This is a genomic window from Zavarzinia marina (genome assembly GCF_021568905.1).
Taxonomy (GTDB): Bacteria; Pseudomonadota; Alphaproteobacteria; order Zavarziniales; family Zavarziniaceae; genus Zavarzinia; species Zavarzinia marina.
In genome coordinates, this window is the sequence record NZ_JAKGSB010000008.1 from 1 (window position 1) to 55133 (window position 55133).

The window sequence follows — 55133 nt, forward strand, 5'->3', positions numbered from 1 at the left end:
GTCAAGACGTTTTTTCCAGAAATCTTCCAGAACCAACACCCGGACTGTGACCCAGGACGTTACCGCCCCAAACCACAGGGCCGCAGCTTCTACAAGCCACAAACCCTACCGTCAACCCCAGCCCCTCTTCGCGCCTCAACAGCGGATCAAAACCAGGACCAACAGCCCGCCAGACAAATCCAACTCAAGGGCACCGCCCGGCGAGGCGCGGTTTGTAGGCCCGTCCCGCGCGGCTGGCAAGCCCCTAAATGAAGATTTTTTTGCGGTGCGACCGGAGACCGCGGATTCCCTCGGCTTTCGCCGTCAGGTCCCCAGATGGGGCAGGAGGGCCGCCCGCACCCGATGCCACAGGGACTCGTCGAGGGCCGAGAGAATGCCGCGACTCGCCCGATCGCAGACGAAGGGACGCCCGTCCGGCCGCGCCACATGACCGCCCGCCTCGGCGACGATGAGAGCGCCCGGCGCGTGATCCCAGGGCAGGGTCCGCCAATAGAGGAGGAAATCCATCCGCCCCTGGATCAGGCGCAGATAGTCGTGGCCGGCGCAAAGGGTGGAGCCGAGATCGCGGAAGCGGTGGCGTGCCGCGTCCAGCCGGCCGCGCCAGGGTTCCTCCAGGAACCGGGTCTGCGCCGAGCCGCGCGCTTCGGCCAGGGCGGGACTTTCGGGCAGGCGGCGGATTTCGCCGTTCAGGGTGGTGCCGCCGCCTTCCTCCGCCATCAGGACATTGCGGCCCAGAGGATCATAGATCCAGGCCGCGACGGGGCGGCCCTTCCTCAGCAGGGCGATCATCACCGCGAATTCCGGGCGGCCGGCGGCGAAATTGGCGGTGCCGTCCAGGGGATCGACGACGAAGACCGGCCCGTCCTCCCCCAGACGGTCGAGGAGGCCGGGATCGCCATGGGCCGCTTCCTCCCCGATCACGGTGCAGCCGGGAACGATGTCCCGGAGCCCCCGGGTCAGACGGTCTTCCGCCGCGCGGTCGGCCACGGTGACCACGTCGCCGGGACTCTTCTCCTCGATTTCATGGGCGGCGAGGGCGCGGAAGCGCGGCAGAAGCTCGCCGGCGGCGGTCTCGCGCATGAGATCGGCGATGGAGTGGAGCATCTTGCACACGACCTTGGAACGGGACGAGATTAGCGCTTTCGGCAGCAAGCCTAGTGGTGAGTGGAATGGCACGCAATCTTCCCCGGATCGGTCTGGCGCTGGGCAGCGGGGTGGCGCGGGGCTTCGCCCATATCGGCGTTCTGCGCGCATTGTCGGCCCGCGGCGTCGAGGCCGACGTGGTCGCCGGCACCTCGATCGGCGCGCTGGTCGGCGCCGCCCATGCCGCCGGCAAGCTGGACGCACTGGAGGAATGGGCGCTCAGCCTCGCCAGGCGCAAATTCTGGCGCTATCTCGATCCGCGCGTCGCCGGCGGCAGTCTGTTCAGCGGCCAGCGCCTGGCGGCGCAACTGGTCCAGCATCTGGGCGATCTCGACATGGCGGATCTGTCCGCGCCCTTCTTCGCCGTCGCCACCGACCTCGCCTCGGGCCACGAGGTCTGGCTGCGCGACGGCCCGGTGGTGGATGCGGTCCGCGCGTCCTATGCCCTGCCCGGGATCTTCCCGCCGGTGGAACGCCAGGGCCGATGGCTGGTCGACGGCGCCCTGGTCAATCCGGTGCCGATCTCGGTCTGCCGGGCGATGGAGGCGCGCATCGTCGTCGCGGTCAATCTGAACGCCGACAGTTTCGGCCGCGCCCGTGTGCCGCCGCCCGCCCCCGACACGGAATCCGTGATCGCCGACATCGAGGAGGCGGACGACGAGGAACGGGGCGACGAGGAACGGGACAGGGAAGGCGACGAGCCGGCGGACGAGAAATCGCGCCGGCGCTGGCTAGGCCTGCGGGCGCTGGGCCGGACCAAGGGCAAGCAGGTCGTGGTGCCCGCGCCGCCGAAGCGCGAGACCCCGGGCATGCTGGCGGTCGTCGCCTCGGCCTTCGACATCGTGCAGGACCGCCTGACCCGCAGCCGCCTGGCGGGCGAACCCGCCGACGTGATGATCGCGCCGCGCCTCAATGCCTTCGGCTTCATGGATTTCGACCGGGCGGCCGAGATGATCGAGTTGGGCGCCCAGGCCGTGGACCGGGCCTGGCCCGATCTCCAGGAAGCCCTGGACAGTCTCCTGTAGCTATCCCGGCAGGCGCCGGTTGACGAAGGCGAGGCCGAGCGCGAGGCAGAGCGCGACGATGCCGGCCGCCAGCACCGATTCGGGCGAGGCTTCCAGCCGGTCGAACCATTGCGAGAACAGATGCACGGCGCCGAAGACGGCGGCGCAGTTCAGGGTCCAGCGCGCGCCCATGCGGGCCGCCTGCACCCCGGTCGCGATCAGCAGCACGGCCCAGGCCAGGGCGAAGATTTCCGCCGGTAGGTCGAGGATCAAGTCGCCGCCGATCCAGAGTTGATCGCCCCAGAGCGAGCCGACCCAGAAGCCGAAATTGGCCACCACAAGCGCCGTCGCCGCGCCGATGCCGAGAAGGCGCGCCGCCTCGTCCCGGAACGCCCGGCCGAGCAGGGCGAGTACGCCCGCCAGCAGCACCATGACCACGATGGCGACGGAGGATTCCGGCAGGGCCGCGGCATAGCCGTCGCTGGCCATATAGCCGGTCTCGGCCCCGACCGCGCCCGAGACGCCGAGCACGGCAAGGCCGGCGAGCAGGGCATTGCGCACCACCCCGGCGCCCACGGCATAGAACAGGGCGACGGTCAGGAAGGCGCCGGACGCGAAATCCCCCGCCGTCAGCACGCCGCCGCCGCCGATCAGGGCGCCGACGACGATGCAGATCTGGGCCAGCACGTTCCAGTCTTCGCCCGCCGCGCGATCGATGCCGGCGCCGACGAGCGCCAGCAGGAAACCGATGGCGATAGCGGAGGACGGCGCCGGCACCAGGGCCAAAGCGCCGGCCGCGACCGCCATGACGCCGAAACCGACCAGCAGGTTGAAGGCGAGCGTCCCCGTGGCGCGCTTGCCGAGGCCGGCCAGGCGTTCCGCCTCGTCAGGGCTCAGGCTGCCGGCGGCGACCAGGGCATCGAGATCGAGCACCACCTTCACGAAGAGATCCAGTCGGCGAGACGCGCCGCCACCGGGCGCGACGACAGGAGATCGAGATGGCCCGTGCGGCGGACCAGCAGCCGGTCCTCGGGCGCCAGGCCGAAATCATAGGCGCGGTCGGGATGGCTGCCGAAGGCGCTGTCCACCGGCACCAGGCCGTCGCCCATCATGCGGTCGGTGGCATCGCCGCGCTGGCGCCCCAGGGTGCCGGCCACCACGTGGTGGCGAAAGGCGGGATCGAGCGGGCGGGGCTTGCGGGCAATGCCGGCCTTGCGGTGGAAGCGGTCGGGGATCGCCTCGCGGTCCTCGGCCACGATGCTGCCGTGACGCAGATCGGTGATGCCCGCCGAGCGCAGCCGCGCCAGCCGCCCGAGCGGGGCGAGGAAGGGATTGAGTTCCGCCATGGTCTGCAGGGCGTGGCCGCCCCGCTCCAGCGGCGCGCCGTGATGGGGGGCGCCCAGATAGACCGCATGGCCGCCGAGTTTCAGCCAGTCCATGTCCGCCGCCCTCGCGGCGGCGAGACAGGCGCGGGTGACGAGGCCGCCCATGGAATAGCCGAGGAAGGAGATCCGGCGCAGCGGCACCGGCCATGTCGCCGCGAGGCGCTGGATGAGATGCGCGAGATCACGGCCGTTGGCCGAAATGTGCCGCCCCGTGTTATAGGCGACGCCGATCGGCGTGACGCCGACGGCATCGCGCAGATGGCGGCCGTGATGGTGACCGTAGCGGTGCCAGAAGACATCGGCCATGCACAGCCCGTGAACCATGATCAGGATGTGGTCGCCCGCCCCCTCGATCGGGCCGGCGGTGCCCGAATGGCTTGTCGAAGGATCGCCCGGCACCAGCATGCGCCCGCGATGGCGCAACGCCATGGAGACGGCGAGCGGATTGCCGCTGGCTTCGAGATGGTCGCCGATCACGCCGTTGAGGGCGGCGACGGCGATGTCGCGCCAGGGATCGACCATGGTCCCCGCGCCCGCCGCCGGCAGCGCCGGCGTCAGCGCGAAGCCCGCCCCGACACCCCGCGCGACGAGGCCGTTGGTGGCGCGCATGGCGCGGTAGAACAGGCGCACGAAGGGCGCGACCGGAGAGGTGCCGCCCGTGCCGAACGGCTGCATGGCGGAAAGAATGCCCAGATGGCTTTCCTCGGCCAGGGCCAGCGCCCCGTCGATACCGTCGGAGCCGAGACGGAACAGCCCCTCCGCGTCGTCGCGGAGGGAGCGAAGGGCGGACAGGCCGAAATCGAACGACGTCATGGCCACGCTGGAGCGAAACCCCGTTGCCCGATCAACTTGCGGCCCCGATCGACACGCACCTCATGACGCCGTCACGATCCCTTCATCCGGCCCGGAATCAGCCCGTGGCGATGTAGCGGCGCAATTCGTCCGCCTCGAGCAGGGCTTCGTCGATGCGCCGTTTCACCACGTCGCCGATGGAGATCATGCCGACGAGCTTGCCGCCCTCGATCACCGGCAGGTGGCGGATGCGCCGATCCGACATGCGGCCCATGACCTCGATCACCGTATCGTGCAGGCGGCACGAGACGACATTGCCCGACATGAAATCCTTCACGGGCCGCGCGAGGACGGCCGCGCCGCCCTGGGCGACGCCACGCACGATGTCGCGTTCCGACAGCACGCCGATGACGCTGCCGGCGGCGTCCTGCACGATGACGGCGCCGATCTTGCGGGCGAAGAGCACCGCGGCGGTCGCTTCGAGCGTATCGCCGGGGCCGACGGTGATCACCTCACCGCCCTTGCGCTTCAGAATCGATTCAACGGTCATGTCACCTCCCTGGTCTGCTGGCGACGATGTTTTTCTTTTCATGATGGGGGGTGGACGAGTTTTCGCGCAAGTGTCCGCTGATCCCCCTTCGCGTTTTTTGCGATGAATCGCCGGCGGTTCCAGGTTTCGTCGGTACCGGCGTCGGAATATCCCCTCAATGCCGGCCGCTGGCGAGCAGACGGCCCGTCAGCCTGCGGGTGAAGGAACGGGGCGCGAGGCGCGGGGTGAAGGCGCCGATCTGGTTGAGCAGGCCGGCGACCACGATCACCTGGCCGCGCTTGGCGGCGCGAAAGCCGATGCGCGCCACTTCCGCCGCCGTCATCACCGGCACCAGGCCCTTGGAGAACAGGGCATTGTCGGCGACGTCGGCGACATCCATGAAATTGGTCCGGGTCGGGCCGGGACAGAGCGTCGTCACGGTGACGCCCGTGCCCTTCAGTTCCTCCGCCACCGCTTCGGACAGGGAGAGGACATAGGCCTTGGTGGCGCAATAGACCGCCATGCCCGGTCCCGGCTGGAAGGCGGCGGTGGAGGCGACGTTGAGCACCCGGCCCCGGCCCCGCGCCACCATGCCCGGCAGGAAGGCGTGCATCAGGTCGGTGAGTGCGGCGATGTTCACCTGGATCATGCCCATGGTCTTTTCCCGCGTCGCCCCGGCGAAGTGGCTGCCGTCGCCGAAGCCGGCATTGTTGACGAGAACGTCGACCGAGAGGCCGCGCGCCGTCACGTCGTCGAACAGGCGGCGCGGGGCGGCGGGGTCCGAGAGGTCGGCGGCGATCACGGTCGCGGTGACGCCGTGTTCGGCCGCGACTTCGGTAGCGAGCGCGGTCAGGGCCGCCTCGTTCCGTGCGACCAGGATCAGGTCGTGACCGTCGCGGGCGAATTCCCGGGCGAGATCGGTACCGATGCCGCTGGAGGCACCGGTGACGAGGGCGATGGGACGGGGAGCATGGGCGCTCATGGCAGGTTTCCTTTGGCTGGCGCGGGGTTCGCGAAGGCGGGGGCCGCCACCGCCCGCCAGATCGTGGCACCGCTGTCCCGCACCAGATCGGGATCGAGCGGCCGGTTCATCAGGGCGGCATGACGCACGAGACCGGTAAGCGCGCCCCAGACGAGGGCGGACATCACTTCGGGCGAGAGCGGCGCGAGCACGCCCAGCGCCTGGCCCTCGGCGATGAAGCCGTGGATCGGCGCCACCGACTGTTCCGACAGGCGAAGACTCTGCCGGTCGAGGAAGCGCGGTTCATGATGGAATTCGAGAAAATGGAAAGCCGCGGGCGAGGTGGTCGCGAAGGCGCAGCCCGCAGCCCAGACCGCCATGAAGCAGGCGCGATGGGCCGCCGCGACATCCGAGGGCGAGGGCGAGGGCGACGCCGGCGGCGGCATCGCCGGCCTGTCGAAGGCCGGCGCCAGCGCCCCCATCAGGTCCCGCTTGGCGCGCTGCCAGACGGCGTTGCCCAGCGCCTCCTTGGTCTCGAAATGGCGATAGATGGTGCCGGTACCGACCCCCGCCGCCGCCGCGATCTCGGGCACGGCCGTCGCATCGAACCCCTTGTCGGCGAAGAGCGCCAGGGCGGCATCGAGGATCCGCAGCGCGCGGGGCGGCAGATCCGGCCCGGCCGCCGCGCGTGCCACCAGGGCAGCCCCGCCACCGCCGACGGCATCGCCGGCCGGCGCACCGGCGGGAAAACGATCGTCCCGTCCCGACGTCACTCGCGCCCCCTCTCCCCGCTTTCTCGATCACCGTTCCGGCTTGCGCCACGGGCATTCGGAATGAACGTTCATTCCGATACGATAGCACGGCTTCAACCGTTAGCAAGATGTCTTGGTCATATGTTTCTTACGGATTTTTGACAGGAATTTGGGCGCATTCATCGGGGTTTTCGCTGGCGAACCTGTCTGGCCAGCCGCCGATTGCTCGGGATATGAATGATTGTTCCGCATGAAACGGAAGCTGGCGCGGCCGGCGCGCCGGCACTAGGATGAGGGCGCCGGCACCGTTTCCGCGTCGCCGGACACGGATCGGGCGGAATGCAAGACGATCATTTTCTGAACATCGGGGGCCGCGCGGTGCCGCTGGAGTTGCGCAAGTCGGCGCGGGCGCGGCGCCTGCTGCTGCGTGTCGACCAGCGCCGCGAGGTCGTGGTGCTGACCCTGCCGGAGCGGGTCTCGCGGCGCGAGGGCCTGCGCTTCGCCGAGGGCAATGCCCGCTGGGTCGCCGACCGGCTGGCCAGCCTGCCGCCACGCATTCCCTTTACCGCCGATGCCGTGGTCCCGCTTCTGGGCCGGCCCCACCGCCTGCACCACATACCGCCGGGGACCACGCGGCGCCGGGGGGCGGCCTGGGTCGAGGGTGAAACCATCAACATCACCGGCGATCCCGCCCATTTCCCGCGCCGGACCCTGGATTTCCTGCGCGGCCGGGCGCGGGCCGAGATCGGCCAGCGCGCCGAACGCTTCGCCGGCCAGACCGAGAAGGAGATCCGGGGTCTGGTGCTGCGCGATCCGACCAGCCGCTGGGGCAGTTGTTCGCCCCGGGGGGAATTGTCCTTCTCGTGGCGCCTGATCATGGCGCCGGCTTTCGTGCTCGACTATGTCGTCGCCCACGAGGTCGCGCATCTTTCGGTGTTCAGCCACGCGCCGCGCTTCTGGACCCTGGTCGGGCAATTGGTGCCGCGCGTCGACGAGGCGCGGCAATGGCTGCGGCGCGAGGGCGCCGGCCTGCATCGCTACGGCCCCAAGCCCTGAGGGACGGAATCAGAATTCCCGGCCCGTCGGATATTCGTATTCGATGACCGGGCGGCGCCTGGCCGGCGCCGGATCCGCGCCGCCGCCGCCGCCGTCGGCCGCCACCGTCGCGCCGCCGCCCGAATCCCCGCCCAGGAAATCGACCAGCCGGTCGAGGAGGTCGCGATCCTCGGTGGTCGGCGCCATCGGCAGGGGCGCCACCGCCTTGCCGTCGAAGGCCGCGGCCATGAAATTCTTCCACACCCGGGCCGGCAGGCCGCCGCCGGTGACCTTGACCATCGGCGAATTGTCGTCGTTGCCGACCCAGACCCCGGCGACCAGATCACCGGTCAGGCCGACGAACCAGGCATTGCGATAGTCCTGGCTGGTGCCGGTCTTGCCGCCGGCGGGTCGCCCGAAGGCGGCTTCGTGGCCGGTGCCGCCGTCGATCACCGCCGCCAGCATCCGGTTCATCCGACCGACCACGGTCGCGTTCAGGGCCGGTTTCGCCCCCGCCCCCTCGCGCGCGAAGATGACGTCGCCGTCGGCCGCCAGCACCCGGCGGATGCCGAAGGCCTCGACCGCGCGGCCGCCGTTGGCGAGCGCGGCATAGGCCGCCGTCAGCTCGAGGGGCGTGACCTCGGCGCTGCCCAGCGCGATGGAGGCATTGGCGGGGATCGGCGTGGTGATGCCGAGCCGGCGCGCCATGGCCACGACCCTGCGCGCCCCGACCTGGGCCAGCAGCTTCACCGCGACCGTGTTGACCGAGCGCGCGAAGGCGGTGCCGAGGCTCATCTCGCCCGCGTGGCGCCCGCCGAAATTGGACGGCCTGTAGCCGGCGATGTCCACCGGGCCGTCGAACACACGGCTGTCCGGGGTCAGCCCGGCTTCGAGGGCGGCCAGATAGACGAAGAGCTTGAAGGCGGAGCCGGGCTGGCGCAGCGCCCTGACCGCCCGGTTGAAGGGGGAGCGGTTGTAGTCCCGCCCGCCGACCATAGCCTTGACCGCGCCGTCGGGCGCGAGCGCGACCAGGGCGCCCTGGCCGGCGTCGAGGCGCGCCCCTTCGCCCGCGAGACCGGCATCGAGCGCGGCCTCGGCGACCCGCTGCAGGCCGAGGTCGAGGGTCGTCTCCACCGTGATGTCGCCGACTTCGGGACCGGCGAAATTGGCCACCTGCTCGACCACCCAGTCGACGAAATAGCGCGCGTCGTCGGAAACCGGCCGGGCCGCCAGCCGGGCCGGCCGGGCCTTGGCCGCCGCCGCCTGTTCGCCCGAAACGAAGCCGGCATCGACCATGGCGTCGAGCACGACGGCGGCCCGCGCCGTGGCCGCGTCATAGTCGGCGATCGGCGAATAGCGCGACGGCGCCTTCATCAGGCCCGCCAGCATGGCGGCTTCGGCGAGGCCGAGCTGCCGCGCCGAATGGCCGAAATAGCGCCGCGCCGCGCCGTCCATGCCATAGGCGCCGGAGCCGAGATAGACCCGGTTCAGATAGAGCGCGAGGATCTGGTCCTTGCTCAGCCGGCCTTCGAGCTGGACCGTCAGGATCGCCTCCTGGACCTTGCGCCGGACCGTGCGTTCCGGGGTCAGGAACACGGTCTTCACGGTCTGCTGGCTGATGGTCGAGCCACCCTGGCTGATGCTGCCGGTCGCGAGATTGTGATAGATGGCGCGCAGGATGCCGATGGGATCGAAGCCGCCGTGCTCGAAGAAGCGCCGGTCCTCGATCGCCAGCACGGCATCGACCAGCACCTTCGGGTACTGCTGCAGGCTGAGGGTATCGCCATAGAGGTCGCCGACGGTGGCGAAGGTGGTGCCGTCGGCGGAGACGAGCTTCACCGCCGGCCGGCGGTCGATCTCGTTCAGGCGCGCGATCGAGGGCATGTCCCAGGCGAAGAAGGCGACGATGGCCGCGACCGCGAGGCCGCCCCAGATGCCGCCGACCATCAGCCAGTAGAGAATGCCCCGGCGTTTCGCCGCGCCCGAACCGCCAGATGCCTTGGGCTTGCCGCCCCGCTTCAGTCGCTGCGGCGGCGTCGCCCGGCGGTCCAGCCGGTCGATGCGCGCGGGCCCGCCCCCGCGCCCGCCGGATCCCCCGGGCGCGTGTCCGGACGCGCTCGTCCGCTTCGCGCGCGGGCGCCGTGTTCCTTTTTGGTTCTCACCTGCCATGGCGCCACCATAGAGCCGAAAAGCCGACGCGTGAATCCGCTTTCGGCGGGATTGGTAAGGCAATCGTTAATCAATGCCCCGCAAAATGGGGAGAAATGAGGGCATGGGACCGAACGATGCCTTGGACGCAGACACCGAACTGGATGAGGGCCGTAAAGACACCGCTGTTGCTGATCGACGGCGCCGAGGATGATTCCGTTCTCGCCAACGCCCATGCCTGCCGTCTGTTCGGCCTGCACGCGGTTTCCGACGAGCCCCTGTCACTCGAATCCCTGATCGGACCCGAGGCGGCGTCGCGCCTGATCGCCTGGGGCCGGGGCCTGAACCGCGACGGCAGCGCGACCATCCCCTGCCGCAAGCCGGGCTTCGACCGGGCCCTGACCTTCGATGCGGCGCGCTGCGACGACGGCCTGGTGATCACGATCAGCCAGACCAGCCAATCCGATCCGACCTGGATGCAGACGCTGGAACAAGTGATGTCGGGCCTGCCCATCGGGCTCGAGATCTACGACAGCGATTTCCGTCCCCTGCTCTGCAACGCGGTCTCGGATTTCTATTTCGAATATCCCGACGTGGTCATGGCCCATCATGACGACTGGTGGCAGCACGGCTTTCCGGATGCCGAGACGCGGGAGGAAGCCCAGGCGGAATGGCACGGCCTGATCGCCAGGGCCCGCCACGACCGTGGCAAGACCTATGAGACGGAATGGACCGTGCGCTGCGCCGACGGCCGCGACCGCCACATGGAATTCCGCTTCCGCTTCATCGGCGATACCTATGTCGTCGTCTTCTGGGACGTGACCGAGCGCCGCCGGCTGGAAGAGGAATGGCGCGAGCACGCCTCGACCGATGCGCTGACCGGTCTCGGCAACCGGCGTCTCTTCTTCGAGGAAGGCGAGCAGGTCCACCAGCGCGCCGCCCTGTCCCACGAGACCATGTCGGTGCTGATGATCGACATCGATCATTTCAAGGCGGTCAACGACCGCTATGGCCATGCGGTCGGCGATCATGTGCTGCGCACCGTCGCCGAGCGCTGCCGGGTGACGATCCGCATCGGCGACCTGATCGCCCGCATGGGGGGCGAGGAATTCGCCGTGCTGCTGCCGTCGACCAGCCGGCGCGAAGCCCAGATCATCGCCGACCGCCTGCGCCGCATCGTCGCCGCGACTCCCGTCGAGGTCGGCCCCCTCTCCCTGTCGATCTGGGTCAGCATCGGCGGCGCGACCGCCGACAAGCCCAGCGAGACGGTCGACGATCTGCTGCAGCGCGCCGACGAGGCGCTCTACCGCGCCAAGGCCAGCGGCCGCAATCAGGTCCGCTTCGCCGACTGAGCGTCAGAGATTCCACATGATGCCAAAGGGAAAGGGGCTCCAGACGCCGACGGCGACACCCGCCTCGCGCAGGCGCGCCGCGGCCCATTCGTTGCAGGTCAGAAAGGCCGAATAGGTGCCCACCCCCTCGTAGAAGGCGTCGACGGTACTGTAGCGATAGCCCTCGATCGGTCGTGGCCGGCCGGCCGCATCGCGCGCGAAGCCGGCCCTCAGCGCCGTCACCAGGCGCTCATATTGCGCCTGCCCCAGAACCACCGGCCGGGTGTAGGCGCCGATGCCGGGCGTGCCGCGCCAGAGCGTGACATGGACCAGGGATCCGCGCGACGCGAAGAGCGCGCCGAGGGCCCGGCCCACCGTCATCTCAGCCCAGGTCGGTGTGTTCAGATAGAAATCCCGGTCGCCCCAGCCGATGCCGACATAATGCGCCGCCGCCGGATCCGCGAAGGGAAAGGCCTCGGGCCCGAGGTCCCGGCGCCAGTCGACGCCGAGCGCCTGCATAGGGACGACGATGTCGACATGGACGCCGTTGGAATGGACATAGACCGTCACCGTCTGGCCATCCGGGGGCTCGGGCACCGTGAAGGCCATGGCCCCGACGAGGGCCGCGACGGCATAGTGCAGTGCCGCCGCGACCGGCAGACCGAGCGCCAGCGCCAGAAGGCGAAGGACCCGGCGCACGGCCGCGGATCCCTCGGCGTCAGACGTCGAGATTGGCGACGGCCAGCGCGTTTTCCTGAATGAAGTCGCGACGCGGCTCCACCACGTCGCCCATCAGCTTGGCGAAGATCTCGTCCGCCGTATCGCCGTGGTTGACCTTCACCTGAAGAAGGGTACGCGCCTCCGGGTCCAGGGTGGTTTCCCAGAGCTGGTCGGGGTTCATCTCGCCGAGGCCCTTGTAGCGCTGGATCGAGAGGCCGCGCCGGCCGATGCCCAGCACGTTCTCCAGCATTTCGCTGGGCCCGCGGATCGGCGTCTCGACGTCCTTCCGCACCAGGACCGCGCCGGCCCCGTAGATCGCCTTCATCTCGCCCGACAATTCGTCGAGGCGCATCGCCTCGGCCGAGCGCATCAGGCCGCCGTCGAGGACATGGGCCTCGCGCACGCCGCGCACCTCGCGCCAGACCACCAGGGTGCCGTCGCTGCCCGCCTCGCCGTGCCAGCCGCTCTCGCCCTCGGCCGCCAGAAGGTCGAGGCGGGCGGCGATGCCGGCGGCGGCCCGCGCGGTCGCGGCCGGATCGGCCAGCACCATCGGATTCAGGGCGCCGGTGATCGCCGCCTGCTCGACCACCGGCAGGGCATAGCGCCGCGCCGGCACGATCAGGAGGTTCCGCGCCAGGCGCGCCCGGTCGACGATGGCGCGCAGGTCGTTGCCGGCGAGCTGGGTGCCGTCGCCGAGGCGCAGCACCGATCCGTCCAGGCCGACGTCGATCAGATTGTCCTCGAGCGCGCGCTCGTCCTTCAGATAGACCTCGGACGAGCCGCGTTTGATCTTGTAGAGCGGCGGCTGGGCGATATAGAGGTAGCCGCGCTCGATCAGTTCCGGCATCTGCCGATAGAAGAAGGTCAGCAGCAGGGTGCGGATATGGGCGCCGTCCACATCCGCGTCGGTCATGATGATGATGCGGTGGTAGCGCGTCTTCTCGATGTTGAAATCGTCGCGGATGCCGGCGCCGAGCGCGGTGATCAGGGTCCCGATCTCCTGGCTGGACAGCATCTTGTCGACCCGCGCGCGCTCGACGTTCAGGATCTTGCCGCGCAGCGGCAGCACCGCCTGATTGGCCCGGTTGCGGCCCTGCTTGGCGGAACCGCCCGCCGAGTCACCCTCGACGATGAAGAGCTCGGCCTTCGAGGCATCGCGCTCCTGGCAGTCCGCCAGCTTGCCCGGCAGGTTGGAAATGTCGAACTTGCCGCTCTTGGTCACCAGCTCGCGGGCCTTGCGCGCCGCCTCGCGGGCGGCGGCGGCCATGGCGACCTTGGTCATCAGGTCCTTGGCCGGGCCCGGGTGTTCCTCCAGCCATTGCTGGAGCTTCTCGCCCATCACGCTCTCGACCACGGGCCGCACTTCGGACGAGACCAGCTTGTCCTTGGTCTGGCTGGAGAACTTGGGATCCGGCACCTTGACCGAGAGGACGCAGGTCAGGCCCTCGCGCGCGTCGTCGCCGGTCAGCGCCACCTTTTCCTTCTTGGCGGCGCCGCTTTCGCGGAAATAGGTGTTCACGGTCCGGGTCAGAGCGCCGCGGAAACCCGCCAGATGGGTGCCGCCGTCGCGCTGCGGGATGTTGTTGGTGAAGCAGAGCACATTCTCGTGGAAGGTATCGTTCCACTGCAGGGCGACGTCGACGACGATGCCGTCCTTCTCGCCCCGGATCACGATCGGCGGGTCGATCAGCGCCTTCTTGGCGCGGTCGAGATAGCGGACGAAAGCCTCCACCCCGCCCTCGTAATAGAGGTCGGCGCTCTTGGTTTCGGCGCTGCGCCTGTCTTCCAGCACCACGCGCACGCCCGAATTCAGGAACGCCAGTTCGCGCAGGCGATGCTCCAGGGTGGCGTAATCGAATTCGATCATGGAGAAGGTTTCGGACGACGGCATGAAGGTCACCTGGGTACCCGACTTGCCGCCCGCGTCGCCGACCACGGCGAGCGGCGCTTCCGCCACGCCATGGCGAAAGCGCATGTAGTGTTCCTTGCCGTCACGCCAGACGCGGAGGTCCAGCCAGGTCGAGAGCGCATTGACCACCGACACGCCGACGCCGTGAAGACCGCCGGAAACCTTATAGGTATCCTGATTGAACTTACCCCCGGCGTGGAGCTGGGTCATGATCACTTCGGCCGCCGAGACGCCTTCGCCCTCGTGGATCTGGGTCGGGATGCCGCGGCCATTGTCCTCGACCGTGCAGGAACCGTCGGGGTTGAGCACCACCAGCACCCGGTCGCAATAGCCGGCCAGCGCCTCGTCGATGGCGTTGTCCACCACCTCGTAGACCATGTGATGCAGGCCCGAACCGTCGTCGGTGTCGCCGATATACATGCCCGGGCGCTTGCGCACCGCATCCAGCCCCTTCAGCACCTGGATCGATTCGGCGCCATACTTCGCGGCGCCTTCCGCCGTGTCGCGGCGATGGCTCTCGGTGCCGTTCGGGGTTTCGGCCTCGTCCTTTTCGGGACGGGGGGACTCGCTGCTGCTCATGTCATGATCCTCGGGTTCACGACGCGGGCGCGACGTCGCCATCGCGCACCTCGAAGAATTGGGCCCGGCCGTCGAGGCCGGTGAAGAGGGACCGTTCGGTCCCGGTCAGGAAGGCCTGTCCGCCCGCCGCGACGACGAGGTCGTAGAGCGCGGCGCGCCGGGCGGGATCGAGATGGGCCGCGACCTCGTCGAGGAGGAGGAGCGGCGCCCGCCCCTCTTCCCCGGCGACGAGGGCGGCCTGCGCCAGCACGATCGCGATCAGCAGGGCCTTCTGTTCGCCGGTCGAGCATTGGCCCGCCGGCATCGCCTTGGCGGCATGGTCCGCCGTCATGTCGCCCCGATGGGGGCCGATGGTCTGGGCCCCGGCCTCGGCGTCTCGGCCGCGGGCCTGGCGCAGCGCCTCGCCGAGGCGGGCGGCGATCGCCGCCTCGTCCTCCTCCGGATAGCCCTCGACCTCGCCGGACAGCGCCAGGCGGGCGCGCGGAAACGGCCCTTCGCCCGCCGCCATGGCGGCGTTCAGGTCGGCGACGGCGGCCCGCCTCGCCAGTGCGATGGCGGCACCGGCGCGGGCGAGGCGGGTTTCCAGCACGCCCAGCCACTGCGGATCGCGCACGCCCTGGGTCAGCAGGCGGACCCGTTCCTCCCGCGCCTTGTCGTAGCCGATATGGGCATCGGCATGGGCGGGCCGGCGCGCCATCACCAGCCGGTCGAGAAAACGCCGGCGCCCGGACGCCCCCTCGGTCCAGATGCGGTCCATGACCGGCGTCAGCCACATGAGGGAGAGATCCCGCGCCAGGCTGGCCTGGGTCGCCTGGGCGCCCGCGCGCCTGACCATGCGCCGGTCACCGCCCGGCGCCACCGCCGTGCCGATGTCGAGCGGTGCCGGCAGGCCGTCGCCGTCGACCGTGGCCGCGACGGCGAAGCCGCCGGCCCCGCCGAGGCGGGCCATCTGCCCGGCCCGGGCGTGGCGCAGCCCCCGGCCCGGCGACAGCAGGGAGACCGCCTCGAGAATATTGGTCTTGCCGGCGCCATTGGCCCCCGACAGCACCACGGGCCGGCCGTCCAGATGCAGTTCGGCCCGGGCGTAATTGCGGAAATCGGTCAGGACGAGGCGGCGGATGCGGCGACGGCCCGGCGCGGACGCGAAGGCATGGGCACCGCCGTCGCCGGCTGCTCCCCCCTCATCCTGCGCCATGGCCATCGAGCCGACCGCGAGCATCCGGCCGGCCTCAGACGCGCATCGGCATCAGGACGTAGAGCGTGGCCTCGTCGCCCTCGTCGCGCACGAGGGTCGGCGCCAGCGAATCCGCCAGCACGAAGCGCGCCACGTCCGAGTCGATCTGCTGGGTGATGTCGAGGAGATATTTGGCGTTGAAGCCGATCTCCATGGGACTGGCACGATAGGACGCCGCCACTTCCTCGACCGCGCTGCCGTTGTCCGGGCTGGTCACGGAAAGGGTGATGCGGTCCTGGTCGATGGTCAGCTTCACCGCGCGGGTCTTGTCGGTCGAAATGGTCGAGACGCGGTCGACGGCGGCGGCGAACAGCCGGGGATCGACTTCCAGCACCTTGTCGTTGGCGACCGGGATCACCCGGGAATAATCCGGGAAGGAGCCGTCGATCAGCTTCGAGGTCAGGACGACGTCGTCGAAGGCGAAGCGGATCTTGGTGTCGGACAGCGATATCTCGACCTCGCCCTCGGTCTCGTCGATCAGCTTGCGCACCTCGTTCACGGTCTTGCGCGGCACGATCGCCCCCGGCATCTCCGAGGCGCCGGCCGGCAGCGGCACCTCGAAGCGCGCCAGGCGGTGGCCGTCGGTGGCGACGCCGCGCAGCACCGGGGCGCCACCCGATTCCGTGGCATGGACATAGATGCCGTTCAGGTAGTAGCGCGTCTCTTCGGTCGAGATGGCGAAGCGGGTCTTGTCCACGAGCTTGCGCAGCTTGTCCGCCGCCAGGGTGAAGCGATGCGGCAGGCCGGCGTCGGCGATGACCGGAAAATCCTCGCGCGGGAGGCACTGGAGCTGGAAGCGCGAACGCCCGGCCGCCAGCGTCATGCGCCCGCCCTCGTCCGACTTGTAGGTCAGCTCGACGTCGGTGCCGTCGGCCAGCTTGCGCACGATGTCGAACAGCGTATGGGCCGAGGCGGTTGTGGAGCCGGCCTGCATGACGTTGCACGGCACGCTCTCCACGATGGCGAGGTCGAGATCGGTCGCCGTCAGGTGCAGCTGGCCGTCGCGCGCCTCGATCAGCACGTTGGAGAGGATGGGAATGGTGTTCCGACGCTCGACGACGCTGTGGATATGGCCGAGGGTGCGCAGAAGGGCGCCGCGTTCGATGATCAGTTGCATGCGTCGGTCTCGGTGCGTCGTCGTGGGGCCAGGGTCGCGAAGCCCCCGGTGTCGGGGGCCTGGGTCAGGGATGCCGGCGGTCGATCCGGCTTCGGGATCGTCCTGGCGTCGGCATCGTCGGGGCCCGGCGGGCCACCGCGAAACGGCGGAAGCCGGGAGACGGAACCGGCGCCAGCCGGCCCCGCGGCGCCATTCGAAGGCCGGTCCGGCGGAAATGACCGAACAGCGACACGGGGGATGAGAGTAGCAAATGGGCCGGCGCTCGCCAGCCTTAATTTGCCGCCCTCAAACCCTTGATACGAAAGGGAAAATCGGGGCGTCAGCAATGCCTTTCGGCATCATGCGCATTTTGCCGGCTTGACAGGGCCGGACGTTGATTCGCCGCCCCGAATTCGCCCGGGGACCGGATCAGCCTTCGAGCATGCGGCGCAGGCTCTCGATATCCTCGAAGAAGGTGGTGTCGCCGGCGCACAGCTCCTCGATCTTGCGCACGGCATGGATGACCGTCGTGTGATCGCGGCCGCCGAACTTGCGTCCGATCTCGGGCAGGGAGCGCGAGGTGAGCTGCTTCGCCAGATACATCGCCACCTGGCGCGGCCGGGCGACGACGCGGGCCCGGCGCGACGACAGCAGGTCGTTCAGGCGCACACCATAGAATTCGGCCACCTTGCGCTGGATCTCCTCGATCGTGACGCGACGGTCGTTGGCGCGCAGCAGGTCCTGCAGCACTTCCTGGGCCATCTCGATGGTGACCGGGCGGCCCACCAGCTCGGCATAGGCGACGACGCGGTTCAGGGCGCCTTCGAGCTCGCGCACGTTCGAGGTGATGCGCGCCGCCAGGAATTCGAGCACCCGGCGCGGCACGTCGACGGCGCCGAAGCCTTCGACCTTCTGTTCGAGAATGCCGAGGCGCAGCTCGTAGTCGGTCGGATGGATGTCGGCGACGAGGCCCCAGCCGAGGCGGGAGCGGATCCGCTCCTCGATCCCTTCGAGGTCGGTCGGGCTGCGGTCGGCGGAGATGATGACCTGACGGTTGTGATCCACCAGCGCGTTGAAGGTGTGGAAGAACTCTTCCTGGGTGCTGTCCTTGCCCGAGATGAACTGGACGTCGTCGATCATGAGGACGTCGACCGAGCGGAACTGCTCCTTGAACGCCATGGTGTCCTTGAAGCGCAGCGCCCGGATGAACTGATACATGAACTTCTCGGCCGAGAGATAGATCACCTTCTTGTGCGGCGCGTGTTCGCGCAGCGCCCAGGCGATCGCATGCATCAGATGGGTCTTGCCGAGGCCGACGCCGCCATAGAGGAACAGCGGGTTGAACTTCACCGCCTCGCCCTCGGCCACCCGGCGGGCGGCGGCATGGGCGAGCTCGTTGGATTTGCCGACGACGAAATTGTCGAAGGTGAAACGCGTGTCGAGCGGGGCGCCGACGCCGACGTCCTGGACATGGGTCGTGCCCGGCGTCGCCGGAACGCGGTCCGCGAGCGGCGCGGGGGCGGCAATCGCGGCGGCGGCGGCCTGGGGCTGCGCCATGGCGCCATAGGCCGGATAGGCCTGCAGCGCCGGCGACGCGGCGTTCTGCACGACCACGCCATTCTGCGACACGGCGTGGGCGGCGAGCGGCGGGGCGACGATGGCCGGGGCGCCGACGGCCGCCGCACCGGCCGATTGAACGGCGCGCGGCGCCACCAGCAGGTCGACGGCGGCGATCGCCGGCGCCTCGGTGCGCCACAGCGCGGTCAGGCGATCGGCGAAATGGCTGCGCACGTAGTCCCGCATGAAGGTGGTGGGCACCGCCAGCACCACCGTGTCCGGATCCCGCAATTCGACCAGATTGAGCGGACGGATCCAGCTCTGAAAGGTGTTGTCGCCGAGTTCGAGCCGCAGACGCTTCTTCACCGCTGTCCAGGCCGTCTCGTACATATCGTTATTGGTCATGCCCGCTGAACCTGCCCGACACTAATCGCTGCCGCATCCGACTGTCGTTCGTCGCATCCGGAGCCGCCGACGGCACGACACCGCCAGCCCATTTCCGACAAGAGACCGCCGCCGGCCCCGTTCACCCCTGCTGCCAGGGCAGACCCTCGGCCTTCCAGCCGCCGGTCGAACCCCGATGTCGTTCAGCGTCGAGATCGCCCTCGAAGCCGCCGATGATGTTGTAGGCGGGGTCGAACCCCGCCGACGTGGCCGCGATCGCCGCCGCGCGCGAACGCGCGCCCGAGCGGCAGAGAAACAGAAGGGGCGAGCCGGACCGGAAACCGGCCTCCGGCAATGCCGCCTTCATGTCGGCCACGAAACTCTCGTTCCTAACCATGCCGGGAAAACGGGCCCATGCCACCAGTAGGGGGGTCTTGCCCATGGCGGATAGATCGGGCAGGCCGACGAAACTCCATTCCGCGTCGGAACGGACATCGATCAGCACAGCACCAGAGTCCTGGCTCAGGATACGCCACGCGTCACCAGGGGTGATATCACCCGCGTAATCAGCCACGACTCCGCTCCTCTCCATTCCACGGCGCAGTCTTCGCCACGGCAGCCGGCGCGTTTTCGCCTGCTTCACCGAACCGATGACTGGTCGAGACCCATGGCTTTCTTGGCTCTGTCGCCACGGCCTCGATCCACAACAACGGTTGCTTCGCCTTCATTACAATCGCGCAAATATTTCCCTTACCCGGATCGGATTTTTACTTCCGATATAGGTTCAATCATCTATCGCTCGACTGTAATCCTCGCCAGCCCGCGAGGAAGCACACAATATCAACCGACCAAGACCGAGGCAACGGGACCGAAGCGCGAACGGCGAAGATTCGGCCGGTATCCCGGCACGCGGCCGTCGCCGAAGGGCATATGATCGCGAAACCGGATCATTCGCCGCCCCGGCAGGAGACCACGCACGCACGCGCGCCGCCGCCGCGATGGCGCGCGCGGGCCGGAATCCCGTCGGATGAAAACGAATGCGGCCCGCCATTGGCGAGCCGCCGAAAGCCGGAGGTGTCCTCCGGCGGCGGGACGGCAAGGCCGATCCCGCGTCCAGCCGCCCCCGAGGCCGGGGGGCGGGGCCTTACTCGGCCGGAGTGCCCAGCGCCTTCACGCGCGCCGACAGGCGCGAGATCTTGCGGGACGCCGTGTTCTTCGCGAGAACGCCCTTGGAGACGCCGCGCGCGATCTCCGGCTCCGCCTGCGCGAAAGCCGCCTTGGCGGCCGTCGCGTCACCGGCCTCGAGCGCCGTCTCGACCTTCTTGATGAAGGTGCGGATGCGCGAGACCCGGTCGCGGTTGACCGCGGTGCGCCGTTCGGTAACGCGCACGCGCTTCTTTGCCGATTCCGTGTTCGCCATGTTGTTCTGACCTGCGAGTGTGGATAACCCTGAAAACGAGCGCGGACATCTATCACCGCGCCCTGTGGGAGGCAAGGCCTTTTTGGCCATGCCCCCATGCCCGCCCCACGGCGTCGCCCCGGCCAAGGCCGGAACCTTTCGACGGAAAGGCATCCTTCCCCGACGAGATCCCGGCCTGCGCCGGGATGACGCTGAATTCAAGCGTCAGCGCTGCTTGAATACCGGCTTCCGCTTCTCGACGAAGGCGGCCATGCCTTCCTTCTGGTCCTCGGTGGCGAAGGCGGAATGGAACAGGCGGCGTTCGAACAGCACGCCTTCCGCCAGCGTCGTCTCGTAGGAGCGATTGACCGCCTGCTTCGCCATGCGCGCGATCGGCTGCGACTTCTCGGCGATGGTGGCGGCGATCTTCATCACCTCGTCCATCAGTTCGGCCGCCGGAAAGACGCGGGAGACGAGGCCCGAACGCTCCGCCTCGGCGGCGTCCATCATGCGGCCGGTCAGGCACATGTCCATGGCCTTGGACTTGCCGACGAAGCGGGTCAGGCGCTGGGAGCCGCCGATGCCCGGAATGACGCCGAGATTGATCTCCGGCTGGCCGAATTTCGCATTGTCGCCGGCGATGATGAAGTCGAACAGCATGGCGAGTTCGCAGCCGCCGCCCAGGGCATAGCCCGACACCGCCGCGATGATCGGCTTGTCGATGGCGCAGATGCGATCATGGGGTTCGGCGAAGAAGTCGGCCTTGAACATGTCCATATAGGACTGGGGCGCCATCTCCTTGATGTCGGCGCCGGCGGCGAAGGCCTTGGCGCTGCCGGTGACGACGATGCAGCCCACGCCCTCGTCGGCGTCGAAGGCTTCGAGGGCGGTGCAGAGTTCACCCAGCAGTTCGGCGTTCAGCGCGTTCAGCGCCTCCGGCCGGTTCAGGGTGACGAGGCCGACGGCGCCTCGGGTTTCGGCAAGGATGGTGGCATAGGCCATGACGCACTCCGGTACGTTTCCGTTGGTGGTGGTTGATCGCGCGTCGGGCGGGCTGGCGGCGGAGCCTAGAGCGAATGCGGCCGCAGTTCGAAGCGGACGACGACCAGGCCGTCCGCCCCTTCCCCGACGGTGATTTCGAGAATCTCGGTATCCCGGCGCCAGGTCAGGGCATCGCCGCCCGATCCGTCGCGGGTCCAGCCGAGAGCCGGCAGGCTCTCGAGGTAATAGTGGCGGACGGTCTCCACGTCGACCTCGCCCCTGGTGTCGACGCCGACGATGCGCCCGCCCGGCGTGTCGAAGACGACGCGGGTGTCGGCCACTTCCGACAGGCCTTCCATCAGGGGCACGTCCTCCGATCCCGTCAGGAAGCGGGTGGGCGAAGCCGCCGCCGCGGGCGATGCGCCGCCCGGCGCCGTCGGCGCGGCCAGGGTCAGGCCGGCGACGAGCAGCAGGTGGAAGGCGGCGGGCTTCAGCATGGCGGGGATCATAGCCTCATTTCTGGCAGCGCGGACAATAATAGGTCGAACGATTGCTCTGCACGATGCGCAGGATCACACTTCGATCGCAGGCCGGACAGGGCGCCCCCTCGCGGTCGTAGACCTTGAAGCTGTGCTGGAAATAGCCGAGTTCGCCGTCGGCCCGGACATAGTCGCGAAGGGTGGAGCCGCCGGCCGCGATGGCCTCGTTCAGGACGTCGCGAATCGCCGGCACCAGGCGCGCCGCCCGCGCCCCCGCCACCGTCGCCGCCTCGCGCAGGGGCGAGATCCGGGCGCGGAACAGCGCCTCCGAGACATAGATGTTGCCGAGCCCGGCGACCACCTTCTGGTCGAGCAGCGCCGCCTTGATCGGCGTCCGCCGCCCGGCCAGGGCCCGCGACAGGGTCGGCCCGTCGAAGCGGTTGCCCAGCGGCTCGGGCCCGATGCCGGCCAGCAGGGGATGGCCGTCGAGCGTGTCGCGGTGGTCGAGCACCATCAGGCCGAAGCGGCGGTGATCGTTGAAGATCACCCAGGGCCCCTCGACCGTCTCGAAGGTGACGTGATCGTGGGGCTTCGGGTCCGGCATCGCCCCTTCGCCCACATGCATCCGCCCCGACATGCCGAGATGGCCGATCAGGACCGTGCCGTCGTCCATTTCCCACAGCATGTATTTGGCGCGGCGCCGGATGGCCGCGACGATTCGCCCTTCGAGCCGGGCCGAGAGATCGACCGGCAGGGGCAGGCGCAGGTCGGGCCGGCGCGCCACGACCCGGGAGAGACGCCGCCCCTCGAGGGCGAGGGCGAGGCCCCGGCAGACGGTTTCGACTTCAGGGAGTTCGGGCATGGCCGAAGCCTAGAGCGAATTGCCGATTCGACGAATTGGCAATTCGTCGGCGTCCGCCGCCCTGCGCCGTTTCGCGCCGGAAACCGCGCTGGCGGGCTCTCCCGCTCGGCGCTATGGTGTCGCGCCATGAACGCCGATACGCCCGCCGACGAAAAGCTCACCCATTTCGGTTTCGAGACCGTGCCCGAGGACGACAAGGCGCGCCGGGTGCGCGGCGTCTTCGATGCGGTCGCCAGCCGTTACGACGTCATGAACGACCTGATGTCGGGCGGCGTGCACCGGATCTGGAAGGCCGCCATGATCGACTGGCTGGCGCCCTCGCCCGGCAGCCGTCTGCTGGATGTCGCGGGCGGCACCGGCGACATCGCCTTCCGCTTCCTTGATCGGGCGGGGCCGGGATCCCACGTCACCGTCGCCGACATCAACGCGGAGATGATCCTGGTCGGGCGCGACCGCGCCCTCGACCAGGGCCGTCTCGATCTCGACTGGACCGTGGGCGATGCCGAGAAACTGCCGTTCAAGGAGCGCAGTTTCGACTATGTCACCATCGCCTTCGGCATCCGCAACGTCACCCGCATCAAGGCGGCGCTGGCCGACATGCGCCGGGTGCTGAAGCCGGGCGGGCGCTTCATGTGCCTCGAATTCTCCAAGGTCGTGGTGCCGGGCATGGACAAGGTCTACGACGAATATTCGTTCCGCATGATCCCCCAGATCGGCAAGCTGGTGACCGGCAATGCCGACGCCTATCGCTATCTGGTCGAGAGCATCCGCCGCTTTCCGGATCAGGAAACCTTCGCGTCCTGGCTGCGAGAAGCCGGTTTCGAGCAGGTGAAATACCGCAACCTGACCGCCGGCGTCGCCGCGATCCACACCGGCTGGCGGCTGTAGACCTTCATGCTCCGCGCTCTTCGCCATGGTTTCCGCCTGTTCCGGGTCGCCCGTCGGCTCGCCGTTCACGACGCCCTGTTCCCGAGCGAGATCGTCGCCGAGATGCCGGCCTTCGCCCGCCTGGGGCGCAAGGTCCTGTCGATCCAGCTCCGCCCCCGGCGCCGCCCAGACGTCGAGGGCAAGAGCCCGGGCGAGCGCCTGGCGCTGGCGCTCGGCAGCCTGGGCCCCACCTACATCAAGCTGGGCCAGAGCCTGGCCGCCCGCCCGGATCTGGTCGGCGAACAGGTCGCCCGCGCGCTCGCCCAGTTGCAGGACCGGGTGCCGCCGTTCCCGGCGGCGGAAGCGCGGCGCATCATCGAATACGAGCTGATGCATCCGATCGCGGAGGTGTTCCAGTCGATCGAGGACGTGCCGGTCGCCGCCGCCTCCATCGCCCAGGTTCATTTCGCCGTCACCACCGAGGGCCGGGACGTCGCCGTGAAGGTGCTGCGGCCGGGAATCGAGCCGGCCTTCCGTCGCGACCTCGACGCCCTCGCCTGGGCCGCCGCCTTCGCCGAGCGCCACATCCCGCCGCTGCGCAGGCTTCGCCCGCGCGAGACGGTGCGGACCCTGGCCGAGGTTTCCTTCCTCGAGATGGACCTCCGGCTCGAGGCGGCGGCGGCCTCGGAACTCTCCCTGTCGCTGGCGGAGGAAGGGCGCGTGCGCGCCCCCGCCGTCGACTGGTCGCGCACCGCGCGCCGGGTGCTGACGGTCGATCGGGTGAAGGGCATCCCGATCGGCGACCGCGCCGCCCTGGTCGCCGCCGGCCACGACCCCAAGGCCCTGGCCGCGACCCTGATGCAGAGTTTCCTCGACCAGGCGCTGGGCCATGGCTTCTTCCACGCCGACCTGCACCAGGGCAATCTCTTCGTCGCCGCGGACGGCGCCATCGTCGTCATCGACTTCGGCATCATGGGCCGGCTGTCGCGGCCCATGCGCCGCTTCATGGCCGAGACCCTGATCGGCTTCATCACCGCCGACTACATGCGCGTCGCCCGCGTCCATGCCGAGGCCGGCATCCTGCCGTCCCACAAGTCGGTCGAGCTGTTCGCCCAGGCGCTGCGCTCCATCGGCGAGCCGATCCTGGGCCGGCCGACGCGCGAGATTTCGATCGCCCGCCTGCTGCAGCAATTGTTCATGGTGACCGAGACCTTCGCCATGGAGACCCAGCCCGATCTCCTTCTCCTGCAGAAGACCATGGTGGTGGTCGAGGGCGTCTGCGGCGGGCTCGATCCCGACATGAACATCTGGGAGGTTTCGCGCCCGGTGGTGGAGAAATGGCTGATCGCCACCTTCTCGCCCGAGCATCGCCTGCTCGACGCCGCCGAAGGCGCCGCCGGCATCGCCCGGCGCCTGCCCGGCCTGATGGAGAAGCTCGAAAAACTGGGCGCCCAGGTCACCGAGAGCGGACTGCGCCTGCACCCCGAGACGGCGAAGGCGATCGCCGCCGGCCAGGCCGCCACCCAGCGCCGCCTGTGGTGGGCCGTGCTGGCGCTCGCCGCCGCCGTCGTGGTGCTGGCCGTGACCGACTGATCAGGACGCTTTCGCCAGTTCGGTATCCAGGCAATTGCGCCATTCGCGGCGGCCGTTGGCGCTGCCGTTCAGGCCGACCGCCATCATGAAGCCGGGCACTTCGTCGACCGTCACCGAGAGATTGCCGCCCTTGGCGAATGCGTCGAGGAAGGCGTCGCGGCCGCCGGCCGGGATCGCCATGGAGAGGTCGGTGCCGACATGCTGGGTCCGGGTGGGGCGGAATTCGCGGCCGTCGATGGCGATCAGGGCATGGCGTTCCGCCGTTCCCGCCGCCTTCGGCAGATCGGGCGCGCGAACACCGATATAGAGATCGGTCGAAACGTCGGGCCGCGTCCCCGCGATCCAGAACCGTCGGTCACCCTCGCCCGTGCGCAGCAGCGTGCAGACCGCGAAGGCCCGGCCCTTGGAATCATGCATCTCGCTGGCCCCGACCTGCCAGTTGCCGGGCAGCGAGGCCAGGCTGTGCGGTGGCGCCGCCGTCGGTTCGAGCAGCGTTTCGCAGGCACCCAGCCCGAGGCAGGCCACGCCCAGGACCAGCATCTTGACGATCGCACGCATGGTTTCTCCCCCAACCTGTCCCCACCCGGTCTTAAGAACGCGCCGGCCCAGGGTCAACGATATTTCGCGCCGCACAATACCGCATTCCGCTCGTCAATATCATTGAATTCCACCAGTTGTACGTATAAATAAGCATACCTCATCATGGCCACCGGACGCGACATGAGCGACGACGACAAACGGGCGGAAAGACGCATTCTCCTGATCGTCGGGGGCGGCATCGCCGCCTATAAGGCGCTGGAGCTGACGCGCCGCCTGCGCGAGCGGGGCATCGCCGTCCGTGCCGTGCTGACCCGCGCCGGCCAGCAGTTCATCACCCCCCTGTCGCTGTCCGCCATCACCGGGGACAAGGTCTATACCGACCTCTTCTCCCTGACGGACGAGGCGGACATGGGCCACATCCAGCTCTCGCGCGATGCCGATCTGGTCGTGGTCTGCCCGGCGACCGCCGACCTGATGGCCAAGATGGCCGCCGGCATCGCCGACGATCTGGCGACCACCGCGCTGCTCGCCACCGACAAGCCGGTGCTGATCGCGCCTGCCATGAACGTCCGCATGTGGAACCACAAGGCGACAAGGCGCAACCATGCCCGCCTGCTGGCGGACGGCATCATGGCCGTCGGCCCGGACGACGGCGACATGGCCTGCGGCGAATTCGGCCCCGGCCGCCTGGCGGAGCCGGCCGACATCCTGGAGAAGATCGAAGCCTTCTTCCGCTCGCGCGGGGAACAGCCGATGGTCGGCAAGCGCGTCGTCGTCACCTCCGGCCCGACCCACGAGCCGATCGATCCCGTGCGCTACATCGCCAACCGTTCCTCGGGTCAGCAGGGCCATGCCCTCGCGTCCGCCCTCGCCGCGCTGGGGGCTCAGGTCACCCTGGTCTCGGGCCCCGTCAGCCTGGCCGATCCCGCCGGTGTCGAGGTCCGCCACGTCGAGACCGCGCGCCAGATGGCGGCGGCGGTCGACGCCGCCCTGCCCGCCGACGTGGTCGTCTGCGCCGCCGCCGTCGCCGACTGGCGGGTCGCGGGCGAGGCGGACCAGAAGATCAAGAAGGACGGCAGCGGTCAGGCACCGGCCCTCGCCTTCGTCGAAAACCCCGACATCCTCGCCACCGTGTCGCGCGCCGGCCCCCGGCGTCCGCCCCTGGTGGTCGGCTTCGCCGCCGAGACCGAGAAGGTGGTCGAGCACGCCAAGGCCAAGCTGGCACGCAAGAACTGCGACTGGATCATCGCCAACGACGTCGGCGCCGGGCCCGAGGGCGGCGTGATGGGCGCGCCCGACAACGCCATCCACATCGTCACCGCGGACGGGGTCGAATCCTGGCCCCGCCTCGCCAAAACCGAAGTGGCGACGCGCCTCGCCGCGCGCATCGCCCAGACCGTCAAGGAACGGAACATCTGATGCTACGCCTCTCGCGCAAGATGCTCTTCGCCCTCGAGGCGGTGGTCGACATCGCCTACAACGCCCGGCCCGAGCCGGTGCAGTCGAAGGAGATCACGCGCCGCCAGGGCATTCCGCAACGTTATCTGGAACAGGTGATGCAGCAATTGGTCCATGCCGGCGTGCTGAAGGGCGTGCGCGGGCCGAAGGGCGGCTATCGTCTGGCGCGGGAACGCCGGCGCATCACCGTGGGCGAGATCATCCGCACCGTCGGCGCCTTCGAGGCCGGCGACGAGGACGACGGCGACGGCGCGCCGATGTCGTCGGAACTGGGCCGGAAGGTGGTGCAGCCGCTCTGGTCCGAACTGCACGAGACGATCATGAGCAAGCTCGATTCCATCACGGTCGAGGATCTGTGCCGCCGGGCCGAAGGCGCCGGCGTCAAGGCCGAAGGGCGCGAGCGGATGGATTTCGAGATCTGAGCCCCCCACATCTGAAGAACGGCGAACCGCATTCCAGGAGAACCAGAATGACCACGGCAACCAAGCCCGGGCGCGGCCGCGTCTACGACAGCATCACGGAAACCATCGGCTCCACCCCGCTGGTGCGCCTGCACCGGATGGCGGAACAGCACGGCGCCAAGGCCGACGTCCTCGCCAAGCTCGAATTCTTCAACCCGCTGTCCAGCGTGAAGGACCGGATCGGCGTCGCCATGATCGAGGCGCTGGAAGCGGCCGGCAAGATCAAGCCCGGCGCCACCCTGGTGGAGCCGACCTCGGGCAATACCGGCATCGCGCTCGCCTTCGTCGCGGCGGCCAAGGGCTATCGCCTGATCCTGTGCATGCCCGAATCGATGTCGATGGAACGGCGCAAGATGCTGCTGCTGCTCGGCGCCGAACTCGAACTGACGCCGCCCGAAAAGGGCATGCGCGGCGCCATCAACCGGGCGGAGGAACTGATCAAGGAAATCCCCGGCGCGGTGATCCCGCAGCAGTTCGACAATCCGGCCAACCCCGCCATCCACCGCGTCACCACGGCGGAGGAAATCTGGAACGACACCGAGGGCAAGGTGGACGTGGTCATCTCCGGCGTCGGCACCGGCGGCACCATCACCGGCATCGGCACCGTCCTGAAGAAGCTGAAGCCCACGGTGAAGATGATCGCGGTCGAGCCGGAGGACAGCCCGGTCCTGTCCGGCGGCCAGCCCGGCCCGCACAAGATCCAGGGCATCGGTGCCGGCTTCGTGCCCTCGATCCTGGACCGCTCGGTGATCGACGAGATCATCACCATCGGCAATGAGACCGCCTTCGAGACCGCGCGCCAGGCCGCCCGCCTGGAAGGCATCGCCTGCGGCATTTCCTCGGGCGCGGCGCTTTCCGCCGCCCTCGAGGTCGCGGCCCGGCCCGAGATGGCGGGCAAGACCGTGATCGCCATCATCCCGAGCTTCGCCGAGCGCTATCTCTCGACCGCCCTGTTCGACGGTCTTTGATCGAAGCCCTTCACGTCGTCCCGGCGAAGGCCGGGACCTCGTGACGAGAAGGCGCCCCTCCGGCGAAAGGCCCCGGCCTTCGCCGGGGCGACGCACTTATTGTCAGCAACGCCTTATTTATTACAGCGTCTCCTCCAGCCCGAGGATCGCGGTCACCTGGGACGACCAGTGGCCGCCGTTGCCGTGGCAGAGCGCGACCTTCGGGTCCGGCAACTGCCGGGCGCCGCATTCGCCGCGCAACTGGCGCACCGCCTCGATCAGCAGGAACAGCCCGTACATGCCGGGATGGACGCAGGACAGGCCGCCGCCGTTGGTGTTGAGCGGAAAGCCGCCGCCGTGGCGCAGCTTGCCGTCGGCGACGAAGCGCCCGCCTTCCCCCTTCGGGCAGAAGCCAAGATCTTCCAGGAACATGATCGGCGTGATGGTGAAGGCGTCGTAGAGCATGACGAGGTCGAGGTCGTCATGGCCGACCCCGGCCATCTCCATCGCCCGAGGGCCCGACCGGCTGGCGGACGACACGGTCAGATCCGGCATGCTGGAAACCCAGCGGTGCCAGTTCTCCGCCGCGACGCCGAGCATGTAGACAGGCGCCTTCGGGAAATCCTTCGCCCGGTCGGCCCGGGTCATGATCACGGCCCCCGCCCCGTCGGTGACGAGACAGCAGTCGCGCAGGGTGAGGGGGTCGGAGACCATGCGCGCCGACAGCACGTCCTCGATCGAGAGCGGGCCCCGGGCCGTCGCTTCGGGATTGAGGTTGGCCCAGGTCCGGGCCGCCACGGCGACTTCCGCCAGATGTTCGCGCGTGGTGCCGAATTCATGCATGTGGCGCGCGGCGGCCAGCGCATAGGGCGTCACCGCATAGCGCGGCTTGTAGGGCGCCTCGAACGGCACGACCTCGGAGCTGGAGACGAATTTGCCCGCCCCCGTCTTCTGGTTCGAGCCATAGGTGATCAGCGCCACCTCGCAGAGCCCGACGTCGAGCGCCAGCGCGGCCCATTGCATATGGGCGAGGAAGGAACCGCCGCCCGTGTTCGTGCCCTCGGTCACCTTGGGCCGAAGCCCCAGATATTCGGCGACGTTCACCGCCGGCATGGCGTTGACCATGGTCGCCGAGAAGACGCCGTCGATGTCCGACAGTTTCAGGCCGCAGTCGGCGAGCGCGGCATGGGTGGCGTCGCCGACGAGATCGAAGGCGCTGCGACCGGCGGCGCTGCCGATCCCGGCCTGACCGGCGCCGACGATCGCGGCCGAGCCGCGAAGGGACCTGCCCGCCATCACGCGCCCTCCACCGGCCGGAACACCACCACGGGCGCGCCCTCCTCCTCGACGATCGCGGCTTCGACCGCAAGGCCGATGGCGACCGCCTCGGGATCGATCCCGTCGATCCGCGACATCATGCGCGGGCCTTCGGCGAAATCGACCAGGGCGATGTTGAGATTGCCGCCGTCCTGCGGGCGCCGGCGCAGCACCGTCGTCGAATAGACCGTGCCCCGGCCGCTGGCCCTGCGCAGTTCGATGGCGTTCGAGCCGCAATGGGGGCACAGCACCCGGGGGTAGAAATGCGCCCGGCCGCAGTCCAGGCAGAACGGCAGCGTCAGATCGCCCGCCGCTAGGGCGTCGCGCCACAGGCGTTCGGGTCCGGGCCCCGTGGCCGTCACCCGAATCGCCGTCTCCATCGTCGTCATCCGGCTCTCCCCTCTCGGTTTTCGGCAACCTAGCCAGCCCGCGCGCCAGCGACAAGCCGGCGGATCGGCGGGAACCGGACGTGACATGGCGCATTCTTGGTGCAGGAGATTCGCCGATCCCCCGTTTCTGTGATTCGTGTCACGGAGCCGTGCTGGCGCGCGGCCGGATCACCGCCTAGACTGCATCGTCGTCGTTGCCTGTCGCGCTTGCCCGGTACAGGACAATCCCGAGGAGGGGAATACCGGGACCTCGCCATGGGCGCCGAGCATCAAGGGAGCACCCCATGTTCAAGCACATCACGATCATCGCCCTCGCCGGCGGCCTTCTCGCCGGCTGCGCCGAGGACGGTCGCATCTCCAATACCGGCGCCGGCGCCGGCATCGGCGCCCTGGTGGGCGCGGGCATCGGCGCCGCGGTCGCCGGCAACAAGGGCCAGGGGGCCCTGATCGGCGCCGGCATCGGCGCATTGGCGGGCGGATCCATCGGCTACTACATGGATCAGCAGGAGAAGCAGCTTCGCCAGAAGATGGCCGGCACCGGCGTCGAGGTGGAGCGCGTGGGCGACAACATCAAGCTGATCATGCCCGGCGGCATCACCTTCCGCACCGGCTCGTCCGACATCCAGCCGCAGTTCTACGATCCGCTGAACCAGGTCGCGGCGGTGCTGAACCAGTACCCGCAGTCGATCATCAACGTCATCGGCCACACCGACAACGTCGGTTCCGACCAGATGAACCAGCAGCTTTCGGAGCGCCGCGCCACCTCGGTCGCGAACTACCTGCTCTCGAAGGGCGTGATCCCCGAACGCCTCAACGCCTACGGCATGGGCGAGACCCAGCCCGTCGCCGACAACAACACGGACTTCGGCCGCCAGCGCAATCGCCGGGTCGAGATCCTGATCCAACCCTACACGGGTTGATCGAACCGATTTTTGATCCGGGGGGCCGGCGGACCGGCCCCCTGGGGGCATTTCAGCGAAGGTCGCATTGACAGCACGGACCCCAGGGTCCAGTGGTGAGACGGACTACCCGCTTCGCGCGATCCTCGACAAGCCCCAACGTTTCCATTCTCGCAAACAGATGCACGCCCGTTCCGACATAGCCGGCCCGGCGGCCGGTGGCTCCGCCTCCGTCCTGATTCTCGACGACGACGTCGAACTGTCGGAAGTGCTGCGCATCCGTCTGGAGCGTGACGGTTTCAACGTCGTCACCGCCCACTCCCTGGCCCGCTTCGAGGAATGCCTGGACGAGACGCCGACCTGCGCGGTGCTGGTGGATCTCAACCTCGGCAATCAGGACGGGCTTCAGGCGGCGGAACGCCTCGGGGCGCTCGGCTATGGCGGGCCGGTCTTCCTGATCAGCGGCTCCGACGACCGGGTCCTGACCGCCGCGCGGCGCCATGCCGAGGCGCTCGGTCTCGACATGCCCGCCGTGTTCCACAAGCCGTTCTCGCCCGCCGAACTGTCGTCCGCCATCCTGTCGGCGGTGGCGGCACCGCGCCGGTCCGCCGCCTCGGATCTGCTGCGGGGCCTGCAGGGCGATCAGATCCGTCCCTTCTTCCAGCCCCAGGTCGACCTTGCCACGGGGGCCCTGGTCGGCGCCGAGGCACTGGCGCGCTGGGCCCTGCCCGACGGCAGCATCGAGGCGACGGGACGGTTCCTGCCCATCGTCGAGGCGGAGGGGCTGTGGGGCGAACTGACCGGCGCCATGTTGCGCGGCGTGGCCAGGGCCGTCGCGGGCTGGCGGGATGCCGGCCTGTCGCCCTGCCGGGTCTCCATCAACCTGGAGACGAGCGTCGCCACCGATCCCGACTTCGGGCCCCGGGCGGCGGCCGCGATCGACGACTGGAACATCCCGCACGAGTTGATCGGCTTCGAGATCACCGAACAGACGGCCATGGGCGACACCGCCAAGGCACTGCGGGCGCTGACCTGGCTGCGCATCAAGGGCTTCGACCTGTCGATCGACGATTTCGGCACCGGCTTCTCCTCCCTCGCGGTGCTGCACGCCATGCCCTTCTCCGAACTGAAGATCGACAAATCCTTCGTGCGCCGCATCGCCACCGATGCCGATGCGCGCGTGATCGTGAAGGCGATCGTCGATCTGGCCCGGAATCTCGGCCTCGTCTCCGTCGCGGAGGGCATCGAGGATCAGGCGACCCTCGACCAGCTGCGCGCCATGGGCTGCGATCGCGGCCAGGGCTTCATCTTCGGCGGCGCGGTCGACGCCGCCACCTTCGCGGGGCATCTCGAGACCGGCGTCCTGGCACCGCCGGCGTCGCCCGACCTCCGCTGACCGTTCCCGCGCCATGAGCCTCAGGTCGCGGTTCGAGGGCCAGAAGCGGGGCGTGCGGGCCGTCACCCTGATCCTGGCGCTCGGCTATGGCGCCGTCGCCACCTATCTGGTCGACCGCGTTCTGGTGGCCGGGTCGCTGTTCACCACCGATCTCGATCCGGACCATGCGCAGCGCCTGCGCGAGGCGACCGATCAGATCACCGTCGCCTTCCTGGGCCTGTTCGCCCTCGGTCTCGTGCTGATCGCGATCGCGCTCGCACAGGCCCGCAGCGCCCGCAACCTGTTGGCCGAAGTGCGCCAGGCCAATCGCGAGAGCGGCCGACTCGGCCTTGCCGTCGCCGCGTCGAGCGACGGCATCGCCCTGACCGATCCGGCGGGCAACGTCCTCTCCATCAACCGCGCCTTCTGCGCGATGCTCGGCCTCTCCTATGAAGCCGCCGCCATCGGCCGGCGCTGGAGCGATCTCTATCCGCCGGCGGCGCGCGGCCCCGTGATCCAGGCGGTGGCGGCCGCCATGGCCGACGACGGACACTGGCGCGGCAACGTCACCTGTCCCCGCCGCGACGGCGAGGTCATCGAACAGGATCTGAGCGTCACCCGGCTCGAAGACGGCGGCGTCGCCCTGATCGCCCGCGACATCACGCGCCAGACCGCCGACCTGCACGCCCGCCGCCTCCTCGAACAGCAATTGCTGAACGCCCAGAAGATGGAGGCGATCGGCCGTCTGACCGGCGGTTTCGCCCATGACTTCAACAACATCCTGGCTTCGGTCCAGGGCTATGCCGAATTCCTGTCCGAGGACACGCCCAAGGACGTGCCGGCCCATCGCTTCGCCGAGCGTATCCTGACCGCGACGCGGCGGGGCCGCGTCCTGGTCGACCGTATCCTCAGCTTCGGCCGGCCCGCCGCCGGCGGAACACAGGCCTGCGACGTGAACGCGGCCGTCGAGGAAACGGCGGGCCTGCTGGCGGGGGTGATGCCCTCGAACGTCCGGATCGAGACCCGTCTCGGCCCGTCCGGCCTTTTCGCCGGGGTCTCGGTCGATCAATTGGTGCAGGCCCTCATGAACCTCGGCGTCAACGGCCGCGACGCCATGGCCGAGAGCGGCGGTACCCTGACCTTCGCGGTGGCGCCTGAGGAGGGCGAGGCGCGCCCGGCCGATGCCTGGCCCTCGGTCCGCCTGGGGCGCCAGGTGCCGGGGCTCCGCTATGTCCGCATCCGGGTGACGGACCAGGGCGCCGGCATTCCCGAGGACAGTCTGGACCGGATCTTCGAGCCCTTCTTCACGACCAAGCCGACCGGGGCGGGCACCGGTCTCGGCCTCGCCGCGGTCCAGGGCATCGTCACCGGCAGCGGTGGCGAACTGGTCCTCGCCAGCCGCGTCGGCGCGGGCTGCCGCGTCGACCTGTTCCTGCCGGCGGCGGACGCCATGCCCGCTGCGCCGGCCGAGGTCGCCGCCCCGCCCCGCCTCTCCCTGCGTGTGCTGGTGTGCGAGGACGACACGATCCTGAGCGAGGCGACCGCCGAAATCCTGACTCGCGGCGGTTACGGCGTCGAGGTCGTGCACGACGGCGCCAGCGCCCTGCGGCGCCTTCGCGAGACGCCGGCCGCCTTCGACGTGATACTGACCGACGAGACGATGCCCGGGATGCGCGGGACCGAGCTGATCGGCCGATTGCGCGCCGACGGCATGGCCATTCCGGCGGTCGTCTGGTCGGCGAATGCCGGTCACGACCTGCTGGACAGCGCGGGCCTGTCGGGCCCGGCGGCCAGGGTCACATTCTGTCGGAAGCCCGCCGCCGCCGATCAGCTGCTGGCGGCGATCGCCCGCGCCGCCGGTTTCGGCGCATCAGCCGACGGGAATGCGCCCGCCCGGACCGACCAGGGCGATATCTGAGAACACCGCGATCCCCTCGCCCCGCCCGAACAGGCTGTTGGCGATGAGCCAGACGCGCGTCACCCGCGCGGGCACGGCGCCGCCTATGGCGCCGGCGTAGTCGGCATGGACGTCCCGCGACTCCATGTGCCAGTGCCCGAGCCCGGCGCTGCCGCTGCGCAGCACGACATGGGTCTCGCGCGCGGTCCAGGTCGGCAGCGGACAGCGGTAGACAGTGCCGACCGGCAGGCCCGCGCTCCAGTAATAGGTCAGGTCCTGGCCGTCGCCGTATTCGACCGCGATCGACATGTAGTCGTGGCTCGGCACCGTATCCTCGCGCAGGTCCGTCGGCAGGCGGTCGACCTTCCACGCCCATTCGAGCCGCAGCCCCGGCACCAGCTCGACATCGACGTCATATTGCAGAATGGCGACGTCGCGCCGGGTATGGCAGGCGATCGGACGCTGGCGGCCCGCGATCTCGCAGCGAAAGAAGGTCTCGCTGTCGCCGAGGAACCAGAGGTGTTTCCATCCCCGCGGCAGCTCGCGCCCGTGAGCCTGACGGTCGAGTTCGCCCGCGACGAGACCTTCATGATCGCCGAGCGCCTGGAGCCGGCGCAATCCTTCCTCGATCGGCACGGCCCAGACCAGCACCGCCACCAGCATGCAGCCCGCGACCTTGTCGTAGTCGCGCGGGTCGGTCCCCAGGGTGCCGTCCGGCTTTGCCCATTCGCCCGGAAAATAGCTGGCGAGGGACAATTCGCCGCCCGCCCCGGTCGCCACCAGGGAATGGCTGGCCCGGGTGCCGCGAAAGACCGGGCCATCGCCGATGCGCAGCCACATCTGGAACGGCGGCGCCACCCAGATGTCGAGCGGACGCGCGAGGTCGGTGCGGCCGGCGGCGAAGGTCGTGACGCGATCGCCGGCATCGAGCCGGATCCCGGTCCTGGTCCAGGGTGGGCGCGTGGCCGGCAGTTCGACCAGGCGCGCGTCGACCAGCGTGCCCGGCGGCAGCCGCCGCAGCACGGTCTCGAAATGGCGCCTGAAAGCCGCCAGATCGGGGCCCGGATCCACCCGGCGGGCCAGGCGTCGGCGCATATGGCGAAAGCCGAGCCGCGCCGCGACCCCGAGCGCGGCAATCCGGCCGGGCACGCGGGCGCGCTTCAAGGTCGTCGGCATGTCGTCGGTCATGGCGTGTCCTCCCCCCGAGGTTGGCACGCCCGAGATTTACAGGCCGAGCGCCAGCTTGGCCATGATGTTCCGCTGCACCTCGTTGGTGCCGGCGTAGATCGACATCGCCCTGTTGTTCAGATACTGCGCAACCATGATCGGCGCCTCGGCCGGGCCCATGGGGGCGTCGTTGGCGCCGGGCCGGGTCCAATGATGGGCATAGGGGATGCCGGCATATTCGAGCGCGGCGAGGCCGAGTTCGTTCACCTGCTGCATCAACTCCGTGCCCTGGGTCTTCAGCATGGAGGATTCGGCCGCCATCATGGCGCCCTGGCTGATCGCCGACATTACCCGATGCTCGGTCACGGTCAGCGCGTCCAGGGCGATCGAAACCTCGGCCAGGCGGCGGCGGAAGCCCTCGTCCTCGGCGGCGCCGGTCTCCCGCGCGACCCGGGCGAGACGTTCCAGCGCCACGCGGACCCCGGCGCCCCAGGCATTGCCGCGCTCGTGCACCAGCAGATATTTGGCGATGGTCCAGCCCTCGCCTTCCTTCCCGATGCGGTTCGCCTTCGGCACGCGCACGCCGTCGAAGAAGACCTGGTTCACCTCGTGATCGCCGGCGATCGTGATGATCGGCTGGATGGAGATGCCGGGCGTATCCATGTCGATCAGGATGAAGGTGATGCCTTCCTGGGGCTTGCCCGACGTGTCGGTGCGCACCAGGGCGAACATGCGGTTGGCGAATTGCGCCTGTGTGGTCCAGATCTTGGTGCCGTCGATGACGTAATCGTCGCCGTCGGAGACCGCGCGGCACTTCAGCGACGCGAGATCCGAGCCGGAACCGGGCTCGGAGTAGCCCTGGCACCAATAGTCCTCGCCCGAGAGGATGCGCGGCAGATAGAAGTCCTTCTGGTCCTGACGCCCGAAGGCCATGATCACGGGCGACACCATCTTCAGGCCCATGGGGCTCAGATGCGGCGTCTGCGCCTTGGCGCATTCGGTATCGAAGATGTAGCGCCGGACCACGCCCCAGCCGGTGCCGCCATGTTCGACCGGCCAATGGGGCGCCGCCCAGCCCCGCGCGTTCAGCACCTTCAGCCAGCCGATGTTCCATTCCTTCTCGGAAAAGGCGCTGGTCGCGGCGCGGCCGGCGGCGCGCAGCTCCTCGGTCAGATTCTCGGCCAGGAACGCCCGCACCTCGGCACGGAACGCCTCGTCTTCGTCGCTGAAGCGCAGGTCCATCGTCTTCTCCCCGTCGGCCCTTCGTCCGGCCGCCCCCATCTGGCGGTTCTCGGTGCGAAGACCGTGCATTTCTCGCTTTCCGCCATTCTGGCGAAGCGGGGAGAAGGGCTCAAGTTCGCCTTTTCGACGTCGCGGCCGCCTGGGCTCAGGCGGCGTCCGGGCCCTTCCTGCTCGCGATTTCGTCGACCGTCGCCTTGATTCTGCCGGCCCCGAGAACCGGCATGGGGCGGGCAGCGACGCGGGCGGCGATCGCCTCCGCCTCGTCGGCGCGGGTCTTCGCCGCCACCACCAGTTCGTCGAGGGCAAGAGCGAGACCGTCGGCGAAGCGTTCGACATCGGGCACCGCCTCGCGGTCCACGATCACGCCGAACTCGACATGATCCATATAGGACTGGACCGTCAGATTGATGCCGACGCCGTCCGCCGGGATCGAGACCGGGAAGATATGGGCGAGCTGCGCGCCGGCCAGATAGAGCGGAAAGCCCGGCCCCGGCACGTTGGAGATGACGGTGTTGAACACCGGCCGGTGCAGGTCGGCGATCTTGTAGCGGGAATAGAGCCGGGCCGCGCGCGCCGCCACCAGCGGGGCCGCGAACAGCGACCAGTCGCGCAGCATGTCGGCGGGCAGGGCCTTGTAGCTCTCCTTCGCCTCGCGGGTCGATTCCTTGATGGTGGCGATGCGCTCGATCACGTCGTCGATGTCGGTCGCCAGCGAGACCAGCATGGCCGAGACCCGGTTGGCCTGGACGCCCTTCTCTTCCTCGCTGCGGACGGAGATCGGGCACATGGCGATCAGCGGGCGTTCCGGCAGTTCGCCGAGACCGTCGAGATAGGACCGCAGGGCCCCGGCGCAGACCGCCAGCACCACGTCGTTCACGGTACAGCCGAGCTGGTTCTTCACCTCCTTCACCGCATCGAGGGAAAGGGTCCGGACGGCGAAGCGGCGATGCGGCGTCAGCGCCCGGTTGAAGGGCGTGTGCGGCGCCTGGAAGGGTGCGGGCGGCAGATGGGCGCCCGGCTCCAGCGCGCGCTTGCCGACATTGAGCAGCGTGCCGAGGAGCTTCGGCATGCGCCGCGCCATCGACAGGGGCTGGACCACGCCGTGGACGGCGGCGCGCACCAGCATCCCCACCTCGCTGGGCGAGCGGTCCGGCGTCCAGGGCCGTTCGGGCGGTTCCACGTTGCGCGGCTCCGGCGAAAAGTCGAGGAGGGACACCAGGAGTTCCGTGCCCGAAACGCCGTCGACGCAGCAATGATGGATCTTGGTGTAGATGGCGACGCCGCCGCCCTCCAGCCCCTCGATGACGTAGAATTCCCAGAGCGGGCGCGAGCGGTCGAGCGGGCGGGAATGCAGCCGCGCCACCAGATCCATCAGGTCCGCCGTCCGGCCCGGCGGCGGCACGGCGATGTGGCGCATGTGGAAGTCGAGGTCGAAATCGGCGTCCTCGACCCAGAGCGGATGGTCGATGTCGAGGGGCACGAACTGCAGGCGCCGGCGGTAGGCGCGGGCCAGATGCAGCCGGCTTTCGACCAGCGCCTTCACCCGCTCGAAGAAACTCGTCTCGGCTTCCGGTGGCGGCTCCAGGATCAGCAGGCCGCCCACATGCATGTGGTTGGTCGGGGTTTCGAGATACAGAAACGAGGCGTCCAGGCCACTCAGGCGTTCCATGATCTCCGTCTCCCCCGGCTTGTTCCGTCCTAGGGGTAGCGCCCTCGGGCCCGCCGATCAATGCGCGAATTTCAGACCGCCTCGTCCGCGTCGGGCGTGGAGCGCGGGTTGAGTTCGGCGACAGCCGGCGTCGTCGGCATGGCGACGAAGGGCCCCTGCGCCTCGGTCGGCGGGGCTGCGCGCACGCGCATGCGATAGACCGTGAACAGCGCCGCCAGGCCATAGATGCCGCCGATGAAGAAGAACAGGGCGGACGGGCCGAACCAGGCCATCAGGTAGCTGGCGGCGGGCGGCCCGGCGACGGAGCCGAGCGCCCAGCACAGGAGAAGACCGGCCGAAACGCCCACCACCTCGTCCTGGTCCGCGAAATCATTGGCGTGGCCGACCGCCAGCGGATAGATGACGAAGACCGCCCCGCCGAAGACGAAACCGAGGATGTTGAGGGCCGGCGCCGAGGTGCCGACGGCCGCCATGACGACCGCCGCCACGACGGTGGCGAGCAGGGCGCCGAGGAGCACGCTGCGCCGGTCGAAGCGGTCGGAGGCCCAGCCGATCGGCCATTGCAGGGTCAGGCCGCCGACGAAGACCAACGCCATGAAGACGGCGATCTGCCCGGCATCGAGGCCGATCGCGGCGGCGAAGGTGGGGCCCGCCAGGGCGAGCGAGGTATTGCCGATGCCGCAGGCGACGGTCGCGACGACGGCGACGGGCGAGACCCGGACCAGGCGCCCGAGGCCGTAGCGGATGGGCCCCGCCACCACCGGCGCCTGGACCCGGGTCAGGGCGATCGGCACGAGGCAGAGCGAGAGCAGCAGGCCGCCGGCGACGAAGAGCGTGGGCGCCGCCGGATCGCCGGACGCGATCAGGGCCTGACCGCCCGAATAGGCCAGCTTGTCGGTGATCATATAGGCGGCGAGCACGGCGCCCCGCGTCGTCGTGGTCGCCCGCGCGTTCAGCCAGCTTTCGGCCACCGTATAGAGGCCGGCGGCGCAGAAGCCGGTGCCGAGGCGGAAGACCGACCAGGCATAGGCATCGTCCACCAGCGCCAGCCCCAGGGCGGAGGCGGTGGCGAGCCCGCCGAAGGCGGCAAAGGCGCGCACGGGCCCGACCGCCGAAATCGTCTGGCGCCCGAACAGACAGCCGAGCAGGAAACCCAGGGGATAGCCGGCCATGACCAGGGAGGTCAGATGCGCCGGCACCTCTTCCAGCCCCAGGCGGATACCGACCATGGTGGCGATCAGGCCGATGCCGGAAGAGACACAGGTGATCCCCATCAGGACGGGGGTGACGGCAGTCAGGGACCGAAACATTCCGCTCTCCAGGCCTCGGCAATCGCGCCACGGCGTGATGCCGCCGAGTGTGTCGTCGCCGCGCGCCGGCATCAAGAGGGGCCGACGCCGGTCAGGGCTGCGGTGCGCGATGGCGCATCGACGTCGATGCCCCCGCGCGCTAGGATTCGGCGATGGCCCCTCTTCGTCTCGCCGCGATTCTCCTCGCTGTCTGCCTGCCGTCGATCACGGGGGCGCAGACGCGCTACGACACGCCCTGGGCCCATGTCGAGGCGCCGTCTTCGGGACCCGCGCGGGCGATCGGCGGGGCCGCCGCCGGCTGTATCGCGGGCGCGGCCGCCCTGCCGGCGGAGGGGGAAGGCTTTCAGGTGCTGCGGCGCTGGCGCAACCGCTTCTGGGGCCACGGCGATCTCGTCGCCTACCTGAAACGGCTGGGTGGGCGCCAGGCGGCGGCCGGCTTCGGCCCCCTGCTGATCGGCGACATGTCGCAGCCGCGCGGCGGGCCCATGGCCTTCGGCCACCGCAGCCACCAGATCGGCATCGACGTCGACATCCTCTTCACCACCGGGCCCATGAGCGCGGACGCACGCGAGAGCCTGCGCGCGCCGCCCTCGATGCTGGCGGGCGACGGCAGGACGGTGGCGACGGAGCGCTTCGGCCCGGCGCAGATCGCCATGCTGCGCAGCGCGGCCGGCGATCCCGCCGTCGCCCGGATCTTCGTCAATTTCCATCTGAAGAAATATCTCTGCGACCGCCTGCCCGCCGCCGAGCGCGGCTGGCTGCACAAGGTCCGGCCGTGGCTCGGCCATGACGAGCATTTCCACGTCCGCCTGCTGTGCCCGGCCGACAGTCCGTCGTGCAGGGAACAGGCTCCGATCCCGGCCGGCGACGGCTGCGGCGACGATCTCGCGCAATGGTTCCGCCCCCCGCCGCCGCGCGATCCGAACGCGCCGAAACCGAAGCCGCCCAGCGCCCCCGTGCTGCCCGCCGCCTGCGATGCCGTGCTGACCGCGCCCTGATTTTGCTGCGAATCAGCGCCTGAAGGTTCAGAATCGGACCGTTGGCTGCGCATTCGGCCGTTCTTCGTGCGGATCTTCTGCGGAGGGAACGAGATGACGGTGAGCCGACGGGCACTCCTTGCGGGGGGCTTCGGCCTTCTCGCCGGGGCCTGTGCCGGGACGGCGCCCAGGGTGGCCGCACCGCGACGCGGTGACTTCGGCATCCTGCTTTCGGACGGCACCCGCGTCGTGGCGCCGCCGGGGGCGGGCGCTGGCACGGCGCTGCCGGCCGTCGTCTTCCTGCCGGCGACCGACGGCACGGCGTCCGGCCTCTATCGCTATTACGCCGAAAGCCACGCCGCCGCCGGCGATTTCGTCGCCATCCTGCCGCCCGGCAGCAGCAGCCGCGCCGACTACAGCAGCGGGGAGCGCTTCGCCGCCACCGTGCGCGAATGGGACGAGCGGGTGCGCGCGGGCCTCGACCGCCACGGCGCGCGTTTCGGCGTCGATCCGGCGCGCGTCGCGCTGTCGGGCTTCTCGCTGGGCGGCGATCTCGCCTGGGCGCTGTCCCTGCGCTCGCCCGAAGCCTATTGCGGTGCCGTGGTCATGGGCAGCCGCTGCGGCTTTCGCGCCGGCCACAGCCTCAGCATCTTGTCGTTCCGGGGCTATCGCTTCGCCCTGCTGCGCGGGTCCGACGAGTCCAACGCGCGGGCCGGCGGCATGGCGGCCGCCCGCCGCCTGCTGACGTCGGAAGGCATCGCCCATATCTACGACGAAGTCCCGGGCAGCCACGTCCGGGCGCCGCCGCCGGTGTTCATGGGGGCGGTGGACTACGTCCTGGGCCGGGCGCCGCCGGCCTGGGCCCTGACGGTCTGAGAGGGGGCGCTCAGCCGCCCCAGGTGCGCACCGGGCCGGTGTCGACATGGACGAAGTTGGAGCGGCGGTAATAGCCGACGCCCCCCTCGCCCATCGCGACGGCGGTCTTGTAGAGGCCGCGCAGGTTGCGCTCCGGCATGCGGATGTCGAGGGCCATGCCCTGGATGTGGAAGGAATTGCGCGCCACGCCCCGGCTTTCGGAGGCGCGCTTCGCATTGGTGCGCGGCGCCCGATAGGCGGAGACGATCTGCACCGGCGCGCCGCCGGTCTCGAGGCGATGGCTGAGCAGGGTCAGCAGGTCGAAGAGCTGCGGATCGATGCGATGCACCTCGTTGGCGCGATGGTCGCGCAACAGGATGTTCAGCTTCTGCAGCGCGTCGCCGACGTATTGACCGTCGCGCCAATAGACGCTGGTGAAGCTTTCGCCCGTGTTCAGATTCTTGAGGGAGAGCTTGCGCGGCCCACCGATGGCGGCCAGGGCGTCGGCGGGCTTCAGCAGGCCGCCCGCGACCGTCGCGGCGGCGAGACCGAGACCGACACCGAGAAGGCGGCGGCGCGTCGTGGGCACGGGATCGGGCGATACGGCACTGGAGGGAGCGTTGCTGGCAGCAAGCCCCACGGACTGCTGCTGGTTCGAATCTGCGGTCACCCGGCGAATCAGTCGCTCCAACGCCATCTTTCGCACCCTTTGTTACGGCCGTTCCCCGCCGTGGGTTTACGGCCTCTGCCCCTATCGGCACCTCGCGCGGTGCCTTGTCTCTTTCGATGCTTGTTTGTTCTTGATGCTTGCTTGCGAATCACCGCCCCCTGCCGAGCGACGGCTAGAGATTACCCACAGTCTTTAGTGTTGCAAGACCGATACATCCCATTGTCCGGTGAGAAATCTTAAAATTTTCTCCCCAACTGGGACTTTTTCGCCACACCCGTTCAGGGGGTGGCGGCGCGTGGATGGATATTGCACCAGCCCGCCGCATCCGGGGATGCGGCAAACTGCCGGTGGGGCGAAATGCCGGCGAGGTGACGGGGCGGTTTTCGGATCAGAGCGCGTCGGCGAGGCGCACGGGGCGGTTCAGGCCCCGGGCGATGCGGCCGTCGATGCCGTAGAGATCCTCGCGGAACTGCGGCTGGCCCTGTTCGTCGACCCAGGCGGTGACATAGGTCAGACGCACGCCGATGTCGTGAACGACGGTGACATAGACCGTCTCGGTCGAGCGGGCGATGAAGGCGTCGATCCGCTCCCGGTCCCAGCGCGGCACGTCGCGCAGCAGGCGCGCGCCCAGGGCGAAGGGATCCTGCACCCGGACACAGCCCGAGCTGAGGGCGCGCATGTCGCGCCGGAACAGATGCTTGTCCGGCGTGTCGTGCAGGTAGACGGCGTAGTCGTTCTTGAAGTTGATCTTGATCCGGCCGAGCGAATTGCCGTTGCCCGGCGCCTGCTTCAGGCGATAGGGGATCGAGCGGCTGCGCGGCACCTGGGTCCAGTCGATGGTGGTTGGATCCACGGGCTCGTCGCCGAAATAGACCGTATAGCCGTGGCTCTGCAGATAGGTCGGATCGTTGATCTGCTTGCGCACGATGTCCTCGCCGGCGTTGCGCGCGGGCACGCGCCAGGGCGGGTTGAGGACGATGTTGGTCACCCGGCTCTCGAGCAGGGGGGTCTTGCGCTTGGTGCGGCCGACCACGACCGGCGTCACCATGGCGAGGACGCCGTCCTCGTAGTAGCGCAGCATGAATTCCGGAATGTTCACGATGATCCGGTTCGGCCCGAGATCCGGCAGCAATTGGCGGCGCCGTTCCATGTTGACCAGGATCTGCGCGATCCTGTCCTCGACCGTGGCGGAGAGATGGGCCAGCGTCTGGCGGCCGATCACGCCGTCGTCCTTCAGGCCGTGGCGCAGCTGGAAGTGCTTCACGGCCGCGATCAGGGCCGGATCGTAATGATCGGCGCGGCCCGCGGTCACCCCCGCGCCGTCGGCCAGCATGAGGCGGGCACGGATCGCGATCAGGCGGGAATCATAGTCGCCCGGCGAAATCTTGGCGCCCTCCGCCGCGACCACGGGCCATCCGCCGGCCGCCGCCAGATCGCGGTATTCGGCCAGCAGGGATTTCAGCGCCAGATAGCCGGGATCCTGCGGCCCGGTGGCCGCCAGGGCCGCGACCGGGTCGGGCGTCGCCAGCGCGCGCGCCGCGAGACTGGCGGCATCGACCGGCGCCCCCAGTTCGCGCATGTCGACCGGCAGGCGCACGGTGGCGAGGCCGGCGCCGTTGCGGTCCGCGACATAGCGGATGAGCGTGTCGGAGAGCAGCACCTCGGCGGTGCCGTCGGCCTGTCCGGCGAAGAGGGCCGCAATCAGGCCGAGGGGATAGCGCGCGGGGTCCAGGCCCTCGGCGCCGGCATCGGCGATCAGGCCGGTCACCGCCGGCACCAGCGCGGCGAGCCGCCCGTCGCCGGTCCAGAGACGCGCGCCGCCGGTCTGGGCATAGAAGCGCTGAAGCGCGGGACGGTCGATCCCGGCCAGGGCGGCATGGGAAGGATCGAAGCCGAGCACGGCCGGCAGGTCCAGGGGACCGGTGACCGGAACCGGCGCGACGAAGACGGGCGTTGCCGGGGGCGGCGCCACCGCCGGTTCCTCGTCGATGCCGGTGGTCAGCGGCTCGTCCGATTCCTCGGGCACGGCGGCGGTCGCCGGCAGGGCGGGCGGGGGCGGCGGCAGGGCGGTCGCCACCGTGGGCGGACCGGCCGGCGCCGGCGCATTCGCCTCGGCATGGGGCACTTCGAGGATCAGCGGGCCGTCCTCGGCCCGGACGTCCGTGACCAGCACGGGACCGGCCGCGACGACGGCGGCCAGGGCGGCGCCGAAGCCGTAGGTGGCGGCTATCCGAAATCCAGCGGTTCGCATGAGAAACAATTCCGATCGGCAAGGCCAGGTCGCGAGTCGGGCCATTCTGGAACATCACCCGAACATTGCAAGTGACAGCCGTCGCACCGTGTGAGACTCGGTCCCCTGTCCGCTTTTCTGTTGCCCTTCGACAACAGGATCAGGCCGCAGCGGCGGTCTTCAGGTAGGCGAGGACGGCGTCGCGATGCCGGGTCAGGCCCTTGTAGGCCACGGTCTCGGCCGGCATCGTCGCCAATTGCCCGGCCAGCAGCGACGCCGCTTCCGGATCCGCCGCGATCGTCGCCAGCGGGCATTGATAGGTGCGAATGGTGAAGAGCACGGCGCCGGTCACCGGCAGCCGGCGGAGCGTCTGGCGTTCGGAGCGCAGATAGAGCCGCGTGCCCGCGTCCGCGACGCCGATCGGCGGCGTCACCGCGCGGTCGCCGTGGGGCGCGGTCTGGAACAGCGCGGGATCGTCGTGCATCGACCAGTTCGTCCGCCAGACCGGCCGGTCGGTGCGCAGCACGGCGAAGAAGCGGTCCATCGCCCCGCCCAGTCTGGCGTCATAGTTGGGAACCGGGCCGTGGATCGCCGCCAGGGGCCGGCCGATCTTGTCGGCGAGCGCCCAGCGCGCCGGAAAGGAGACCGAGGCGGCGACGAGGCGATAGGCCTCCCCCTCCCCCGAGGGCGCCATGACGCAGAGATCCTCCTGTACCAGACGCCCGGCGCGGTCGAGCGGGTGGAGGGCGGCATCGCGGAGATCGTGGCGGCGCCCCGTCTCCCGTTCCACCAGAACCTCGTCGTCGCCCTCGATCGCGAAGCGTTCGGGAAAACGGCGGGGCAGATGGTCGACCAGCAGCGCCAACACCTCGGCCCCCATCGCCTCGCTGCCCGGCAGGGCGCGGAAGACCGCGTCGTGATCATGGGCGATCAGGCGGAATTTCTCCGCGATCTCCGCGCCATAGTCGGCGTCGATCTGGATCCAGTCCCGAAGGTCGAGGCCGGCCAGCCCCATCTGCATGCGATAGGGCCCCTGGGAAAACGGTACATAGGGAATCACAGCCGATCTCCGTGAACACGGCCGAGGAATGCGCGCCGCCCCTCAGCGATCGGCAAAGAGTCTTATATTTCGGGGATGGAGCGCAACCCGCGCGCCGCGCTCCGGCACCGCGACCATGGTCGTACCGCGCATCGCCTCGACCTCGAGGGCGAGCGGCAGGCCCGGCACGTCGACCTCGACCCGCAGGATCGGGCCGTTGGCGAAGACATGGGCGACCGTGCCCTCGATCCCCCGGGCCGACAGCGACGGCGCCGCCAGGTCGAATTCATGGGGCCGGACGAAGGCGACGGCGGGACCGTCCGGCACGCCTGGCGCCGGCAGATCGAGGCCCGCGACCGTCGCCCGGCCGCCCGCCACCCGTGCCGGCAGGCGGTTGGCGTTGCCGAGGAAATCGTGGACGAAGGGGGTCGACGGGTGATCGTAGACGTCCTGCGCCGTGCCGACCTGTTCGATCGCGCCCTTGTTCATCACCACCACCCGGTCGGCCATCTCCATCGCCTCTTCCTGGTCGTGGGTGACGAAGATCGTGGTCAGGCCCATGTCGTCGTGCAGGCGCCGCAGCCAGCGCCGCAATTCCTTGCGCACCTTGGTGTCGAGGGCGCCGAAAGGCTCGTCGAGGAGGAGTACATGGGGCTCGATCGCGAGCGCCCGGGCAAGGGCGACGCGCTGGCGCTGGCCGCCCGAGAGCTGGGCCGGATAGCGCGTGCCGAGACCGTCGAGCTGCATCAGGCCGAGCAGATGCTCCACCCGGGCCGCGATCGCCGCGCGCTCGGGCCGCCGCGCCCGCGGCCGGACGTCGAGGCCGAAGGCGATGTTGCGCGCCACCGTCATGTGGCGGAACAGGGCGTAGTGCTGGAACACGAAGCCGATGTTCCGCTCGCGCACCGAGAGTGCCGAGACGTCGGCACCGTCGATACAGATGCGGCCGGCGTCGGCGAAGTCGAGACCGGCGATGATACGCAGCAGGCTGGTCTTGCCCGAGCCGGACGGGCCGAGCAGGGCGAGAAACTCACCCCGTTCCACCGAGAGGTTGACGGCGCGCAGCGCCTCGAAGTCGCCGAAGCGCTTTCGGACGGAATCGATTTCGATGCTCATGGGATGGACCGGTCCGTGGAGTCTGGGGAGGGGTCAGTGGCGGGCGCCCGCGAGTTCGTCGCCGTGGTGCCATTCGAGGAGGCTCTTCACCGCCAGGGTGACGAGGGCGAGCAGCGCGAGCAGCGAGGCGACGGCGAAGGCGGCGGCGAAATTATATTCGTTGTAGAGGATCTCGACATGCAGCGGCATGGTGTTGGTGAGACCTCTGATGTGGCCCGAGACCACCGAGACCGCGCCGAATTCGCCCATCGCCCGGGCATTGCACAGCAGGACGCCGTAAAGCAGGCCCCAGCGCACGTTGGGCAAGGTGACGTGGCGGAAGGTCTGCCAGCCCGATGCGCCGAGGGACAGCGCCGCTTCTTCCTCGGCCGTGCCCTGGGCGCGCATCAGGGGGATCAGCTCGCGGGCGATGAAGGGCAGGGTGACGAAGATCGTCGCCAGCACGATGCCGGGCACGGCGAAGAGGATCTTCACGCCGTGGGCCGCGAGCCAGGGGCCGAGCAGGCCCTGCGCCCCGAACAGCAGGACATAGACCAGGCCCGAGATCACGGGCGAGACCGAGAACGGCAGGTCGATCAGGGTGATCAGCAGGCTCTTGCCCGGAAACTCGTGCTTGGTCACGGCCCAGGCCGCGGCCAGCCCGAAGACGAGGTTCAGCGGCACGGCGATCAGCGCCACGGTCACCGTCAGACGGACGGCGGCCATTGTGTCGGCGTCGCCGATCGCCTCGAAGAAGGCGCCCAGGCCCTTTCGCGTCGCCTCGTGGAAGACGGCGGCAAGGGGCAGCAGCAGGACCGCCGCCAGATAGACGAAGGCGGCGGCCGAGAGGCCGAAGCGGGTGGCGGCGCCTTCGGTCGTCGCGGCATTCGATCGTTGGGCCATGGTCAGGACGCCTGGGCGCGGTCGAGGCGCTGCAGGAGGTTGATCGCGAAGAGGAGGACGAAGGCCACCGCCAGCATCACCGTGGCGACGGCCGAGGCGCCGGCGTAGTTGTATTCCTCCAGCCGGGTGACGATCAGCAGGGGGGCGATCTCCGACACCATCGGGATATTGCCCGCGATGAAGATGACCGAGCCGTATTCGCCGACGGCACGGGCCAGCGCCATGGCGAAACCCGTGGTCAAGGCGGGCAGGATCGCCGGCAGCACGACGCGGCGGAAGGTTGCGAAGCGCGAGGCGCCGAGACTGGCCGCCGCCTCCTCGCTCTCGGCATCGAAATCCGCCAGCACCGGCTGCACCGTGCGGACGACGAAGGGCAGGCCGACGAAGACCAGCGCCACGACGACGCCGAGCGGCGTATAGGCGATCTTCAGCCCGTCCGGCCCGAACAGGGCGCCCAGCCAGCCGTCGCCCGCGAACAGCCCGCCGACCCAGCCGTTCCCGGCATAGAGCGTCGCCAGGGTGATGCCGGCGACCGCCGTGGGCAGGGCGAAGGGCAGGTCGATCAGGGCATCGACCAGGCGCCGCCCGGGAAAGCGGTAGCGGACGAGAACCCAGGCCAGCAGCAGGCCGAAGACGGCGTTGATCGCCGCCGCCGCGAGCGACGCCCCGAAGGACAGGCGAAGGGCCGCGAAGACCCGCGCGTCCGTCGCCACCGCCCAGATCCCGCCCGGGCCGAGTTCCGCCGCCTTGGCGACCAGCGCGCCGAGGGGGACGAGCACGATCAGCCCCAGATAGGCCAGCGTGAAGCCGATGGTGACGCCGAAACCCGGTATGACGCGCGGATGCCGCCGCCCGCCGATCGCCATGAGCATGATCAGCCCCCTCCTTCGCCGTCAGCGCGGCCGATAGATCTGGTCGAACACGCCGCCTTCGCCGAAATGCTCGGCCTGGGTCTTGCGCCAGCCGCCGAACATCGGATCGTCGATGGTCACGCGCTTCACGTCCGGAAAGGCGTCGGCGTAACGCGCCGCGACCTCGGGCAGGCGCGGTCGGTAATAGTTCTCGGCCGCGAGAGCCTGGGCCTCGGGCGTGTAGAGGCCGCGCAGATAGGCTTCCGCCAGCGCCCGCGTGCCGCGCGCCTCCACCACCTTGTCGACGACGGCGACCGGCGGCTCCGCCAGGATGGAGAGGGCGGGCACGACGATCTCGAAATCGCCCGGCCCCAGTTCCTTCAGGGCGAGAAAGGCCTCGTTCTCCCAGGCCAGCAGCACGTCGCCGATGCCGCGCTGGACGAAGGTCGTGGTCGCGCCGCGCGCCCCGGTGTCGAGCACCGGCACATTGCCGAACAGGCGCGCCAGGAAGGCGCGGGCGTCGGCCGCGCCGCCGCCGCCGGCGACGACATGGGCCCAGGCCGCCAGATAGTTCCACCGCGCCCCGCCCGAGGTCTTCGGGTTGGGGGTGACCACCTCGACGCCGTCGCGCGTCAGATCGTCCCATGAGGCGATACCCTTGGGATTACCCTTCCGCACCAGGAAGACGATGGTCGACGTATAGGGCGCGCTGTTGTCCGGCAGGCGGGACTGCCAGTCCTCGGCGATCAGGCCATGGTCGGCGATGGCGTCGATGTCGCTGGCGAGCGCCAGCGTGACCACATCCGCCTCCAGCCCGTCGATCACCGAGCGCGCCTGCTTGCCCGAGCCGCCGTGTGACATGCGGATGTCCAGGGCCGCCCCGCCCCCGGCGGCATGGCGTTCGGCGAAGAGCGCGTTGTAGGCGCGGTAGAATTCCCGTGTCGGATCGTATGAAACATTCTGGATTACGGTCGGGCCGGCCGCCGCCCGGGCGCCGGGCACGGCGAGCAGGGTTGCCGCCCCAAGCACGAAACCACCGAAACGCCGCCTCGAAATGCCGTTCGCGATCATGTCGTCCTCCGTCGTCGGCGTCTGCCGTATCGGAAATTAATCACGACTTGTTTTATCGCCTTTGTCAATCGGGAGATTCGAGGAATTGCGGCGGCGTCACCAAATCCCTTGTTTCAGAACAATCGTTCTGTTTCAATCACGCCATGCCGCGCACAAAATCCCATACCCCCCATTCCCTGGCGGACGACGCCCTGGCCGTGTTCTGGAACGCCGGTTTCGGCGCGACCTCGATGGACGATCTGGTACGGGCCACCGGAGTCAGCCGCCATGGCATCTATGGCGACTTCGGCGGCAAGCGGGCGCTGTTCCTCGCCTGCTTCGATCGCTATCAGGATCTCGTGGTCACGCCCGCCTTCGCCGCCGTGGAGCGGCCCGGCGCCGGCCTCGCGGAGATTTCCGCCTATTTCGAGCATCAGATCGGCGCCGCGGAGGCGCTGGGCCTGCCCGGCCCCGGCTGTTTCGTCGCCAATGCCGCGACCGAGGTCGCCCCCCATGACGCGGGCGTGCGCGAGAAGGTCGCGCAGCACAACGACCGCCTGCGCCGGGGCTTCGCCAATGCCCTGCGCGCGGGCGCCGGGCCGGCGCCGGACGACCGCATGATCGCCCGCCTCGCCGAAACGGCGCTGGTCTTCGCCACGGGCCTCTGGTCCCTCTCCCGCGTCGCGGACACGGCCGGCGGGCTTCGTCAGGCGGCCGCGGATTTCATCGCCGCACTCGAAAGGATGCTGTCATGACCGTCCAGGACATCATGCCGCCGGCCAGCGCGACGGCCTGGCGAGGGTTCCGCCTGGCCCTGATCCTCAATCTGCTCTGGATCAACGCCTCCGAAATCTTCCGCTATTTCGTCTTCGTCATGCCGATGATGCGCGACGCCTTCCCCATGGTGGACGGCGTCGCCCCCATGAATCTGCCGGTGTTCCTGGTCTGGGGCGCCTGGGACACGGTGCTCGTCGTCGCGGCCTGCGTGATCTGCTGGCTGGTGCTGGACCGCTTCGGGCCGAGCCTGCGCAACGCCCTGATCGCCGGCACCCTCGTCTGGGCCACGGCCTTCGTCATTCTGTGGCTCGGCCTGTTCAACATGGGCCTGGCCACCGGTGCCGTGATGGCCGTCGCCCTGCCGCTGGCGTGGATCGAGATGGCGGTCGCCGCCCTGATCGTGGGCTGGGCGATGCGGCGCCGGAACTAGGGGGTTTCGGCCGGCATCTGCAGGATGTCGGCGAGGGAGCGCACCTCCATGCTCGCCAGCATCGAATGATAGACGTCGGAGAACAGGCGCCGGACGGCGCAGCTGCCCTCGTCCGGGCAATCGTCGCAGGGCCGGTAGCTGTTGATCGACAGGCAAGGCACGGGGGCGATCGGCCCGTCGACGGCGCGCAGCACGGCGCCGACGGTGATTTCGGCCGGCGGCTTCAGCATGGCATAGCCGCCGGCGCGGCCCCGCCGGCTGGCGATGATGTCGCGCGCCTTCAGGTCGAGGAGGATGTGCTCGAGGAATTTGCGGGGGATGCCCGCCCGTTCGGCGATTTCCTCGATCGGCACGGTTTCGCCCGGGCGCTGGGCCAGGACGATGAGCGCCTTGAACGCGTATTTGGCCTTCTGCGAGATCATCGGCGATCTGCGGCGGCGAATCTGTCGATCATGCCCCGCAAGATAGGGGAAGCCGGCGCCGAAGCGGAAAGCCTATTTGACGAAGACCCGCTTTCGGCCGCGTCGAACCGGCCGTCGGCACGCGCGCCCGGTCAGGTGGTGGCGCGGCGATGGCCCTGGCGATCGGCCGGACCCGCGCCCGGCGCCCGCGCATCGCGCTCGCCCGCCGGGCCGGGCCCCTTGGCCGGCGCACCGTCCACCAGGCGGTCGAACTGGCGCAGCAGGGCGGCCAGGGAACCGAGGGTCGATGTCGACTGCCAGAGAAACATCCCGGGCTCCTTCGCTCGGGGCCGGCTGTTCGGAAGCCGGCCCGATCACTCGCAATTGAGAACCAATCGCATATTTCTCGACAATGCGCCGAAGCCGCGCTATATGCAAGTGCAAGCGCATCGCAACTGCATGCGCGACGGTGGGATGGAAGAAACAGGCGATCGCGGCATGTATGTCTGCAACTGCAACGGCTTGAACGAACGCATGGTCGATCAGGCGATCGCCGACGGGGCGCGCAGTGCGGCGGAAGTCTTCCGCGAGCACGAATGCCGCCCGCTCTGCGGCCGTTGCGTGGGCGAGGTCCGCACCAGGATCAACGCCTGCCGCCATCGGGACGCCTGCGGCTCCCAGCCTGCCTGCGGGAAGAAACCCGCCGTATCCACGCCGGTCCATGAACATTTCCTCATGGCCGCGGAGTGATACGAAAAGCTGATTGACGTCTCCGGCGGCCGGAAACCCACCGGTGCCGGTATGTGCTTCTGTTTCCGCTTGTGCCATGATCGGCGCAAAGCGGCACTTTGTCGTGCCTGCACAACTGCATATACGCACGATTGAGTGCACGCACGATCGTGCCTGCATGCCCTTCGGGGCCGGAACGGAGTGAATCGGATGAAAGGCGACCGCAACGTCATCAAGGTCATGAACGAAGTCCTGACCAATGAACTGACGGCGATCAATCAGTACTTCCTGCACGCCAGGATCTACGAGAACTGGGGTTTCGAGCGGCTCGCCAAGCACGAGTACGACGAATCGATCGAGGAGATGAATCACGCCGACAAGCTGATCAAGCGTGTGCTGCTGCTCGAAGGCCTGCCCAACCTGCAGGACCTGCACAAGCTCGCCATCGGCGAGACCGTGCCGGAGGGGCTGGCCGCCGATCTCGGCGTCGAGCGCCGGGGTCACGAGGTGCTGGTGCGCGGCATCCTGATCTGCGAGGAAGCGCGCGATTTCGTCTCGCGCGAGATCCTGCGCGAGATCCTGGACGATACCGAGGAGCACATCGACTTTCTCGAGACCCAGATCGAACTGGTCGAGAAGGTCGGCATCCACAACTACCTGCAGACCCAGATCGGCGAGGCGAGCTGACCGCGCCGGCCGGCCCGCCGCGGACGGCGGCGGGCGGGTCGTGAGACCTTACGGGTGCTGATGGAAAAAGCGGCGGGGCCCAGACGAGGGAAAGCCCCGCAAGTCCAAGAAACCTCCCGGAATTCAAGGACTTGCGGGGCTACGTAAACTGGTGGGCCGTAAAGGATTCGAACCTTTGACCTAGTGATTAAGAGTCACCCGCTCTACCAACTGAGCTAACGGCCCCCGCGCCTCACCGACGCGAGGCCGGGCTTGTACCAAGCATCCGCCACCTTGTCGAGGGTTGATTTCAAAAAAATTTCCGGCCCGGCCCGATTCCTAGCCCGGCTTCCGCGCCCCGCCGGCGGCGGGCGGCGCGGCCTCGGCGGTACGCGCCAGGGGATCGAGGCGCATCGCCTCGCGCAGGATGTCGGAGGCGACGGGCGCCGCGGCGGAGGAACCGCCGCCGCCGTGCTCGATGATCACGGCGCAGGCATAGCGTGGGTTCTCCACGGGGCCGTAGCCGACGAAGAGCGCATGGTGACGCTCGCGCCACGGCCGGTCCTCCTGGCGGCGGCGCACGCCGGACAGCCGCTCGGCGCGGCTGATGCGCACCACCTGGCTGGTGCCGGTCTTGCCCCCGATCTGCATGCCGGGTTCCGTGATGCGCGAGCGAAAGGCCGTGCCCGAGGGCGCGTTCATGACCCGGTTCATGCCCCTGCCCACGAGATCCAGCCATTGCTTGTCGACGTCGATCAGGGGGGCGGCCTCGGCCCTGCCGGCCGGCAGCTTGGCGAGACGCGGCTCGACCGCGCGGCCGCCGTTGACGAGGCGCGCGGTCATGGTCGCGAGCTGCAGCGGCGTCGCCAGGACATAGCCCTGGCCGATGCCGGCGATCACCGTCTCGCCCTGCAGCCAGGGTTTCTTCAGGGCGCGCTGCTTCCAGTCCTTGTCGGGGATCAGGCCCGGCTTCTCGTTCGGCAGCTCGATGCCCAGCTTCTCGCCGAGGCCGAACTTGCGGGCGAAGACCGACAGCCGCTCGATGCCGAGCTTGCGCGCCACGTCGTAGAAGAAGCAGTCGCAGGATTGTTCCAGCGCAGACTGTACGTCCATCCAGCCGTGGCCGCCGCGCTTCCAGCAGTAGAACGTATGAGTGCCGAGCTTCATGTGGCCGGGACAGAAGACCGTGTAACCCGGCTGGATCACGCCGGCGTCGAGAGCGGCGAGGCCGACCACCATCTTGAAGGTGGAACCGGGCGGATATTGTCCGGCGATCGGCTTGTTGATCAGGGGGCTGCGCTCGCTGTTCTGCAGGGCGTTCCATTCGGCCTTGGAGAGGCCGAGGTTGAACGGCGTCGGATCGAAGCCCGGCGTCGACACCAGGGTCAGGATCTCGCCCGAATGGACGTCCATGACGACGGCGGCGCCGCTCTCCTCGCCCATGCGCTGGTGGGCATAGCGCTGCAGTTCGAGATCGAGGGCGAGGACGACGTCCGCCCCCGGCTGGCCCTCGTCGCGCGACAGTTCGCGGATCATGCGGCCCAGCGCGTTCACCTCCATCTGCGAGGTGCCGGCCTTGCCGCGCAATTCGGTATCGAAGGTCCGCTCCACCCCGTTCTTGCCGATCTTGAAGCCGGGCAGCTGCAGCACCGGATCGTCGGCCTTGGCGAGGTCGCGTTCCGAGACCGACGCGACATAGCCGATGACATGGGCCAGTTCGGCGCCGTAAGGGTAGTAGCGGGTCTCGCCGACGTCCGGCTGGATGCCCGGCAGTTCCGGGCTGTGGACGTTGATGGCCGCGAATTCCTCCCACGTCAGGTTCTCGAGCACGGTGATCGGCATGAAGGCGCGCACGCGCCCCATCTCGCGCCGGATGCGGCGCAATTGGTGCTCGGAGATCGGGACGATGGCATTGAGCCCGGTCAGGGTGGCGTCGACGTCGTCCGACTGCTCCTGGATCAGCACGACGCGGAAATTCTGCCGCCCGGTCGCCAGTTCGTTGCCGAAACGGTCCAGGATGCGCCCGCGCGACGGCGCGATCAGGCGCAGGTTGATGCGGTTGTCCTCCGCCAGGGTCTGATAGCGCTCGCCCTCGAGGACCTGGAGCTGATACATGCGCCCGGCCAGCACGCCGAGCAGGCCGAGCTGGCCGCCCGCCAGCAGGAGGGCCCGGCGGGTGAACAGCTTGGCGCGGAGGTTCTCGTTCTTCTCGTTGCTCATCGGAACGCCTCCAGCGACTTCAGACCGCGCACGATCTGGCCGAACAGCCAGCTCACCACCGGATAGAGGGTGACCGACAGCAGCACCTGGCCGAGGAAGGGCCGCACCTCCAGCAGGAGGCCGGCATGGATCGAACCGAGCAGCCAGCCCGCCGCCGTCGCCAGCACCGCAACCATGCCGAAGCCGAGCCAGGCGATGGTGAAGGTGCGCGCGGTGAAGACCCGGCGCTCGTGCGCGACGAATTGCTGGACCCCCAGCAGGATCAGCGTGCCGAGGCCGATCGGCGCGCCGGACAGCGTATCCTGCAGGAGGCCGATGATGAAGACCGCCGGCGGCGGCAGCAGGGCGGGTTGAAAGATGGTCCAGAAATAGACCAGCATCAGGGTCAGCGCCGGCCCGGCGGCGTCGATCGCGCTGATGCCCGACGGCGCGACGCCGACCAGGACGCACAGCAGGCCCACCAGCGGCGGCACCAGCAGCACCAGATTGGCGAGGAGGCGACGGGGCCAGGATTCCGTCATGGCGCCCCCTATTGCGCGGCCGGCGCGGGTTTGGCGGCGGGCGCCGGCGGCTGGGCGCCGGCGCCGTCCTGGGCCCCTGCATCGCCGTTCGCGGCCGGCGCGGCGCCACTGGTGCCCGAAACCGCGCCCGACGACGTATTCAGGGCCGGCGTGTTCAGGGCCGGCAGCGGCGGGCCGATCGGCGGCTGCGGATCCGGCACCGGGTCCGGCTCGGCGTCGTAATCGACGATCTTGACGAAATCCAGGGTCTCGAAGCGCACCCAGGGCCGTACCCTGACGACGCCGTTGGTCACCGCCTCGACCGCGCC

53 protein-coding genes and 1 tRNA gene (1 of these 54 running past the window's edge) are annotated in these 55133 nt (G+C 69.3%); 17 read left to right on the plus strand and 37 right to left on the minus strand.

What is annotated here, in order from left to right:
* Positions 1-303 precede the first annotated feature (303 nt).
* Positions 304-1104 (minus strand): inositol monophosphatase family protein, encoded by an 801-nt coding sequence (locus L2U69_RS17405; RefSeq protein WP_236108406.1) that lies wholly within the window; start codon positions 1102-1104, stop codon positions 304-306.
* Positions 1105-1169: 65 nt separating this feature from the next.
* Here L2U69_RS17405 and L2U69_RS17410 point away from each other — a divergent pair, with 65 nt between their 5' ends.
* The gene (locus L2U69_RS17410) at positions 1170-2168 is read left to right on the plus strand and encodes a patatin-like phospholipase family protein (RefSeq protein ID WP_236108407.1); all 999 of its coding nucleotides are present in this window, start codon (positions 1170-1172) and stop codon (positions 2166-2168) included.
* Here the strand turns inward: L2U69_RS17410 and L2U69_RS17415 are convergent, their stop codons facing one another.
* The 5 genes from L2U69_RS17415 to L2U69_RS17435 form a co-directional block, all read right to left on the minus strand.
* Positions 2169-3089, minus strand: a complete 921-nt coding sequence (locus L2U69_RS17415) for a hypothetical protein (RefSeq protein WP_236108408.1) — start codon at positions 3087-3089, stop codon at positions 2169-2171.
* Positions 3086-4345, minus strand: coding sequence for an esterase/lipase family protein (locus L2U69_RS17420; RefSeq protein WP_236108503.1), 1260 nt, complete (start codon positions 4343-4345; stop codon positions 3086-3088). The genes L2U69_RS17415 and L2U69_RS17420 overlap by 4 nt, the downstream gene beginning before the upstream one ends.
* 97 nt (positions 4346-4442) lie before the next feature.
* The gene (locus L2U69_RS17425; protein WP_236108409.1) at positions 4443-4874 is read right to left on the minus strand and encodes a CBS domain-containing protein; all 432 of its coding nucleotides are present in this window, start codon (positions 4872-4874) and stop codon (positions 4443-4445) included.
* Between the two features lie 154 nt (positions 4875-5028).
* Complete coding sequence (locus tag L2U69_RS17430) at positions 5029-5835, minus strand: SDR family NAD(P)-dependent oxidoreductase (protein ID WP_236108410.1); 807 nt, start codon at positions 5833-5835, stop codon at positions 5029-5031.
* On the minus strand, positions 5832-6587 hold the full coding sequence (locus L2U69_RS17435; RefSeq protein ID WP_236108411.1) for a TetR/AcrR family transcriptional regulator: 756 nt from the start codon (positions 6585-6587) through the stop codon (positions 5832-5834). The genes L2U69_RS17430 and L2U69_RS17435 overlap by 4 nt, the downstream gene beginning before the upstream one ends.
* Before the next feature lie 318 nt (positions 6588-6905).
* Here L2U69_RS17435 and L2U69_RS17440 point away from each other — a divergent pair, with 318 nt between their 5' ends.
* On the plus strand, positions 6906-7622 hold the full coding sequence (locus L2U69_RS17440; RefSeq protein ID WP_236108412.1) for a M48 family metallopeptidase: 717 nt from the start codon (positions 6906-6908) through the stop codon (positions 7620-7622).
* A gap of 9 nt (positions 7623-7631) precedes the next feature.
* On the opposite strand, the gene L2U69_RS17445 is transcribed toward L2U69_RS17440, so the two are convergent.
* Positions 7632-9770, minus strand: coding sequence for a transglycosylase domain-containing protein (locus L2U69_RS17445; RefSeq protein WP_236108413.1), 2139 nt, complete (start codon positions 9768-9770; stop codon positions 7632-7634).
* 143 nt (positions 9771-9913) lie between these two features.
* Between L2U69_RS17445 and L2U69_RS17450 the strand changes: the two genes are divergently transcribed.
* On the plus strand, positions 9914-11101 hold the full coding sequence (locus L2U69_RS17450) for a GGDEF domain-containing protein (protein ID WP_236108414.1): 1188 nt from the start codon (positions 9914-9916) through the stop codon (positions 11099-11101).
* A 3-nt stretch (positions 11102-11104) separates the two neighbouring features.
* On the opposite strand, the gene L2U69_RS17455 is transcribed toward L2U69_RS17450, so the two are convergent.
* The 10 genes from L2U69_RS17455 to mutM form a co-directional block, all read right to left on the minus strand.
* Complete coding sequence (locus L2U69_RS17455; protein WP_236108415.1) at positions 11105-11779, minus strand: TIGR02117 family protein; 675 nt, start codon at positions 11777-11779, stop codon at positions 11105-11107.
* Between the two features lie 19 nt (positions 11780-11798).
* On the minus strand, positions 11799-14288 hold the full coding sequence (gene gyrB, locus L2U69_RS17460; RefSeq protein WP_236108416.1) for a DNA topoisomerase (ATP-hydrolyzing) subunit B: 2490 nt from the start codon (positions 14286-14288) through the stop codon (positions 11799-11801).
* A 16-nt stretch (positions 14289-14304) separates the two neighbouring features.
* Positions 14305-15507 carry a DNA replication/repair protein RecF gene (recF, locus tag L2U69_RS17465; protein ID WP_236108417.1) on the minus strand — a complete coding sequence of 401 codons (1203 nt, stop codon included), beginning with the start codon at positions 15505-15507 and terminating at the stop codon, positions 14305-14307.
* A gap of 10 nt (positions 15508-15517) precedes the next feature.
* Positions 15518-16639 (minus strand): DNA polymerase III subunit beta, encoded by a 1122-nt coding sequence (gene dnaN / locus L2U69_RS17470; RefSeq protein ID WP_236108418.1) that lies wholly within the window; start codon positions 16637-16639, stop codon positions 15518-15520.
* A gap of 408 nt (positions 16640-17047) precedes the next feature.
* Positions 17048-18580, minus strand: coding sequence for a chromosomal replication initiator protein DnaA (dnaA, locus tag L2U69_RS17475; RefSeq protein WP_236108419.1), 1533 nt, complete (start codon positions 18578-18580; stop codon positions 17048-17050).
* 121 nt (positions 18581-18701) lie between these two features.
* Entirely contained in the window at positions 18702-19133 is a 432-nt protein-coding gene (locus L2U69_RS17480; RefSeq protein WP_236108420.1) for a rhodanese-like domain-containing protein, read from the minus strand.
* Between the two features lie 570 nt (positions 19134-19703).
* The gene (gene rpsT / locus L2U69_RS17485) at positions 19704-19979 is read right to left on the minus strand and encodes a 30S ribosomal protein S20 (protein WP_236108421.1); all 276 of its coding nucleotides are present in this window, start codon (positions 19977-19979) and stop codon (positions 19704-19706) included.
* Positions 19980-20183: 204 nt separating this feature from the next.
* Complete coding sequence (locus L2U69_RS17490) at positions 20184-20960, minus strand: enoyl-CoA hydratase (RefSeq protein WP_236108422.1); 777 nt, start codon at positions 20958-20960, stop codon at positions 20184-20186.
* 65 nt (positions 20961-21025) lie between these two features.
* A complete protein-coding gene (locus L2U69_RS17495) occupies positions 21026-21436 on the minus strand; it encodes a hypothetical protein (protein ID WP_236108423.1) in 411 nt (136 codons plus the stop codon).
* 16 nt (positions 21437-21452) lie between these two features.
* Positions 21453-22280, minus strand: coding sequence for a bifunctional DNA-formamidopyrimidine glycosylase/DNA-(apurinic or apyrimidinic site) lyase (mutM, locus tag L2U69_RS17500; RefSeq protein ID WP_236108424.1), 828 nt, complete (start codon positions 22278-22280; stop codon positions 21453-21455).
* 126 nt (positions 22281-22406) lie between these two features.
* Here mutM and ubiE point away from each other — a divergent pair, with 126 nt between their 5' ends.
* Together ubiE and ubiB are read left to right on the plus strand one after the other, a co-directional pair.
* On the plus strand, positions 22407-23168 hold the full coding sequence (gene ubiE, locus L2U69_RS17505; RefSeq protein ID WP_236108425.1) for a bifunctional demethylmenaquinone methyltransferase/2-methoxy-6-polyprenyl-1,4-benzoquinol methylase UbiE: 762 nt from the start codon (positions 22407-22409) through the stop codon (positions 23166-23168).
* A 6-nt stretch (positions 23169-23174) separates the two neighbouring features.
* Positions 23175-24740: a 2-polyprenylphenol 6-hydroxylase gene (ubiB, locus tag L2U69_RS17510; protein WP_236108426.1), complete on the plus strand. Its 1566-nt coding sequence runs from the start codon at positions 23175-23177 to the stop codon at positions 24738-24740.
* Here ubiB and L2U69_RS17515 read toward each other — a convergent pair whose 3' ends face one another.
* The gene (locus L2U69_RS17515; protein ID WP_236108427.1) at positions 24741-25298 is read right to left on the minus strand and encodes a hypothetical protein; all 558 of its coding nucleotides are present in this window, start codon (positions 25296-25298) and stop codon (positions 24741-24743) included. It abuts the gene before it with no gap.
* Between the two features lie 162 nt (positions 25299-25460).
* Between L2U69_RS17515 and coaBC the strand changes: the two genes are divergently transcribed.
* Genes coaBC through cysK form a run of 3 tightly spaced genes read left to right on the plus strand, consistent with a single transcriptional unit; the run spans position 25461 to position 28167 of the window.
* Positions 25461-26699, plus strand: coding sequence for a bifunctional phosphopantothenoylcysteine decarboxylase/phosphopantothenate--cysteine ligase CoaBC (gene coaBC, locus L2U69_RS17520; protein ID WP_236108428.1), 1239 nt, complete (start codon positions 25461-25463; stop codon positions 26697-26699).
* A complete protein-coding gene (locus L2U69_RS17525) occupies positions 26699-27160 on the plus strand; it encodes an RrF2 family transcriptional regulator (protein WP_236108429.1) in 462 nt (153 codons plus the stop codon). Before coaBC ends, L2U69_RS17525 begins: the two co-directional genes overlap by 1 nt.
* Positions 27161-27207: 47 nt before the next feature.
* Positions 27208-28167, plus strand: a complete 960-nt coding sequence (cysK, locus tag L2U69_RS17530) for a cysteine synthase A (protein ID WP_236108430.1) — start codon at positions 27208-27210, stop codon at positions 28165-28167.
* 120 nt (positions 28168-28287) lie between these two features.
* On the opposite strand, the gene L2U69_RS17535 is transcribed toward cysK, so the two are convergent.
* Positions 28288-29442, minus strand: coding sequence for a thiolase (locus tag L2U69_RS17535; protein WP_236108431.1), 1155 nt, complete (start codon positions 29440-29442; stop codon positions 28288-28290).
* Positions 29442-29852 (minus strand): Zn-ribbon domain-containing OB-fold protein, encoded by a 411-nt coding sequence (locus L2U69_RS17540; protein WP_236108432.1) that lies wholly within the window; start codon positions 29850-29852, stop codon positions 29442-29444. Before L2U69_RS17540 ends, L2U69_RS17535 begins: the two co-directional genes overlap by 1 nt.
* Before the next feature lie 284 nt (positions 29853-30136).
* Between L2U69_RS17540 and L2U69_RS17545 the strand changes: the two genes are divergently transcribed.
* The 3 genes from L2U69_RS17545 to L2U69_RS17555 all read left to right on the plus strand — a co-directional run bounded on the left by L2U69_RS17545 (position 30137) and on the right by L2U69_RS17555 (position 34044).
* Positions 30137-30772, plus strand: a complete 636-nt coding sequence (locus L2U69_RS17545) for an OmpA family protein (protein WP_236108433.1) — start codon at positions 30137-30139, stop codon at positions 30770-30772.
* A 160-nt stretch (positions 30773-30932) separates the two neighbouring features.
* The gene (locus L2U69_RS17550) at positions 30933-32147 is read left to right on the plus strand and encodes an EAL domain-containing response regulator (protein WP_236108434.1); all 1215 of its coding nucleotides are present in this window, start codon (positions 30933-30935) and stop codon (positions 32145-32147) included.
* Positions 32148-32160: 13 nt separating this feature from the next.
* Positions 32161-34044, plus strand: coding sequence for a hybrid sensor histidine kinase/response regulator (locus tag L2U69_RS17555; RefSeq protein ID WP_236108435.1), 1884 nt, complete (start codon positions 32161-32163; stop codon positions 34042-34044).
* On the opposite strand, the gene L2U69_RS17560 is transcribed toward L2U69_RS17555, so the two are convergent.
* The 4 genes from L2U69_RS17560 to L2U69_RS17575 form a co-directional block, all read right to left on the minus strand.
* Positions 33997-35211 (minus strand): DUF3047 domain-containing protein, encoded by a 1215-nt coding sequence (locus L2U69_RS17560; RefSeq protein ID WP_236108436.1) that lies wholly within the window; start codon positions 35209-35211, stop codon positions 33997-33999. The two genes, L2U69_RS17555 and L2U69_RS17560, sit on opposite strands and share 48 nt — an antisense overlap.
* Before the next feature lie 36 nt (positions 35212-35247).
* Entirely contained in the window at positions 35248-36501 is a 1254-nt protein-coding gene (locus L2U69_RS17565) for an acyl-CoA dehydrogenase family protein (protein ID WP_236108437.1), read from the minus strand.
* A 76-nt stretch (positions 36502-36577) separates the two neighbouring features.
* Entirely contained in the window at positions 36578-38101 is a 1524-nt protein-coding gene (locus L2U69_RS17570; RefSeq protein ID WP_236108438.1) for a WS/DGAT/MGAT family O-acyltransferase, read from the minus strand.
* A 71-nt stretch (positions 38102-38172) separates the two neighbouring features.
* On the minus strand, positions 38173-39411 hold the full coding sequence (locus L2U69_RS17575) for an MFS transporter (protein ID WP_236108439.1): 1239 nt from the start codon (positions 39409-39411) through the stop codon (positions 38173-38175).
* Between the two features lie 152 nt (positions 39412-39563).
* Between L2U69_RS17575 and mepA the strand changes: the two genes are divergently transcribed.
* Entirely contained in the window at positions 39564-40409 is an 846-nt protein-coding gene (mepA, locus tag L2U69_RS17580; RefSeq protein ID WP_236108440.1) for a penicillin-insensitive murein endopeptidase, read from the plus strand.
* Positions 40410-40502: 93 nt separating this feature from the next.
* Positions 40503-41264 carry a hypothetical protein gene (locus L2U69_RS17585; RefSeq protein ID WP_236108441.1) on the plus strand — a complete coding sequence of 254 codons (762 nt, stop codon included), beginning with the start codon at positions 40503-40505 and terminating at the stop codon, positions 41262-41264.
* Between the two features lie 10 nt (positions 41265-41274).
* Here L2U69_RS17585 and L2U69_RS17590 read toward each other — a convergent pair whose 3' ends face one another.
* From L2U69_RS17590 to L2U69_RS17620, 7 genes are all read right to left on the minus strand, one after another.
* Complete coding sequence (locus L2U69_RS17590; protein ID WP_236108442.1) at positions 41275-41940, minus strand: DUF882 domain-containing protein; 666 nt, start codon at positions 41938-41940, stop codon at positions 41275-41277.
* 361 nt (positions 41941-42301) lie between these two features.
* On the minus strand, positions 42302-44164 hold the full coding sequence (locus L2U69_RS17595) for a L,D-transpeptidase family protein (protein ID WP_236108443.1): 1863 nt from the start codon (positions 44162-44164) through the stop codon (positions 42302-42304).
* 139 nt (positions 44165-44303) lie between these two features.
* Positions 44304-45203: a heme-dependent oxidative N-demethylase family protein gene (locus L2U69_RS17600; RefSeq protein WP_236108444.1), complete on the minus strand. Its 900-nt coding sequence runs from the start codon at positions 45201-45203 to the stop codon at positions 44304-44306.
* A 42-nt stretch (positions 45204-45245) separates the two neighbouring features.
* The gene (locus L2U69_RS17605) at positions 45246-46298 is read right to left on the minus strand and encodes a sulfate/molybdate ABC transporter ATP-binding protein (RefSeq protein WP_236108445.1); all 1053 of its coding nucleotides are present in this window, start codon (positions 46296-46298) and stop codon (positions 45246-45248) included.
* 33 nt (positions 46299-46331) lie between these two features.
* Positions 46332-47180, minus strand: a complete 849-nt coding sequence (gene cysW / locus L2U69_RS17610; protein WP_236108446.1) for a sulfate ABC transporter permease subunit CysW — start codon at positions 47178-47180, stop codon at positions 46332-46334.
* A gap of 2 nt (positions 47181-47182) precedes the next feature.
* Positions 47183-48052, minus strand: coding sequence for a sulfate ABC transporter permease subunit CysT (gene cysT / locus L2U69_RS17615; protein WP_236108447.1), 870 nt, complete (start codon positions 48050-48052; stop codon positions 47183-47185).
* Positions 48053-48073: 21 nt separating this feature from the next.
* Entirely contained in the window at positions 48074-49102 is a 1029-nt protein-coding gene (locus L2U69_RS17620; RefSeq protein ID WP_236108448.1) for a sulfate ABC transporter substrate-binding protein, read from the minus strand.
* A gap of 143 nt (positions 49103-49245) precedes the next feature.
* On the opposite strand from L2U69_RS17620, the gene L2U69_RS17625 reads away from it, so the two are divergent.
* Positions 49246-49836, plus strand: a complete 591-nt coding sequence (locus L2U69_RS17625) for a TetR/AcrR family transcriptional regulator (RefSeq protein ID WP_236108449.1) — start codon at positions 49246-49248, stop codon at positions 49834-49836.
* Entirely contained in the window at positions 49833-50288 is a 456-nt protein-coding gene (locus L2U69_RS17630) for a hypothetical protein (RefSeq protein ID WP_236108450.1), read from the plus strand. The genes L2U69_RS17625 and L2U69_RS17630 overlap by 4 nt, the downstream gene beginning before the upstream one ends.
* On the opposite strand, the gene L2U69_RS17635 is transcribed toward L2U69_RS17630, so the two are convergent.
* On the minus strand, positions 50285-50710 hold the full coding sequence (locus L2U69_RS17635; RefSeq protein ID WP_236108451.1) for an RrF2 family transcriptional regulator: 426 nt from the start codon (positions 50708-50710) through the stop codon (positions 50285-50287). The genes L2U69_RS17630 and L2U69_RS17635 overlap by 4 nt on opposite strands.
* A gap of 131 nt (positions 50711-50841) precedes the next feature.
* On the minus strand, positions 50842-51018 hold the full coding sequence (locus tag L2U69_RS17640) for a hypothetical protein (protein ID WP_236108452.1): 177 nt from the start codon (positions 51016-51018) through the stop codon (positions 50842-50844).
* A 145-nt stretch (positions 51019-51163) separates the two neighbouring features.
* Between L2U69_RS17640 and L2U69_RS17645 the strand changes: the two genes are divergently transcribed.
* Both L2U69_RS17645 and bfr read left to right on the plus strand, forming a co-directional pair.
* On the plus strand, positions 51164-51439 hold the full coding sequence (locus L2U69_RS17645; protein ID WP_236108453.1) for a (2Fe-2S)-binding protein: 276 nt from the start codon (positions 51164-51166) through the stop codon (positions 51437-51439).
* Between the two features lie 189 nt (positions 51440-51628).
* A complete protein-coding gene (gene bfr / locus L2U69_RS17650) occupies positions 51629-52105 on the plus strand; it encodes a bacterioferritin (protein ID WP_236108454.1) in 477 nt (158 codons plus the stop codon).
* 149 nt (positions 52106-52254) lie between these two features.
* Here bfr and L2U69_RS17655 read toward each other — a convergent pair.
* From L2U69_RS17655 to mreC, 4 genes are all read right to left on the minus strand, one after another.
* Positions 52255-52330: transfer RNA gene (locus L2U69_RS17655), tRNA-Lys, on the minus strand.
* A gap of 93 nt (positions 52331-52423) precedes the next feature.
* Positions 52424-54304, minus strand: coding sequence for a penicillin-binding protein 2 (mrdA, locus tag L2U69_RS17660; RefSeq protein ID WP_236108455.1), 1881 nt, complete (start codon positions 54302-54304; stop codon positions 52424-52426).
* Complete coding sequence (gene mreD / locus L2U69_RS17665) at positions 54301-54825, minus strand: rod shape-determining protein MreD (protein WP_236108456.1); 525 nt, start codon at positions 54823-54825, stop codon at positions 54301-54303. Before mreD ends, mrdA begins: the two co-directional genes overlap by 4 nt.
* A gap of 8 nt (positions 54826-54833) precedes the next feature.
* A protein-coding gene (gene mreC / locus L2U69_RS17670; RefSeq protein WP_236108457.1) for a rod shape-determining protein MreC crosses the window boundary here: on the minus strand, positions 54834-55133 show its end. The gene runs 678 nt beyond the window's last position; the window shows 300 of its 978 coding nt (coding positions 679-978); its start codon lies off the right edge, out of view; it ends in the stop codon at positions 54834-54836.

Coding starts and splice junctions, on each gene's coding strand:
- L2U69_RS17420 (WP_236108503.1), bottom strand. CDS start 4,345: ATGACGTCGTTCGATTTCGGCCTGTCCGCCCTTCGCTCCCTCCGCGAC.
- L2U69_RS17640 (WP_236108452.1), bottom strand. CDS start 51,018: ATGTTTCTCTGGCAGTCGACATCGACCCTCGGTTCCCTGGCCGCCCTG.
- L2U69_RS17430 (WP_236108410.1), bottom strand. CDS start 5,835: ATGAGCGCCCATGCTCCCCGTCCCATCGCCCTCGTCACCGGTGCCTCC.
- cysK (WP_236108430.1), top strand. CDS start 27,208: ATGACCACGGCAACCAAGCCCGGGCGCGGCCGCGTCTACGACAGCATC.
- mutM (WP_236108424.1), bottom strand. CDS start 22,280: ATGCCCGAACTCCCTGAAGTCGAAACCGTCTGCCGGGGCCTCGCCCTC.
- L2U69_RS17525 (WP_236108429.1), top strand. CDS start 26,699: ATGCTACGCCTCTCGCGCAAGATGCTCTTCGCCCTCGAGGCGGTGGTC.
- dnaN (WP_236108418.1), bottom strand. CDS start 16,639: ATGCAACTGATCATCGAACGCGGCGCCCTTCTGCGCACCCTCGGCCAT.
- L2U69_RS17490 (WP_236108422.1), bottom strand. CDS start 20,960: ATGGCCTATGCCACCATCCTTGCCGAAACCCGAGGCGCCGTCGGCCTC.
- ubiE (WP_236108425.1), top strand. CDS start 22,407: ATGAACGCCGATACGCCCGCCGACGAAAAGCTCACCCATTTCGGTTTC.
- L2U69_RS17635 (WP_236108451.1), bottom strand. CDS start 50,710: ATGATCTCGCAGAAGGCCAAATACGCGTTCAAGGCGCTCATCGTCCTG.
- L2U69_RS17495 (WP_236108423.1), bottom strand. CDS start 21,436: ATGCTGAAGCCCGCCGCCTTCCACCTGCTGCTCGTCGCCGGCCTGACC.
- recF (WP_236108417.1), bottom strand. CDS start 15,507: ATGCTCGCGGTCGGCTCGATGGCCATGGCGCAGGATGAGGGGGGAGCA.
- ubiB (WP_236108426.1), top strand. CDS start 23,175: ATGCTCCGCGCTCTTCGCCATGGTTTCCGCCTGTTCCGGGTCGCCCGT.
- L2U69_RS17560 (WP_236108436.1), bottom strand. CDS start 35,211: ATGACCGACGACATGCCGACGACCTTGAAGCGCGCCCGCGTGCCCGGC.
- L2U69_RS17410 (WP_236108407.1), top strand. CDS start 1,170: ATGGCACGCAATCTTCCCCGGATCGGTCTGGCGCTGGGCAGCGGGGTG.
- mrdA (WP_236108455.1), bottom strand. CDS start 54,304: ATGAGCAACGAGAAGAACGAGAACCTCCGCGCCAAGCTGTTCACCCGC.
- L2U69_RS17590 (WP_236108442.1), bottom strand. CDS start 41,940: ATGGCGTTGGAGCGACTGATTCGCCGGGTGACCGCAGATTCGAACCAG.
- mreD (WP_236108456.1), bottom strand. CDS start 54,825: ATGACGGAATCCTGGCCCCGTCGCCTCCTCGCCAATCTGGTGCTGCTG.
- L2U69_RS17645 (WP_236108453.1), top strand. CDS start 51,164: ATGGAAGAAACAGGCGATCGCGGCATGTATGTCTGCAACTGCAACGGC.
- L2U69_RS17425 (WP_236108409.1), bottom strand. CDS start 4,874: ATGACCGTTGAATCGATTCTGAAGCGCAAGGGCGGTGAGGTGATCACC.
- cysW (WP_236108446.1), bottom strand. CDS start 47,180: ATGGCCCAACGATCGAATGCCGCGACGACCGAAGGCGCCGCCACCCGC.
- mepA (WP_236108440.1), top strand. CDS start 39,564: ATGGCCCCTCTTCGTCTCGCCGCGATTCTCCTCGCTGTCTGCCTGCCG.
- gyrB (WP_236108416.1), bottom strand. CDS start 14,288: ATGAGCAGCAGCGAGTCCCCCCGTCCCGAAAAGGACGAGGCCGAAACC.
- L2U69_RS17545 (WP_236108433.1), top strand. CDS start 30,137: ATGTTCAAGCACATCACGATCATCGCCCTCGCCGGCGGCCTTCTCGCC.
- bfr (WP_236108454.1), top strand. CDS start 51,629: ATGAAAGGCGACCGCAACGTCATCAAGGTCATGAACGAAGTCCTGACC.
- L2U69_RS17630 (WP_236108450.1), top strand. CDS start 49,833: ATGACCGTCCAGGACATCATGCCGCCGGCCAGCGCGACGGCCTGGCGA.
- L2U69_RS17605 (WP_236108445.1), bottom strand. CDS start 46,298: ATGAGCATCGAAATCGATTCCGTCCGAAAGCGCTTCGGCGACTTCGAG.
- L2U69_RS17440 (WP_236108412.1), top strand. CDS start 6,906: ATGCAAGACGATCATTTTCTGAACATCGGGGGCCGCGCGGTGCCGCTG.
- L2U69_RS17595 (WP_236108443.1), bottom strand. CDS start 44,164: ATGCGAACCGCTGGATTTCGGATAGCCGCCACCTACGGCTTCGGCGCC.
- L2U69_RS17405 (WP_236108406.1), bottom strand. CDS start 1,104: ATGCTCCACTCCATCGCCGATCTCATGCGCGAGACCGCCGCCGGCGAG.
- L2U69_RS17445 (WP_236108413.1), bottom strand. CDS start 9,770: ATGGCAGGTGAGAACCAAAAAGGAACACGGCGCCCGCGCGCGAAGCGG.
- rpsT (WP_236108421.1), bottom strand. CDS start 19,979: ATGGCGAACACGGAATCGGCAAAGAAGCGCGTGCGCGTTACCGAACGG.
- L2U69_RS17620 (WP_236108448.1), bottom strand. CDS start 49,102: ATGATCGCGAACGGCATTTCGAGGCGGCGTTTCGGTGGTTTCGTGCTT.
- L2U69_RS17565 (WP_236108437.1), bottom strand. CDS start 36,501: ATGCACGGTCTTCGCACCGAGAACCGCCAGATGGGGGCGGCCGGACGA.
- L2U69_RS17550 (WP_236108434.1), top strand. CDS start 30,933: ATGCACGCCCGTTCCGACATAGCCGGCCCGGCGGCCGGTGGCTCCGCC.
- L2U69_RS17625 (WP_236108449.1), top strand. CDS start 49,246: ATGCCGCGCACAAAATCCCATACCCCCCATTCCCTGGCGGACGACGCC.
- L2U69_RS17570 (WP_236108438.1), bottom strand. CDS start 38,101: ATGGAACGCCTGAGTGGCCTGGACGCCTCGTTTCTGTATCTCGAAACC.
- L2U69_RS17540 (WP_236108432.1), bottom strand. CDS start 29,852: ATGACGACGATGGAGACGGCGATTCGGGTGACGGCCACGGGGCCCGGA.
- L2U69_RS17535 (WP_236108431.1), bottom strand. CDS start 29,442: ATGGCGGGCAGGTCCCTTCGCGGCTCGGCCGCGATCGTCGGCGCCGGT.
- cysT (WP_236108447.1), bottom strand. CDS start 48,052: ATGCTCATGGCGATCGGCGGGCGGCGGCATCCGCGCGTCATACCGGGT.
- L2U69_RS17450 (WP_236108414.1), top strand. CDS start 9,914: ATGAGGGCCGTAAAGACACCGCTGTTGCTGATCGACGGCGCCGAGGAT.
- L2U69_RS17515 (WP_236108427.1), bottom strand. CDS start 25,298: ATGCGTGCGATCGTCAAGATGCTGGTCCTGGGCGTGGCCTGCCTCGGG.
- L2U69_RS17555 (WP_236108435.1), top strand. CDS start 32,161: ATGAGCCTCAGGTCGCGGTTCGAGGGCCAGAAGCGGGGCGTGCGGGCC.
- L2U69_RS17585 (WP_236108441.1), top strand. CDS start 40,503: ATGACGGTGAGCCGACGGGCACTCCTTGCGGGGGGCTTCGGCCTTCTC.
- coaBC (WP_236108428.1), top strand. CDS start 25,461: ATGAGCGACGACGACAAACGGGCGGAAAGACGCATTCTCCTGATCGTC.
- dnaA (WP_236108419.1), bottom strand. CDS start 18,580: ATGACCAATAACGATATGTACGAGACGGCCTGGACAGCGGTGAAGAAG.
- L2U69_RS17575 (WP_236108439.1), bottom strand. CDS start 39,411: ATGTTTCGGTCCCTGACTGCCGTCACCCCCGTCCTGATGGGGATCACC.